The organism is Pseudomonas sp. NPDC087185, from assembly GCF_044744955.1.
Classification (GTDB): Bacteria; Pseudomonadota; Gammaproteobacteria; order Pseudomonadales; family Pseudomonadaceae; genus Aquipseudomonas.
On sequence record NZ_JBIUZK010000011.1, the window covers coordinates 1 to 57,671 of the forward strand.

General features: G+C 65.1%; 34 protein-coding genes (1 of these 34 running past the window's edge). 24 read left to right on the forward strand and 10 right to left on the reverse strand.

The genetic code is table 11. The features are described from left to right. From ACIPIJ_RS27270 to ACIPIJ_RS27280, 3 genes are all read left to right on the forward strand, one after another. Nucleotides 1-828: phosphopantetheine-binding protein (locus ACIPIJ_RS27270; RefSeq protein WP_401082930.1), on the forward strand; the 828-nt coding region annotated here is incomplete at its 5' end. Beyond that, entirely contained in the window at nucleotides 828-18,566 is a 17,739-nt protein-coding gene (locus ACIPIJ_RS27275; RefSeq protein ID WP_401082933.1) for a non-ribosomal peptide synthase/polyketide synthase, read from the forward strand. The genes ACIPIJ_RS27270 and ACIPIJ_RS27275, both read left to right, overlap by 1 nt. A 63-nt stretch (nucleotides 18,567-18,629) precedes the next feature. Beyond that, on the forward strand, nucleotides 18,630-19,592 hold the full coding sequence (locus ACIPIJ_RS27280) for an alpha/beta hydrolase (protein ID WP_401082934.1): 963 nt from the start codon (nucleotides 18,630-18,632) through the stop codon (nucleotides 19,590-19,592). A 71-nt stretch (nucleotides 19,593-19,663) separates the two neighbouring features. Here ACIPIJ_RS27280 and ACIPIJ_RS27285 read toward each other — a convergent pair whose 3' ends face one another. The 5 genes from ACIPIJ_RS27285 to ACIPIJ_RS27305 all read right to left on the reverse strand — a co-directional run bounded on the left by ACIPIJ_RS27285 (nucleotide 19,664) and on the right by ACIPIJ_RS27305 (nucleotide 27,527). Continuing rightward, nucleotides 19,664-22,138, reverse strand: coding sequence for a TonB-dependent siderophore receptor (locus ACIPIJ_RS27285; protein WP_401082937.1), 2,475 nt, complete (start codon nucleotides 22,136-22,138; stop codon nucleotides 19,664-19,666). 112 nt (nucleotides 22,139-22,250) lie between these two features. Continuing rightward, a complete protein-coding gene (locus ACIPIJ_RS27290; RefSeq protein ID WP_401082940.1) occupies nucleotides 22,251-23,900 on the reverse strand; it encodes a cyclic peptide export ABC transporter in 1,650 nt (549 codons plus the stop codon). 32 nt (nucleotides 23,901-23,932) lie between these two features. After that, nucleotides 23,933-24,772, reverse strand: a complete 840-nt coding sequence (locus tag ACIPIJ_RS27295; RefSeq protein WP_401083197.1) for a formylglycine-generating enzyme family protein — start codon at nucleotides 24,770-24,772, stop codon at nucleotides 23,933-23,935. A gap of 105 nt (nucleotides 24,773-24,877) precedes the next feature. Then, entirely contained in the window at nucleotides 24,878-26,164 is a 1,287-nt protein-coding gene (locus ACIPIJ_RS27300) for an aminotransferase class V-fold PLP-dependent enzyme (RefSeq protein WP_401082943.1), read from the reverse strand. A 16-nt stretch (nucleotides 26,165-26,180) separates the two neighbouring features. After that, the gene (locus tag ACIPIJ_RS27305) at nucleotides 26,181-27,527 is read right to left on the reverse strand and encodes a dipeptidase (RefSeq protein ID WP_401082945.1); all 1,347 of its coding nucleotides are present in this window, start codon (nucleotides 27,525-27,527) and stop codon (nucleotides 26,181-26,183) included. 212 nt (nucleotides 27,528-27,739) lie between these two features. On the opposite strand from ACIPIJ_RS27305, the gene ACIPIJ_RS27310 reads away from it, so the two are divergent. After that, entirely contained in the window at nucleotides 27,740-29,365 is a 1,626-nt protein-coding gene (locus ACIPIJ_RS27310) for a PvdJ/PvdD/PvdP-like protein (protein WP_401082948.1), read from the forward strand. A gap of 57 nt (nucleotides 29,366-29,422) precedes the next feature. On the opposite strand, the gene ACIPIJ_RS27315 is transcribed toward ACIPIJ_RS27310, so the two are convergent. The 3 genes from ACIPIJ_RS27315 to ACIPIJ_RS27325 are packed head-to-tail and all read right to left on the reverse strand — an operon-like array spanning nucleotide 29,423 to nucleotide 33,970. Next, on the reverse strand, nucleotides 29,423-30,829 hold the full coding sequence (locus ACIPIJ_RS27315; protein WP_401082950.1) for an efflux transporter outer membrane subunit: 1,407 nt from the start codon (nucleotides 30,827-30,829) through the stop codon (nucleotides 29,423-29,425). A 3-nt stretch (nucleotides 30,830-30,832) separates the two neighbouring features. Further along, entirely contained in the window at nucleotides 30,833-32,797 is a 1,965-nt protein-coding gene (locus ACIPIJ_RS27320) for a MacB family efflux pump subunit (RefSeq protein WP_401082953.1), read from the reverse strand. Beyond that, on the reverse strand, nucleotides 32,798-33,970 hold the full coding sequence (locus ACIPIJ_RS27325; protein ID WP_401082956.1) for an efflux RND transporter periplasmic adaptor subunit: 1,173 nt from the start codon (nucleotides 33,968-33,970) through the stop codon (nucleotides 32,798-32,800). It abuts the gene before it with no gap. 213 nt (nucleotides 33,971-34,183) lie between these two features. Between ACIPIJ_RS27325 and ACIPIJ_RS27330 the strand changes: the two genes are divergently transcribed. From ACIPIJ_RS27330 to ACIPIJ_RS27340, 3 genes are all read left to right on the forward strand, one after another. Then, complete coding sequence (locus ACIPIJ_RS27330; protein WP_401082959.1) at nucleotides 34,184-34,660, forward strand: sigma-70 family RNA polymerase sigma factor; 477 nt, start codon at nucleotides 34,184-34,186, stop codon at nucleotides 34,658-34,660. A gap of 171 nt (nucleotides 34,661-34,831) precedes the next feature. After that, nucleotides 34,832-35,311, forward strand: a complete 480-nt coding sequence (locus ACIPIJ_RS27335; RefSeq protein ID WP_401082962.1) for a histidine kinase — start codon at nucleotides 34,832-34,834, stop codon at nucleotides 35,309-35,311. Between the two features lie 71 nt (nucleotides 35,312-35,382). Further along, nucleotides 35,383-36,708, forward strand: coding sequence for an MFS transporter (locus ACIPIJ_RS27340; RefSeq protein ID WP_401082965.1), 1,326 nt, complete (start codon nucleotides 35,383-35,385; stop codon nucleotides 36,706-36,708). A 72-nt stretch (nucleotides 36,709-36,780) separates the two neighbouring features. Here the strand turns inward: ACIPIJ_RS27340 and ACIPIJ_RS27345 are convergent, their stop codons facing one another. After that, a complete protein-coding gene (locus ACIPIJ_RS27345) occupies nucleotides 36,781-38,463 on the reverse strand; it encodes an electron transfer flavoprotein-ubiquinone oxidoreductase (RefSeq protein WP_401082967.1) in 1,683 nt (560 codons plus the stop codon). A 535-nt stretch (nucleotides 38,464-38,998) separates the two neighbouring features. On the opposite strand from ACIPIJ_RS27345, the gene ACIPIJ_RS27350 reads away from it, so the two are divergent. From ACIPIJ_RS27350 to ACIPIJ_RS27390, 9 genes are all read left to right on the forward strand, one after another. Next, the gene (locus tag ACIPIJ_RS27350; RefSeq protein WP_400794086.1) at nucleotides 38,999-39,748 is read left to right on the forward strand and encodes an electron transfer flavoprotein subunit beta/FixA family protein; all 750 of its coding nucleotides are present in this window, start codon (nucleotides 38,999-39,001) and stop codon (nucleotides 39,746-39,748) included. Next, a complete protein-coding gene (locus ACIPIJ_RS27355; protein WP_401082970.1) occupies nucleotides 39,749-40,678 on the forward strand; it encodes an electron transfer flavoprotein subunit alpha/FixB family protein in 930 nt (309 codons plus the stop codon). 78 nt (nucleotides 40,679-40,756) lie between these two features. Beyond that, a complete protein-coding gene (locus ACIPIJ_RS27360; protein WP_401082973.1) occupies nucleotides 40,757-41,578 on the forward strand; it encodes a substrate-binding periplasmic protein in 822 nt (273 codons plus the stop codon). Between the two features lie 9 nt (nucleotides 41,579-41,587). Further along, nucleotides 41,588-41,941: a DUF4398 domain-containing protein gene (locus ACIPIJ_RS27365; RefSeq protein WP_401082976.1), complete on the forward strand. Its 354-nt coding sequence runs from the start codon at nucleotides 41,588-41,590 to the stop codon at nucleotides 41,939-41,941. Further along, complete coding sequence (locus tag ACIPIJ_RS27370; RefSeq protein WP_401082979.1) at nucleotides 41,938-42,750, forward strand: OmpA family protein; 813 nt, start codon at nucleotides 41,938-41,940, stop codon at nucleotides 42,748-42,750. The genes ACIPIJ_RS27365 and ACIPIJ_RS27370 overlap by 4 nt, the downstream gene beginning before the upstream one ends. A gap of 201 nt (nucleotides 42,751-42,951) precedes the next feature. Then, nucleotides 42,952-44,394, forward strand: coding sequence for a PLP-dependent aminotransferase family protein (locus ACIPIJ_RS27375; RefSeq protein WP_401082982.1), 1,443 nt, complete (start codon nucleotides 42,952-42,954; stop codon nucleotides 44,392-44,394). A gap of 63 nt (nucleotides 44,395-44,457) precedes the next feature. Then, the gene (locus tag ACIPIJ_RS27380; protein WP_401082985.1) at nucleotides 44,458-44,913 is read left to right on the forward strand and encodes a hypothetical protein; all 456 of its coding nucleotides are present in this window, start codon (nucleotides 44,458-44,460) and stop codon (nucleotides 44,911-44,913) included. Nucleotides 44,914-45,034: 121 nt separating this feature from the next. After that, nucleotides 45,035-45,289 (forward strand): YkgJ family cysteine cluster protein, encoded by a 255-nt coding sequence (locus tag ACIPIJ_RS27385; RefSeq protein WP_401082988.1) that lies wholly within the window; start codon nucleotides 45,035-45,037, stop codon nucleotides 45,287-45,289. Between the two features lie 33 nt (nucleotides 45,290-45,322). Then, nucleotides 45,323-45,928 carry an START domain-containing protein gene (locus ACIPIJ_RS27390; protein WP_401082991.1) on the forward strand — a complete coding sequence of 202 codons (606 nt, stop codon included), beginning with the start codon at nucleotides 45,323-45,325 and terminating at the stop codon, nucleotides 45,926-45,928. 70 nt (nucleotides 45,929-45,998) lie between these two features. Here ACIPIJ_RS27390 and gltA read toward each other — a convergent pair whose 3' ends face one another. After that, a complete protein-coding gene (gene gltA / locus ACIPIJ_RS27395; protein ID WP_401082994.1) occupies nucleotides 45,999-47,288 on the reverse strand; it encodes a citrate synthase in 1,290 nt (429 codons plus the stop codon). 351 nt (nucleotides 47,289-47,639) lie between these two features. On the opposite strand from gltA, the gene sdhC reads away from it, so the two are divergent. The 8 genes from sdhC to sucC form a co-directional block, all read left to right on the forward strand. Next, nucleotides 47,640-48,026 carry a succinate dehydrogenase, cytochrome b556 subunit gene (gene sdhC, locus ACIPIJ_RS27400; RefSeq protein ID WP_012315350.1) on the forward strand — a complete coding sequence of 129 codons (387 nt, stop codon included), beginning with the start codon at nucleotides 47,640-47,642 and terminating at the stop codon, nucleotides 48,024-48,026. Next, nucleotides 48,020-48,388: a succinate dehydrogenase, hydrophobic membrane anchor protein gene (gene sdhD, locus ACIPIJ_RS27405; RefSeq protein WP_027921320.1), complete on the forward strand. Its 369-nt coding sequence runs from the start codon at nucleotides 48,020-48,022 to the stop codon at nucleotides 48,386-48,388. The genes sdhC and sdhD overlap by 7 nt, the downstream gene beginning before the upstream one ends. 3 nt (nucleotides 48,389-48,391) lie before the next feature. Further along, nucleotides 48,392-50,164 carry a succinate dehydrogenase flavoprotein subunit gene (gene sdhA, locus ACIPIJ_RS27410; protein ID WP_023533625.1) on the forward strand — a complete coding sequence of 591 codons (1,773 nt, stop codon included), beginning with the start codon at nucleotides 48,392-48,394 and terminating at the stop codon, nucleotides 50,162-50,164. Between the two features lie 11 nt (nucleotides 50,165-50,175). Next, entirely contained in the window at nucleotides 50,176-50,880 is a 705-nt protein-coding gene (locus ACIPIJ_RS27415) for a succinate dehydrogenase iron-sulfur subunit (protein WP_346615142.1), read from the forward strand. Nucleotides 50,881-51,125: 245 nt separating this feature from the next. Next, nucleotides 51,126-53,957 (forward strand): 2-oxoglutarate dehydrogenase E1 component, encoded by a 2,832-nt coding sequence (locus ACIPIJ_RS27420; protein ID WP_401082999.1) that lies wholly within the window; start codon nucleotides 51,126-51,128, stop codon nucleotides 53,955-53,957. Nucleotides 53,958-53,999: 42 nt separating this feature from the next. Beyond that, the gene (odhB, locus tag ACIPIJ_RS27425; protein ID WP_400794106.1) at nucleotides 54,000-55,220 is read left to right on the forward strand and encodes a 2-oxoglutarate dehydrogenase complex dihydrolipoyllysine-residue succinyltransferase; all 1,221 of its coding nucleotides are present in this window, start codon (nucleotides 54,000-54,002) and stop codon (nucleotides 55,218-55,220) included. A gap of 93 nt (nucleotides 55,221-55,313) precedes the next feature. Beyond that, a complete protein-coding gene (gene lpdA, locus ACIPIJ_RS27430) occupies nucleotides 55,314-56,750 on the forward strand; it encodes a dihydrolipoyl dehydrogenase (protein WP_346615139.1) in 1,437 nt (478 codons plus the stop codon). Nucleotides 56,751-56,921: 171 nt separating this feature from the next. Beyond that, nucleotides 56,922-57,671 carry the 5' portion of an ADP-forming succinate--CoA ligase subunit beta gene (gene sucC, locus ACIPIJ_RS27435; RefSeq protein ID WP_008091914.1) on the forward strand. Its footprint extends 417 nt past the window's final position, so 750 of the gene's 1,167 nt are visible here — the first part of the coding sequence; the start codon lies at nucleotides 56,922-56,924; the stop codon falls past the right edge of the window.

The window sequence follows — 57,671 nt, forward strand, 5'->3', positions numbered from 1 at the left end:
CCGGTGGTGCCGGGCGTTGCCGGCGAGCTGTACCTGGGTGGCGTCGGCCTGGCGCGCGGCTACCACCGCCGCCCGGCGCTGACCGCCGAACGCTTCGTCGCCAGCCCGCTGGGTAACGGTGAACGCCTGTATCGCACCGGTGATCGGGTGCGCTACCGCGCTGACGGTGCGATCGAATACCTCGGCCGCCTGGACCACCAGGTGAAGATCCGCGGCCAGCGCATCGAGCTGGGCGAGATCGAAGCGCGCCTGCTGGACCTGGCCGACGTGCGTGAAGCTGTGGTGCTCGCCCAGCCGGGCGCCGCCGGCCCGCAACTGGTGGGCTACGTGCTGGCCGCCGAGGCCGTCCTGGAGGCGCAACGCCAGGTGCAACTGCGCGAGCGTTTCAAGGCCCACCTCAAGGCCAACCTGCCCGAGTACATGGTCCCCAGCCAATGGGTGCTGCTCGCGCAATGGCCGCTCAGCCCCAACGGCAAGCTGGACCGCAAGGCGCTGCCGGCGCCGCAAGTGGCGCAGCAACAACATCTCCATGTGGCGCCGCAGAGCCCGGTCGAATGCCAGCTGGCAGCGATCTGGCAGGACGTGCTCAAGCTCGAGACGGTCGGCCTGAACGACCACTTCTTCGACCTGGGCGGCCACTCTCTTCTCGTCGTGAGCCTGGTTTCACGCATTCAACTCGAGCTTGGTATGAAGGCAACTGCGCAATTGATTTTCCAATACCCGACCCTGGGCGAACTGGCCCGTCAGCTGGAACAAGGGGGTGATGGCATGGACAACGCCACCCTCGACCAGCTGGAAAGCCTGCTCGACGAAATGGAGGAGGTGTAATGGACCGTTCCGCCGCCCTGCGCATCGCCAAACGCTTTATCGCCTTGCCGTTGGACAAGCGTCGCCAGTACCTGGCGAAAATGGCCGAGCAGCAGGTCTCGCCAGCCAACCTGCCGATCCCCGAGACCCGCGAAGAACTCGACCACCTGCCGTTGTCGTTCGCCCAGGAACGCCAGTGGTTCCTCTGGCAGTTGGAGCCTGGCAGCAGCGCCTATCACATCCCCACGGCGCTGCGCCTGCGCGGGCAGCTGAATGGCGAAGCCCTGCAACAGGCGTTCGATGCCCTGGTCGCACGCCACGAAACCCTGCGTACCACCTTCGTGCTCGACGGCGAGCGGCCGCGGCAACAGGTGCTGGCACAGCTGCCGCTGACCATCGAGCAGCTCGAACTGCCGGCGGGCAGCGCGCCGGATGAACGCGAAGCGCACATCCAGGCGTTGATCGAACAGCAGGTGGCCAAGGCCTTCGACCTGGAGCGCGGCCCGCTGGTGCGGGTTGGCCTGCTGGCAGTGGCCGCGGACGAGCACGTGCTGGTGATGGTGCAGCACCATATCGTTTCGGATGGCTGGTCGATGCAGGTGATGGTCGACGAACTGATGCAGCTGTACCTGGGCTTTGTCGAGCAGCGCCCGGTGACCCTGCCGGCCCTGGCCATCCAGTACGCCGACTATGCCGTGTGGCAGCGGCGCTGGATGGAGGCGGGCGGCAGCGAGCAGCAGTTGGCCTACTGGCGCGAGCAACTGGGCGAGCGCCAGCCGGTGCTGGAGTTGCCCACCGACCGCCCGCGCGCGGCACAGCCAAGCCTGCGTGGCGCCCGCTTCGACCTGCCACTGGACCGCGCCCTCAGCGAAGCCCTGAAGGCCCTGGCGCAACAAGAACAGGTGACCCTGTTCATGCTGCTGCTGGCCTCGTTCCAGGTGCTGCTGCACCGCTACAGCGGGCAGGCCGACATCCGCGTCGGCGTGCCCACCGCCAACCGCAACCGGGTCGAGACCGACCGCCTGCTGGGCTTCTTCGTCAACACCCAGGTGCTGCGCGCAGAGGTCGAAGGGCCGCTGGCCTTCCGGGCGCTGCTGCAGCAGGTCAAGCAGGTGGTGCTCGGTGCCCAGGCCCACCAGGACCTGCCGTTCGAGCAACTGGTCGAAGCCTTGCAACCGGACCGCAGCCTCAGCCACAACCCGCTGTTCCAGGTGATGTACAACCACCAGCGCCAAGACCACCAGGCTCGCGACAACCGCGCCCGGCAGCTGCCGGGGCTGAGCATCGAGGGCATGTTCTGGGAAAGCCACAACGCCTCGTTCGACCTGACCCTGGATACCGTCGAGGGTGAGGACGGCCTGTGGGCGTCGCTGACCTATGCTTGCGACCTGTTCGACGCCACGACCATCGAGCGCCTGGGCGGCCACTGGCTGACGCTGCTGCGCGGCATCGTCGCCAACCCGGCGCAGTGCATTGCCGAACTGCCGTTGCTCGCGCCGGCCGAGCGCGACCATCTGCTGGCCGAGCGCAATGCGCCCGACCTGCGCCATGTCGAGGGCCCGTTGGTGCACGTGCGCATCGCCGAGCAGGCGGCGCAGACGCCGGACGCCACCGCGCTGCTGTTTGGCGGGCAGCGCATGAGCTTCGCCGAGCTCGACCAGCAGGCCAACCGCCTGGCCCATGCCCTGATCCGTGCAGGCGTCGGCCCGGAAGTGCTGGTGGGTATTGCCCTGGAGCGCGGCCTGCAGATGGTCGTCAGCCTGCTGGCGGTGCTCAAGACCGGCGGCGCCTACACCCCGCTCGACCCAGAGTACCCGCGCGAGCGCCTGGCCTACCTGATGCAGGACAGCGGCATGGCCCTGTTGCTCAGCGACAGCCCGCTGCTGCAGCGCCTGCCAGTGCCCGAGGGCCTGGCGACGCTGGCGCTGGACCGGCTGGACCTGGCCGCCCAGCCCAGTCATGCGCCTGCGGTGACGGTGGCTGCCGACAACCTCGCCTACGTCATCTACACCTCCGGCTCCACCGGCCTGCCCAAGGGCGTGGCCGTCGCCCACGGGCCGATCGCCATGCATTGCCGGGCGATCGGTGCGCGCTACGAGATGAGTGCGGCCGACTGCGAACTGCACTTCATGTCGTTTGCCTTCGACGGTGCCCATGAGCGCTGGCTGACCGCGTTGACCCACGGTGCTTCGCTGCTGATCCGTGACCCGCAGTTGTGGACCCCGGAGCAGACCTACAACGCCATGCACGCCCATGGCGTGACCGTGGCGGCATTCCCCCCGGTGTACCTGCAGCAGCTGGCCGAGCACGCCGAGCGCGACGGCAACCCGCCGCCGCTGCGGGTGTATTGCTTCGGTGGCGATGCCGTGGCCGAGGCCAGCTACGCCCTTGCCCGCCGCGTGCTGCGCCCGACCTACATCATCAACGGCTATGGCCCGACCGAGACGGTGGTCACCCCGCTGATCTGGAAGGCTGCCGAGCACGACCCTTGCGGCGCGGCTTACGCACCGATCGGTGACCGTGTCGGCGAGCGACGTGCGTATGTCTTCGATGCCGACCTCAACCTGCTGCCACTGGGCATCCCCGGCGAACTGTACCTCGGTGGCCAGGGCCTGGCCCGTGGTTACCTGAAGCGCCCGGCACTCACCGCCGAGCGCTTCGTGCCAGACCCGTTCGGCGAGGGTGCCAGGCTGTACCGCAGCGGTGACCGGGTGAGCCAGCGTGGCAGCGGCATCATCGATTACCTCGGGCGCATCGACCGCCAGGTGAAGGTCCGCGGCTTCCGTATCGAGCTGGGTGAGGTCGAGGCGCGGCTGCTCGAAGGCGAGGGCATTCGCGAAGCTGTGGTGGTGGCCTGCGAAGGCCCGAGTGGCCAGCAACTGGTGGGCTATGTGGTGCCGGAAGCGGCCGAGGCCATCCTGGCCGACAATGCCCGCGAGGGCGAGCTGCGCGAAGCCCTGCGCGCCCGACTCAAGCAGCAGTTGCCCGATTACATGGTGCCGACGCACCTGCAGGTGCTGGCCAGCCTGCCGCTGACACCCAATGGCAAGATCGACCGCAAGCGCCTGCCGCAACCGGACCTGAGCGCGTTGCAGCAGGCCTACCAGGCGCCGCAGACGCCGCTGCAGCAGCAGATCGCCGACATCTGGCAACAGGTGCTGAAACTTGAGCGGGTAGGGCTGGCGGACAACTTCTTCGAACTGGGTGGCGACTCGATCGTGTCCATCCAGGTGGTCAGCCGGGCGCGGGCGCAAGGCATTCACTTCACGCCCAAGGACCTGTTCCAGCACCAGACGGTGCTGGGCCTGGCCCGGGTCGCCCAGGTGGGCGGGCCGGTGCTGTTGATCGACCAGTCGCCGGTGGTCGGCCCGACCCCGCTGCTGCCGGTGCAGCAGTTGTTCTTCGAAGACGCTGTGCCGCAGCGCCAGCACTGGAACCAGTCGCTGTTGCTCAAGGCCACCGAGCCCCTGCATGCCGAGGCCCTGGAACAGGCCCTGCAGGCGATGCTGCGTCACCACGACGCCCTGCGCCTGGTGTTCGAGCAACAGGCCGGGCAATGGCAGGCCAACTACCGCAGCGTCGAGCAGGCCCAGGCGCAACCCCTGCTGTGGCAGGTCGAAGTGGCCGATGCCGACGCCTTGCTGGCAGCCTGCGAACGCGCTCAGCGCAGCCTCGACCTGGCCCACGGCCCGTTGCTGCGGGCCATGCTGGCACAACTGCCAGATGGCCAGCAGCGGCTGCTGCTGGTGATCCACCACCTGGCCGTGGACGGTGTGTCCTGGCGCATCCTGCTGGAGGACCTGGGCACCACCTACGCGCGCAACCTGGCCGGCCAGCCGGCTGCGCTGCCGGCTAAGACCAGCGCCCTGAAAACCTGGGCCGAGCGCCTGCGCGACTGGGCGCAGGCCGATGCGCGCCAGGCCCAGGTGCAGCAGTGGCAGGCCAGCCTGCAACAGGCGCCGCTCGACCTGCCGCGCGATCGCGCCAGCGACGACCTGGCCAGCCGCCGCGCACAGCATGTGCACACCCGCCTCGATGCCGCGGCCACGCGCCAGTTGCTGCAGGCCTGCAACAGCAGCTACCGGACCCAGGTCAACGATCTGTTACTGACCGCGCTTGCACGGGTGATGGTGCGCTGGACCGGTGAGGCTTCGCTGCTGGTGCAGATGGAAGGCCATGGCCGCGAGGCGCTGTTCGAAGACATCGACCTGAGCCGCACCGTCGGCTGGTTCACCAGCGTCTATCCGGTGCTGCTGACCCCCGCCGCAGACATGCCTGGCTCGATCAAGCAGGTCAAGGAACAGCTGCGTGCCGTTCCCGACAAGGGCCTGGGCTTTGGCGTATTGCGCTACCTGGGCGATGCTGCCACGCGTGCGGCGCTGGCGGCACTGCCCGCTGCGCGTCTGACGTTCAACTACCTGGGCCAATTCGACAGCAGTTTCGACGGCAGCGAAGGCCAGCTGTGGGCACCCGCCGCAGAACCGGCAGGTGCCGAACACAGCGAGCAGGCGCCACTGGGCAACTGGCTGACCATCAACGGCCAGGTCTACGACGGGCAACTGCGCCTGGGCTGGCACTTCAGCGAAGCGCAGTACGACAGCGCGACCATCGAGCAACTCGCCGCGCAGTATGCCGACGAACTGCAGGCACTGGTGGCTCACTGCGCCGAGCCGGAGCAGGCTGGCGTCACCCCTTCGGACTTCCCCCTGGCCGGCCTCACGCAAGCCCAGCTCGATGGCTTGCCGGTCGCGGCGGGGCAGATCGAAGACATCTACCCGCTGTCACCGATGCAGCAGGGCATGCTGTTCCACAGCCTCTACGAGCAGCGTGCCAGCGGCTACATCAACCAGATGCGCATGAACGTCAGCGGCCTGGACCCGCAGCGTTTCCAGGGCGCCTGGCAGCAGGTGCTGGCACAGCATGAAATCCTGCGTACCAGCTTCCTCTGGAACCTCGGCGAGCGGCCGTTGCAGCTGGTGCACCGGTCGCTGCCGATGCCGATGCGCATCGAAGACCTGCGTGGCCGTGATGACCGCGACGCGGCCCTGCAAGCCCTGGCCCGGCAAGAGCACGATGCCGGGTTCGACCTCGCCTGCGCGCCGTTGATGCGCCTGCTGCTCGCCCGTACCGAGGATGATCATTACCACCTGATCTACACCAGCCACCACATCCTCATGGACGGCTGGAGCAGCGCGCAGCTGATGGGCGAGGTGCTGCAGCACTACCGTGGCCAGGCCCCCACCGGGGCCCCGGCGCGCTTCCGTGATTACATCGGCTGGCTCGAGCAGCAGGACCCGATGCAGTGCGAGGCGTTCTGGCAGGGCCAGCTTCAGGCCCTGCAAGCCCCCACGCGCCTGGCCGAAGCCGTGGCTGACCAGGTGCAGGCCGGCACCGGCCACGACGATTTCCATGCCCGCCTGAGCGCCGAGCAGACCCAGCGCCTGCAGGCCTGCGCGCGCCGGCACAAGGTCACCGTCAACACGCTGGTGCAGGGTGCCTGGCAGCTGCTGCTGCAACGCTACACCGGCCAGGCCTGCGTGGCCTTCGGCGCTACCGTGGCAGGGCGCCCGGCCGGGCTGGCCGGCGCCGGGCAGATGATTGGCCTGTTCATCAACACCTTGCCGGTGCTTGGCACGCCGCAAGCTGGGCTGGCCCTGGGTGAGTGGCTGCAAAACCTGCAGGCGACCAACCTGGCGGCACGCGAATACGAGCACACCGCACTCAACGCCATCCAGCGCTGGGCCGGGCAGGGGGGCGAGGCGCTGTTCGACAACATCTTGGTGTTCGAGAACTACCCGATTTCCGAAGCCCTGCAGCAGGGCGCGCCGCAAGGCTTGGCATTCAGCGATATCACCAGCGTGGTGCGCACCAACTACCCGCTGACCCTGGCCGTCAACCTGGGCCAGACCCTGTCGTTGCACTACAGCTACGCCTGCGCTCACTACGACGGCGCGATCATCGGCCAGCTCAACCAGCACCTGCTCAACCTGCTGTTGCAGATCGTCGAGCAGCCGGCGCAGGCACGCGTTGCCGAGCTGGAACTGCTGATGCCGGCCGAGCGGCAACTGCAGCTGCAGACCTGGAACGAGGTTCCGACAATCGCCTATGCCGCCGAAGCGCATGTGCATGAACTGTTCGAGCAACAGGCGCAGCGCACGCCAGGGGCCACGGCACTGGTGTTCGCCGACCAGGCACTGAGCTACCAGGCGCTGAACGAACAGGCCAACCGCCTGGCGCAGCGCCTGATCGAACTGGGTGTCGGCCCGGACGTACGCGTGGGCATCGCCCTGCAGCGCAGCGTCGAAATGGTGGTCAGCCTGCTGGCGGTGCTCAAGGCCGGTGGCGCCTACGTGCCGCTGGACCCGGAATACCCGGCCGAACGCCTGGCCTACATGATCGACGACAGCGGCATCGCGCTGCTGCTGAGCAACCGCGCCAGCCGCCCGGGCCTGCCGCTGGCCGGGCGCACGCTGCAGGTGCTGGAGGTGGATGCGCTGGCGCTGGAGGGCTACAGCGTGGCCAACCCGGTGACCGCGGTGGGTGCCGACAACCTGGCCTACATCATCTACACCTCCGGCTCCACTGGCCGCCCGAAAGGGGTGGGCAACCACCACGGCGCCTTGCTCGGCCGCCTGCTGTGGATGCAACAGGCCTATGGCCTGGAAGCCGGCGAGGGCGTGCTGCAGAAGACCTCGTTCAGCTTTGACGTGTCGGTGTGGGAGTTCCTCTGGCCGCTGAGCGCCGGTGGGCGCCTGGTGCTGGCCGAGCCCGGCGACCAGCGTGACCCGGAGCGCCTGGTGGCGCTGATCCAGGCGCAGCAGGTGAGCAGCCTGCACTTCGTGCCATCGATGCTGCAGGCCTTCATCGAAACCCCGGGGTTGGCCGCGTGCAGCAGCCTCAAACGGCTGTTCTCCGGCGGCGAGGCGCTGTCGCGCGAGTTGCTCGAACGTGCCCGGCAACGCCTGCCAGGGGTGGCCCTGTACAACCGCTACGGCCCGGCCGAAGCGGCGATCAACGCCACCCACGGTGAGCGCACCCAGGCCGGTACGGGCAGCGTGCCGATCGGCCGTGCCCTGCCCAACACCCGCTTGTACGTGCTGGGTGACAGCGCCGAACTGCTGCCGCTGGGCGCGGTGGGCGAGCTGTACATCGGCGGCACGTGCCTGGCCCGTGGTTACCACGGCCAGGCGGCACTGACCGCCGAACGCTTCGTGCCCGACCCGTTCGCGGTCGAGCCGGGCGCGCGTGCCTACCGCACCGGTGACCTGGTGCGCTACCTGGCCGACGGCCAGGTGGACTACGTGAGCCGGGTGGACCACCAGGTGAAGGTGCGCGGGTTCCGCATCGAGCTGGGCGAAATCGAAACCTGCCTGCTGGGCGACGCCCAGGTGCGCGAAGCGGTGGTGCTGGCCCAGCCAGGGCCGGCCGGTGCGCAGTTGGTGGCGTACCTGGTGGTGGAGGCAGGCGCCGACGAAGGCGCGCTGCGCGAGCGGCTGAAGGGCCAGCTCAAGGCGCAGCTGCCCGACTACATGGTGCCGGCGCATGTGCTGCTGCTGGAAAAACTGCCGCTCAACCCCAACGGCAAGCTCGACCGCAAGGCCCTGCCGCAGCCGGACGCGCGCCAGGCGCAGGAGGCTTACGTGGCACCGCAAGGGGCCATGGAGCAGGCGCTGGCAGGCATCTGGCAAGACGTGCTGCGTCTGGCGCAGGTGGGTGTCAGCGACAACTTCTTCGAGCTGGGCGGTGACTCGATCATCTCCATCCAAGTGGTCAGCCGGGCCCGCCAGGCGGGTATCCGCTTCAGCCCCAAGGACCTGTTCGAGCAGCAGACCATCCAGGCCCTGGCCCGGGTGGCACGCTTCGAGGAGGTGACGCAGCAGGCCCAAGGGCCGGTGACCGGCGGCATGCCGCTGTTGCCGATCCAGCAAGGGTTCTTTGACAAAGGCCTGAGCCAACCCGACCACTGGAACCAGTCGCTTTCCCTCACGCCTGGCGAGCCGCTGCGAGCGGCGCTCCTCGAGCAGGCGTTGGCGGCGCTGGTCAACCATCACGATGCCCTGCGCCTGTGCTTCGTCGGCCAAGGTGAAGCGCTGCAGGCCAGCCACCTGACGCTGGCCGACGTGGCTGCCCTGCAGCAGCGCGAGCCACTGCTGTGGCAGGCCGAAGCTGCCGATCGCGATACCGTGCAGGCCCTGGCCCAGCGCGCCCAGGCCAGCCTCGACCTGGCGCGCGGGCAACTGCTGCGCGCCGTGCTGGCCCAGTTGCCCGATGGCGAGCAGCGCCTGCTGCTGGTGATCCACCACCTGGTGGTGGACGGCGTGTCGTGGCGCATCCTCTTGGAGGACCTGCAAACCGCCTACCGGCAACTGGCCGCCGGCCAGCCGCTGCAACTGCCGGCCAAGACGGCCAGCTACCAGCAGTGGGGCGAGTGCTTGCTGGGCCATGCCCGCGACGGCGCCCTGGATGCACAGTTCGATTACTGGCTGACCCAGTCGAGTGCTGTGGCCCCCGCGCTGCCGTGCGCCCATCCGCACGCCGCGCAATACAATCGCGACGCCCATACTGTGCAGGTGCGCCTGGACCGCGAGGTGACCCAGCAGTTGCTGCAGCAGGCTCCCGCAGCCTATCGGACCCAGGTCAACGACCTGCTGTTGACTGCTCTGGCGCGCACCCTGGCCGACTGGACCGGCAGCGACGACGCGTTGATCCGCCTGGAAGGCCATGGCCGTGAGGCGCTGTTCGACGACGTCGACCTGACCCGCACGGTGGGCTGGTTCACCACGGTGTTCCCGCTGCGCCTGACCCCGCGGGCCGACCTGGCCGCTTCGATCAAGGCCATCAAGGAGCAACTGCGCGCCATCCCCGACAAGGGCCTGGGCTATGGTGTGCTGCGCCACCTGGGCAGCGATGCCCAGCGCCAGGCGCTGGCAGCGCTGGCGCAACCGAAGGTGACCTTCAACTACTTGGGCCAGTTCGATGGCAGCTTCAGCGGCGACGCTGCCGCACTGTTCGCACCGTCCGGCGAGAGTGCCGGTGCCGACCAGGCCGCGGATGCCCCGCTGGGCAACTGGCTGACCGTCAATGGCCAGGTGTACGAGGGGCGCCTGAGCTTGAACTGGACCTTCAGCCGCGCGGTGTTCGACAGCGCGGCCATCGAAGCATTGGCGCAAGCCTATCAGGCCCAGTTGCAGGCGCTGATCGCCCATTGCATTGCGCCGGGCAACGCCGGCGTGACGCCTTCGGACTTCCCGCTGGCGCAGCTGGACCAGGCGCGCCTGGACCGGTTGGCAGGCGAGCCACGGCAGATCGAGGACCTTTACCCGCTGTCGCCGATGCAGCAGGGCATGCTGTTCCACAGCTTGTACGAGCAGGGCAGCGCCCAGTACCTGGGGCAGATGCGCCTGGATGTACGCGGCCTGGACCTGGCGCGTTTCCGCCAGGCCTGGCAGGCGGTGATGGACAAGCACGATATCCTGCGCACCAGCTTCCTCTGGGAAGGCCTGGAGCAGCCGCTGCAATGCGTGCGACGCCAGGTCGGCATGCCGTTCGAGGTGCTCGCCCGGCCTGCCGCCGACGACCTGGCCGAGGCCCTGGACGGCCTGGCTGCAGCCGAACGCCGCCGTGGTTTCGAGCTGGCCACTGCGCCGCTGTTGCGGCTGCTGGCGGTGAACACCGGCGCTGACCAGCACCACCTGATCTACACCAACCACCACATCCTGATGGATGGCTGGAGCAGCTCGCAGCTGATGGGTGAGGTGATGCAGCACTACACCCATGGCAGCCTGCCCCAGGCCAGCGGCCGCTACCGCGATTACATCGGCTGGCTGCAACGCCAGGATGCCAGCGCTGCCGAGGCGTTCTGGCGGGCGCAACTGGCCGGCCTGGACGCCCCGACCCGCCTGGCGGGCACGGGCGGGCTGGACAGCCTGGGTGCCGCCGGGCAAGGGCATGGCATCCATTCGGTACGCGTGGCGGGTGAGCGGGCCGAGCGCCTGAACACCGCAGCGCGCCAGCACAAGGTCACCCTCAACACCCTGATGCAGGCCGCCTGGCTGCTGCTGTTGCAGCGCTATACCCGCCAGGACACGGTGGTGTTCGGCGCCACCGTGGCAGGCCGGCCAATCGAGCTGGCCGGTATCGAAAAACAGATCGGCCTGTTCATCAACACCTTGCCAGTGGTCGCCCGGCCACGCCCCGAGCACAGTGTGGCTGACTGGCTGCAGACGGTGCAGGCGAAGAACCTGGGCTTGCGTGACTACGAGCACACCCCGCTGTTCGATATCCAGCGTTGGGCCGGGCAGGGTGGCGAGGCGCTGTTCGACAACATCCTCGTGTTCGAGAACTACCCGATCGCCGAGGTGCTGCAGGAAGAAGCGCCTGCCGACCTGGTGTTCGGCAGCGTGGCCAACAACGTGCGCACCAACTACCCGCTGAGCCTGGCGGTTGGCATGGGCAGCAGCCTGGACCTGCACTACAGCCATGACCTGGCGCAGTTCAGCCCGGCGGCCATCGAGCGCCTCAACGAACACCTGCTGCAGTTGCTCGACTGGCTGGCCACGGCGCCACAACAGGCCTGCCTGGGCGCATTCGAATTCGCCGTGGGCGACGCGCGCGAGGCGATGCTGCACCGCTGGCAAGGCGAGCAGCTGCACTACGGCGCCGACGCCGCGGTGCACGCGTTGTTCGAGCAACAGGCACAGCGCACGCCAGGGGCCACGGCACTGGTGTTCGCCGACCAGGCACTGAGCTACCAGGCGCTGAACGAACAGGCCAACCGCCTGGCGCAGCGCCTGATCGAACTGGGTGTCGGCCCGGACGTACGCGTGGGCATCGCCCTGCAGCGCAGCGTCGAAATGGTGGTCAGCCTGCTGGCGGTGCTCAAGGCCGGTGGCGCCTACGTGCCGCTGGACCCGGAATACCCGGCCGAACGCCTGGCCTACATGATCGACGACAGCGGCATCGCGCTGCTGCTGAGCAACCGTGCCAGCCGCCCGGGCCTGCCGCTGGCCGGGCGCACGCTGCAGGTGCTGGAGGTGGATGCGCTGGCGCTGGAGGGCTACAGCGTGGCCAACCCGGTGACCGCGGTGGGTGCCGACAACCTGGCTTACATCATCTACACCTCCGGCTCCACCGGCCGCCCGAAAGGGGTGGGCAACCACCACGGCGCCTTGCTCGGCCGCCTGCTGTGGATGCAACAGGCCTATGGCCTGGAAGCCGGCGAGGGCGTGCTGCAGAAGACCTCGTTCAGCTTTGACGTGTCGGTGTGGGAGTTCCTCTGGCCGCTGAGCGCCGGTGGGCGCCTGGTGCTGGCCGAGCCCGGCGACCAGCGTGACCCGGAGCGCCTGGTGGCGCTGATCCAGGCGCAGCAGGTGAGCAGCCTGCACTTCGTGCCATCGATGCTGCAGGCCTTCATCGAAACCCCGGGGTTGGCCGCGTGCAGCAGCCTCAAACGGCTGTTCTCCGGCGGCGAGGCGCTGTCGCGCGAGTTGCTCGAACGTGCCCGGCAACGCCTGCCAGGGGTGGCCCTGTACAACCGCTACGGCCCGGCCGAAGCGGCGATCAACGCCACCCACGGCGAGCGCACCCAGGCCGGTACGGGCAGCGTGCCGATCGGCCGTGCCCTGCCCAACACCCGCTTGTACGTGCTGGGTGAAAGCGTCGAGCTGTTGCCGCTGGGCGCGGTGGGCGAGCTGTACATCGGCGGCACGTGCCTGGCCCGTGGTTACCACGGCCAGGCGGCACTGACCGCCGAACGCTTCGTGCCCGACCCGTTCGCGGTCGAGCCGGGCGCGCGTGCCTACCGCACCGGTGACCTGGTGCGCTACCTGGCCGACGGCCAGGTGGACTACGTGAGCCGGGTGGACCACCAGGTAAAGGTGCGCGGGTTCCGCATCGAGCTGGGCGAAATCGAAACCTGCCTGCTGGGCGACGCCCAGGTGCGCGAAGCGGTGGTGCTGGCCCAGCCAGGGCCGGCCGGTGTGCAGCTGGTGGCGTACCTGGTGGTGGAGGCAGGCGCCGACGAAGGCGCGCTGCGCGAGCGGCTGAAGGGCCAGCTCAAGGCGCAACTGCCCGACTACATGGTGCCGGCGCATGTGCTGCTGCTGGAAAAACTGCCGCTCAACCCCAACGGCAAGCTCGACCGCAAGGCCCTGCCGCAGCCGGACGCGCGCCAGGCGCAGGAGGCTTACGTGGCACCGCAAGGGGCCATGGAGCAGGCGCTGGCAGGCATCTGGCAAGACGTGCTGCGTCTGGCGCAGGTGGGTGTCAGCGACAACTTCTTCGAGCTGGGCGGTGACTCGATCATCTCCATCCAGGTGGTCAGCCGGGCCCGCCAGGCGGGTATCCGGTTCAGCCCCAAGGACCTGTTCGAGCAGCAGACCATCCAGGCCCTGGCCCGGGTGGCACGCTTCGAGGAGGTGACACAGCAGGCCCAAGGGCCGGTGACCGGCGGCATGCCGCTGTTGCCGATCCAGCAGACGTTCTTCGGCAATGCCATGACCACCCGCCACCACTGGAACCAGTCGGTGGTGTTGCAAATGCGCATGGCGGTAGACGCCGAGTGGCTCGAACAGGCGCTGCACGCGCTGCTGAACCATCACGATGCCCTGCGCCTGCGCTTTACCGAGCAGGCTACTGGCTGGCAGGCCGAGCATGCGGCGCCGCACGTGCAAGCCGCGTTGCTCTGGCACGCCGAGCTGTCTGACGAAAGCGAGTGGCTGCCGCTGGCCGAACAGGCCCAGGCCAGCCTCGAACTGGGCAACGGGCCGCTGCTGCGCGCCGTGCTGGCCCAGTTGCCCGATGGCGAGCAGCGCCTGCTGCTGGTGGTCCACCACCTGGTGGTGGACGGTGTGTCGTGGCGCATCCTTTTCGAGGACCTGCAAACCGCCTACCAGCAACTGGCCGCCGGCCAGCCGCTGCAACTGCCGGCCAAGACCAGCAGCTATCAGCAGTGGGGCCAGCGCCTGCAGGCCCATGCACAATCGCCTGCTTTGGCCGGCCAGTTCGACTACTGGCTGACGCAGCTGCACGGTACACCGATCGCCCTGCCGAGCCACAACCCGCAAGGCTCCCAGCACAGCCAGCACGTGCAGACCGTGCGCACGCGTCTCGACCAAGGCATGACCCAGCGCTTGTTGCAGCAGGCCCCAGCGGCCTACCGCACGCAGGTCAACGACCTGCTGCTGACTGCCCTGGCGCGCACCCTGGCCGACTGGACCGGCAGCGACGACGCGTTGATCCGCCTGGAAGGCCATGGCCGTGAGGCGCTGTTCGACGACGTCGACCTGACCCGCACGGTGGGCTGGTTCACCACGGTGTTCCCGCTGCGCCTGACCCCGCGGGCCGACCTGGCCGCTTCGATCAAGGCCATCAAGGAGCAACTGCGCGCCATCCCCGACAAGGGCCTGGGCTATGGTGTGCTGCGCCACCTGGGCAGCGATGCCCAGCGCCAGGCGCTGGCAGCGCTGGCGCAACCGAAGGTGACCTTCAACTACCTGGGCCAATTCGACGGCAGCTTTGCCGCTGACGACGAGGCCGCGCTGTTCGTGCCTTGCTCCGCCCAGGGCGGCGCCGAACAAGGTGCCGATGCCGAGCTGAACAACGACCTGCTGGTCAATGGCCGGGTGTTCAACGGTGAACTGAGCCTGAACTGGACCTTCAGCCGCGAGCGCTATGCACCCGAGGTGATCCAGCAGCTGGCCGACCGCTACAGCGCTCAACTGGCAGGCTTGATCGAGCACTGCCTGTTGGCAGACAGTGCCGGCGTTACGCCGTCGGACTTCCCGCTGACAGGCCTCGACCAGGCCCAGCTCGATGCCTTGCCGACGGCGCCGAGGGACATCGAGGACATCTACCCGATGTCGCCGATGCAGATGGGCATGTACTTCCATTCGCTGGCCGAGCCCGATGCGCAGTTGTACATCAACCAGACCAGCGTCCCGGTCGAGGGCCTGGACGTACAGCGCATGCAGGCCGCCTGGGACACCGTGATCGCCCGCCACGAGGTGCTGCGCAGCAGCTTCCACGGCAATGCCGGCAGTGCCGAGCCCCTGCAGGTGGTGCACCGCGCCGCGCGCATGCCGCTGACTGTGCTGGACTGGCGCGACCGCGAGGTCGACGCGCAAGCCTTGGCCAGCCTGGCCCAGCAATGCGCAGCCAATTTCGACCTGCAGGCCGCGCCGCTGATGCGCCTGACCCTGGTCAGGCTGGACGCGCAGCGCCATCAGCTGATCTGGACCCGTCATCACCTGCTGATGGATGGCTGGAGCAACTCGCAATTGCTCGCCGAAGTGTTCGTGGCCTATGCCGGGCAGGCGCTGCCGGCCAAGCAAGGGCGCTACCGCGACTACATCGCCTGGCTGCAGGCCCAGCCGCAAGCCGCGCTGGAAGGGTTCTGGAAAGGCAAGCTGGGCGAGTTGGAAGCGCCCACCCTGCTGGCCGACAGCCTGTACCCCAAGGCCGACCCGAGCCTTGCGGGGCACGCGGCGCTTTACCTGGATTGGGACGCTGCGCGCACTGCGCGGCTGCGTGAGCAGGCCCAGCGCCTGCGGGTCACGCCCAATACCCTGGTGCAGGCGGTGTGGCTGATCCTGCTGCAGCGCTACAGCGGCCGTCAGCACGTCTGCTTTGGCGCCACGGTGGCGGGCCGCCCGGCGACCCTGCCGGGTTCGGAGCAGATGCTTGGGCTGTTCATCAACACCTTGCCGATCATCCAGGCACCTGCGCCGGGCCAGCGCTTCGACCAGTGGCTGCTGGAGCTGCAGGCCTACAACCTGGAAGTGCGCGACCATGAGCATGCGGCGCTGGCCGATGTGCAGCGCTGGTCGGGCCAGGGCGGGCAAGCGTTGTTCGACAGCATCATCGTGTTCGAGAACTACCCGGTGGACGAACGCCTGCAGGGCCTGGGCCAGGGCGAGCTGCGCTTCGGCGAGGCCCAGGGCCGCGATGTCACCAACTACGCCATGGACCTGGCGGTAAACCTGGGCGAGCGCCTGAACATCGAGTTCCTGTACTTACGCAACCGCTTCACCGAGAAGGGCACTGCGCAGATCCGCGACAGTTTCGAGCACCTGCTGCAGAGCGTGCTCGATGCACCGGCGCAGAGGATCGGCAACCTGGGCATCCTGGGCCAGGCCGAGTACAGCCTGCTGGCCGAGGCCAACCGCCTGCCGGCACCGCGCACCGAGGCTGCCAACCTGCTTGAGCAGCTGCAGGCCAACGCCGTGCAACGGCCGCAGGCACTGGCGGTGGTGTGCGACGACGTCGCCCTGACCTTTGCCGAACTGGAGCTGCGCGCCAACCGCCTGGCCAACCGCCTGGTGGCCGAGGGCGTGGGCCCGGAAGTGCTGGTCGGTATTGCCCTGGAGCGCTCGGTCGAGGTCATCGTGGCCTTCTACGCCGTGCTCAAGGCCGGTGGCGGCTACGTGCCGCTGGACATCGACTACCCCGCCGAGCGCCTGAAATGGATCGCCGAGAACTCCGGGATGGCCCTGTTGCTGACCCAGGGCGCGGTGGCCGAGCGCCTGCCTGTTGTGGCGCAGGTGCGCCGGCTTGACCTGGAACAACTGGACCTGATCGGCGCCGGCGACCATGCCCCGCAGCCGCAGGTGCATGGCGACAGCCTGGCGTACGTGATCTACACCTCCGGCTCCACCGGCAAGCCCAAGGGCGTGGCGGTGGCGCGCGGGCCGCTGCAGATGCATTGCGAGGCGATCATCGAACGCTACGCGATGAACCCGCAGACCCGCGAGCTGCTGTTCATGTCGTTCGCCTTCGACGGTGCGCAGGAGCGCTGGCTGTCGACGCTGCTGGCCGGTGGTGGCCTGGTACTGCGCGGCAACCGGCTGTGGACGGCGCAGGAAACCTGGGATGCGCTGCACGCCCATGGCATCAGCATCGCCTGCTTCCCGCCGGCGTACCTGCAGCAGCTGGCCGAGTATGGGCAAGGGCGCGACAACCCGCCGCCGGTGCAGGTCTACTGCTTCGGTGGCGATGCGGTGGCCGAGGCCAGCTTCGAGCTGGTGCGGCGCAACCTGCGACCGCGCTGGATCACCAACGGCTACGGCCCGACCGAAACCGTGGTCACGCCACTGCTGTGGAAGGCCGGCGATACCGACGTCTGTGGCGCGGCCGTGGCACCGATCGGCCAGCGGGTCGGCAGCCGTACCTTGTACGTGCTCGACGATCAGCTCAACCCGCTGCCACATGGCGTGGTCGGTGAACTGTACATCGGTGGCATCGGCCTTGCCCGCGGCTACCGTGCCCAGCCTGGCCTGAGTGCCGAACGCTTCGTCGCCGACCCGTTCGGCGGCGAGGGTGGCCGGTTGTACCGCACCGGTGACCTGGTGCGCCTGCGTGAAGACGGCGTGATGGACTACATGGGCCGGGTGGATCATCAGGTCAAGGTACGCGGCTTCCGTATCGAGCTGGGTGAGATCGAGGCCTGCCTGCGCCGCGAGCCCGGCGTGCGCGATGCCCTGGTGGTGGCGCGCGACGTGCAGGGCAGTCGCCAGCTGATTGGCTATGCGGTAGCGGCGAGCGGGGTCGACGGCGACAGCCTGCGCAGCGCCTTGCAAGGGCAGTTGCCGGATTACATGGTGCCTGCGCAGGTCGTGCTGCTAGAGGCGTTCCCGCTCAGCCCCAACGGCAAGGTCGACCGCAAGGCGCTGCCGGATCCACAGCTGCAGCGCTCGGCCTACCTGGCCCCGCGCAATGCCCTGGAGCGGGCACTGGCGCAGATCTGGCAGGACGTGCTGGAACTCGAACAAGTGGGCATGACCGACAACTTCTTCGAGCTGGGCGGCGATTCGCTGCGCACCCTCAAGGTGCTGGGCAAGGTCCGCGCGCAACCGGAGCTGGGGCTGACGTTGAGCCTGCGCGACATGATGAGCAAGCCGACCATCGCCGAGCTGTCGGGCTATCAGCCTGTGGACGAGCGTGCGCTTGACCCGCTGTTGCCGCTCAATGGCAAGGTCGCCGGGCGGGCGCCGCTGTTCTGCCTGCACGCAGGGTTTGGCACGGTGTTCGATTACGAGCCACTGGCCCGCAGCCTGGAGGGCATCCGCAGCGTCTATGGCTTGCAGTGCCGCATGCAGATCGATCGCCAATGGCGCGACGAGTCGCTGGCCGCCATGGCCATCGACTACGCCCAGTACATCCGCCAGAAGCAGGCGCATGGCCCGTATTACCTGCTGGGCTGGTCGCTGGGTGGCCCGCTGGCGGTGCTGGTGGCGCACGAGCTGGAACGCCAGGGGCAGCAGGTGGCCTGGCTGGGCCTGGCGGATAGCTATGTGCCGCGCGCGCAGGGCACGGTGCCGGCGGCGGACTGGGGGCACGAACTGCGCCAGTTCCTCAGCATCGCGCTGAATCGGGCACCTGAGCAATTGCCTGCCTTTGCCTTGCCTGCCGGGGAGGACGCGGCGCGGATCCAGGGGCTGATCGAAGGGCTGCTGCGCGAGCGGGATGACTGGCGCGCACACCTGAACTTCTCGGTCGATGACCTGGCCCACACCTTTGCCGTGGCCATGAGGCTCAAGGCCCTGGGTGAGCAGCTGCAGGCATTGCCTGCGGTGCAGGCGCCGACGCTGTGCTGGTGGAACGCCGAGGCCGAGCGGCCAGGCCGGGCGGCATTCGAGCAGGCGCTGGGCAATGTGCAGGCGAGCTACCCGGTGGCGGCCACGCATTTCCAGATGCTGCAGCAGCAGACGCTGATCGAGCAGGCCTGTGAGTGCCTGGCACAACCCCAGCCGCTGCGCGGCTGAAACACACTGGCCGGCCCGGGGACCCGGGCCGGCTTCTGACGAATCACTGATCAAGGATACGCAATGTCACTCAACCCCGACCTGGCCGCCTTCCTCGAACTTGTCGAGTTCGGCCGCCTGAGCGGCGCCAGCCGCGCCATGCACGAACTGACGGTCGAGCAGGCCCGTAGCGATTTCGAAGCCAGTTCGCAGGTCATCGACCCGAGCCCGCCCAGCGAGTTGTCGGTAACCGAACTGCAGGTGCCGACGCGCGATGGCGCGCTGTTGCCGGCGCGCCTGTACCGGCGCCCGGGCGCGGCGCCTAAGCAACCGGTGATCCTCTACTTGCACGGTGGCGGTTATGTGGTGGGCAGCCTCGACTCCCACGAAGCCGTCTGCCGACGCCTGGCCTGCCTGGGCGAGTTCGCGGTGCTGGCCCCGAGCTACCGGCGCGCGCCGGAACATGCCTTCCCGACGGCGCAGCTCGATTGCGAGGATGCCGTGGCCTGGCTGGCCGATGCCGCCGCGCCGCTGGGGCTGGACCGTGAGCGTGTGGTGTTTGCCGGTGACAGTGTCGGCGCCTCGCTGGCGGCGGGGCTGGCGATCGCTGCGGCGCTGCCGCAGGCCACGCTGGCAGTACAGCCGCTGGCGCAATTGCTGTTCTACCCGGTGGCCGACATCAGCCAGGAGCGCGACTCGCATCAACGCCATGCGGCCGGTTACCTGCTGGAAACCCAGACGTTGCGCTGGTTCTACCAGCACTACGCGCCCAACCGGGCCGACCGCCTGGACTGGCGCGCCTCGCCGTTGCAGGCCAAGGACCTGCCGCCATTGGCTCCGGCCTACATCGGCCTCGCAGGTTTCGACCCGTTGTACGACGAAGGCCTGGCCTACGCGCGCCACCTGCAGGCCAGCGGTACGCAGGTGACGCTGCGCGACGAACAAGGGCTGACCCATGACTACCTGCGCATGGCCGGCATTGTCGGGGCGGTGGAAGGCATCTACCGCGACCTGGGGCAATGGCTGCAGGCGCTGCCAGCGCGTTGAACAGGGCTCAGGCAACATCAGGGCCATAAAAAAGCGGGCATCCAGGGATGCCCGCTGTTTTTATGGCCTGCTCAGAACTGGTATTTGGCCGAGAGCATCACGTTGCGCGGTTCGCCGTAGTAGCCACTGTAGAAGGTGGTGTCCAGCGCGCTGATGTACTTCTTGTCGAACACGTTGTTGACGTTGAGGGTGGTGGAAAGCTGGTCGGTCAGCTGGTAGCGGGCCATCAGGTTGACCACGGTGAATTGCTCCTGCTTGGCCTTGACGGTGCCCAGCGCCGTGCTTGGGGTGACGGTGATGTGGGTGCCGCTCTGCCAGTTGGCGCCGCCGCCGACGGTCAGGCGGTTGAAGTCGCCCGGCAGGCGGTAGGTGGTCCACAGCTTGACCATATTGGCCGGGGCCTCGGTGTTGATGCGCTCGTGGTCGGCGTCTTTGGTGATGCTGTGGTTATAGCTGGCGGCGACGTTCCAGTCGGGCATCAGCTCACCGTTGGCTTCCACTTCGAAACCGCGGGTGGTGGCGCCGCTGATGGCCTTGTAGGCGGCCGTGGTGGTGCCAGGTACCACTTGGCCGGGGTCGACTACGGCCAGGTTGTCCTGCTTGATCTCATAGGCGGCAACGCTGGTGTTCAGGCGGCCACCGAAGAACTCGCTCTTGAGGCCGATTTCGTAGTTGTCGCCTTCGCGTGGGTCGAGGGTGGCACCGGTGGCGTCGCGCACGCTTTGCGGCTTGAAGATGCTGGTGTAGCTGGCATAGACCGAGTGGATGTCGTTGAGGTCGTAGACCACACCGGCGTAGGGCGTGACCACGCCGCTTTCGCGGTATTGGGTGTTGCGGTTGCTGGCCGGGGTCAGTACATATTCCAGGTCGTAGTTGTACTTGTAGTTGCTGGCGCGCGCGCCAAGGATGATCGACAGGTCGTCGGTCGGGCGCAGGCGCGTGGCGATGTAGCTGCCGCTCTGGTAGATGGTGGTGTCGCCGTCATAGAGCTTGCCATTGCCGGTGTTCGGCTCGTTGGTGTAGTTGTCCCAGTCGTAGAAGTTGACGAAGGTGCCCTCGATGGCCGTGCCGCGCAGGGGCGAATGGCGGTTTTCATAGCGCGAGAAGTTGTAGCCGACGATCAGCTCATGCTGGCGGCCGAACAACTGGAACGGGCCCTGGGCCTGGACATCCAGGCCGGTCTGCTTCTGCCAGGTGCTGCCGGCGCCGCCGTACAGGCGCACGCCAGCGCCGGTGTTGACGTCGGGGAAGCCCCAGCTGGCGGTGGCCAGCTTGTAGTCGTCACGCTTGATGTACATCTGGTTGACCGAAACCTTCAGGCTCCAGTCGTAGGCCAGTTTCTGCTCGATGCTGGCAAAGGTGTTCAGCGCGTCCTGCGGGTTGTGGCTCCAGCGTGCGGCGCTGTTGGTCGAGCGCGAGAAGTTGGTTTGCTTGCCGTTGCTGTAGAACAGCGGGAAGGCCACCGAGGAAGAGCCCTGCGGGTCGTTCTTCTGGTAATCGGCACCCACCGTGAGCAGGGTGCTGTCGCTCAGGTCGGCTTCGAGGATCCCGTAGAAGATCTGCTTTTCCTGGGAGTAATGGTCGACGTAGCTGTTGTTCTGCTGGTAGGCCGCCACCATGCGTCCGCGCACGTTGCCGGTGGGGGTCAGCGGGCCGGAGAGGTCGATTTCGGTGCGGTACTTGTCCCACGAGCCGACGCCTGCGCTGACATGCCCCTTGAACTCGGCAGTGGGGCGCTTGCGCACCATGTTGATGGTGGCCGAGGGGTCGCCTGCGCCGGTCATCAGGCCGGTGGCACCGCGCAGCACTTCGACACGGTCGTAGATGGCCATGTCGGCCAGGCTCTGGGCCGACACCTGGCTGGCGATATCCAGCGTGGTGGGGATGCCGTCGAACTGGTAGTTGTCGACGGAGTAGCCGCGCGAGTAGATGTTGAACCGCTCGCTGCCCAGGCTTTGCACCGACAGGCCAGGCGTTTGCTGGAGTACCTCGGTGAGGTTGTTCAGGCCCTGGTCGTCCATGCGCTGGCGTGTGACCACGCTGATCGACTGCGGGGTCTCGCGCAGCGACAGGTTCATGCGCGTGGCGGTGCTGCTCAGGCCTGTGGTGTACGAGCCGGTGCCGTCGGTCTGTGCGCCCAGGCCCTGGCCATTGACGTTGGTGGCGCCCAGTTCCACCGCGTTACCCTTGCTGCGCGCGGTGATGGTCAGGGTGCCATTCTGGAAGCTGTAGTTGACCGCCGCGTTGCCGAGCAACTGGCTGATGCCCGACTGTGCGCTGAAGCGGCCGACAACTGCGTTGCCCTGCATGCCCTCGAGGTCTTCGGGGCTGAACAGCACCTGCAGCCCGGCTTGCTGACCGTACGCCATGACCGCGCGCGACAGTGGCTGGGCCGGGATGTTGAAGTCGATGTCCTGGGCCATCACCTGGGTTGCGAGCGGCAAGGACATGACCATCCCCATGGTCGATCCGAGCAGCTTGGGTTGCAGCAGGCGGCGTAGTTTCAGCGCCGTGGTGAGGGGTGAGAGGTTGTGTGTGGTTGGCATCGTAGGCTCTGGAAAGGCTGGCTATTGATAATGATTTAGATTTCCACTAGTAAGACGCAGAACGCCAGAAAAACCGGAAAGTTTTTTTCATTCCGGTTTTTCTGGCGTTCGATCAGGCGGGTTGCGGCTCGCAGACGACCTGTCCGCGGCTCAGACGGACCAGTTGGTCGGCGACATCGAAGTAACGGTCGTCATGGGATATGACGATGATGGTCTTGCCCAGGCGCTTGAGGTCGGGCAGCAGCTGGGTGTAGAACACCCGGCGGAAGGTGGGGTCCTGGTCGGCCGCCCACTCGTCGAACACCAGCACCGGGCGCTCTTCCAGCCAGGCGCTGACCAGGGCCAGGCGCTTGCGCTGGCCGGTCGACAGGTCGGTGGTGCTGAACTTGCCGTCGCGGATGCTGACCTTGTGGCCGATCTCCAGGCGCTCGAGGTAACGCTCGGCATCCTGCGGCACCGGTTTGTCACCCTGGATCAGCTCGTCGAACAGGTAGTAGTCGGCAAAGATGGTGGTGAACAACTGGCGGTAGTCGTCGCGGCTCTGCGCGGTCACCGGCTTGCCATCGATCAGGATGCTGCCTTCCTGGGGCGCGTACAGGCCCAGCAGCAGTTTGATCAAGGTGGTCTTGCCGCAGCCGTTTTCACCGACGATGAAGACGATCTCGCCCTGGTCGATACGCAGGTTCACCGGGCCGAGCTGGAACGGTTCGCTGCCCTCGACCGGCGGGAAGCGATAGCGCACGTCACGCAGTTCCAGCGTATTCAGGTTCATCGCCGGCTGGCTGCGGTCGTCCAGCAGCAGGTGCGGCTCGGGCGAGGAAAACTGGCTGGACAGTTCGGCGATGCGGCGGAAGGCGATCTGCGCCTTGCTGATGATCGGCAGCGTGCCGATCAAGTGCTCCAGCGGCCCTTTCATGTACAGCAGCACCAGGACGAAACCGCTCATCACCGTGGGGTCGTTGCTGGGCCACATCGACTGCAGCGCCAGCGCCAGGCCGATGACCACGAAGAACAGCATCGAGCCCAGGCTCTTGGCAATCACGAAGGTGTTGATCGAGCGCATCTGGGTGGTGCAGATGCGTTCGGCGGTTTCCTGGATCCCATGGCTGAACATGCGCTGACGGCGCAGGCGGTGGATGCGCAGCTCCTTGGCGCCTGCGGCGATCGCGTTGTAGTGCTTCTGCAGTTCGTCCTCGGCCTCCCGCGCCGCTTCGAAACCGCGCATGCCGCGGGCCCGGGCGATGTACTGCATGACGGTGCCGAGGGCGATGGCCGCGAGCATGATCAGGAACATCGGCCACGACAGCATCGCCAGGTAGCCCATGCAGCCGATGACCACGGTCAGCGAGATGGCCAGCGGTGCGAAGACGAAGGCGAACGCACTGATGGTATCGACATCGCGGGTCAGCACCGGGATCAGGCGGTGGCTGCGGTAGCGTTCGATCTGGTCGATCGGTGCCGCCAGGACTTTTTCGCCCAGTGTTTTGCGCAAGGTGGCGATGATGTGCTGGCCGACATGGTTGGTACCAATGTCCGAGCAGATCGTGCAGCCCAGGGCCAGCACGCAGAGGCCGGCAAAGCCGAGCACCACGCCCTGGGTCAGCCCGGCGTCGCTGTGCAGGGCCTGGTTGATGGTTGCCAGCAGCACGGTCACGCTCAGGCCGCCGATCATGCCCAGCACGATCGAAACAGCTACCAGCGGCCAGAAGGGCCTGAGCAGGGTGAACAGTTCGCGGATGGCGCCGCGGGGTTTAGTGGACATGAGCGTCTCCCGATACGCGCGTCATGAAAGGCTTACAGCTCACGGGCAACCCGGAAGCCAAGGAAATCGCCCCGGACTTCGGGGGCGCGGTAGTTGCGATTGCCGGAACGCGAGAACACCGGCGCCTCGCCCCAGTCGTTGCCACGCATGACCCGTGTCTGGCATTTGCCGGTGGTCCAGGCACTGCCATCGCTGGGGGCGCCGACGTAGTTGGGGTGGCCGCAATCGGCGACCCATTCGTAGACGTTGCCATGCATGTCGTACACGCCGAAGGCGTTGGCCGGGAAGCTGCCCACCGGCGCTGTGTAGGCGTAGCCGTCGGTGGGGCCGTAGGTGTTGGCGTGCTGGGCGATGCTGTATTTCTGCGCGTCGTCGTTATCGAACGGGAACGGGAACGGGCCGCTGGAGCCGGCGCGGGCGGCGTATTCGCGCTCGGCCTCGCTGAGCATGCGGTACACATGCCCGGTCTTGGCCGACAGCCACCTGGCATAGGCCTGCACATCGGGGTGGCTGACGCACACCGCGGGCTGGCGCGGGCCCTGCTTGTAGCTGGGCTTGCTGGCGGTGCAGCGGCGGCCGGGGCGCTCATCGCCATCGGCGATGGTCACGCCGGTTTCCTTGATGTAAGCATCGAGCTCGCCGGCAGTGACGTGGTAGCGGCTGATGGCGAAGGGCTTGGCGAAGGTCACGTTGTGCTGCGGGCCTTCATCGGCTTCGCGGCCGGTTTCGCCTTCCGGGGTGCCCATCACGAAGCTGCCGGCAGGCAGCACGACCATTTCCGGGCAGTGGGGGCAGTCCTTGAACAGGCTGCCCGGTTGCGGCGCGGCGGCTGCCTGGGCCTGCGAACAGGCGGCGAGGGCAAGCACGGCCATGGCGCCAAGCTGGCCCAGCTGATGCAGCGGTGGCCTGGGCAGAGCGGTGAGTAGATGAGGCATGAACAGGATTCCGTCAGCGGGTGGCTAGAAAAAAGGCAATGGTCAACTGGGCAACGTTTGGCGCAACACGTCGATCAAACGGTCGATTTCGGCTTCGGTGTTGAGCAGTCCAGGCGCGGTGCGCACCACCGGGCCGACATCGCGCGCCACGGCATCGACGACGATGCGCTGGCGATTGAGCTGGCTGGCGACCTGGTCGGCGTTCTGATCCTTGACCCGGAAGAAGGTGAAGCCAGCCGAGTGGCTGGCGCTGCGCGGTGTCACCAACTGCACGGCCGGCAGCGTTTCGAGGCGTTGCTTGAGGTAATCGTTGAGGCCGTGGATGCGCGCCTGGATCGCCGCCTTGCCGTATTGCAGGTGCAGTTCGAAGGCTTTGCCCAATGCCCAGCGGTGCTCGAAGGCGTGATAGCCGCCTGGGCTCAGGGTGGTGGCAAAATCCTCGTCCTGGGAGAAGGTGGCGATGGTCGGAGTCAACGGGCCCAGCGCGGTGGAGGCGGCGCAGATGATGCCGGTACCGCGTGGGCCGAACATCCACTTGTGGGTGCCGGCAATGAAGTAGTCGCAGTTCAGGTCAGCGAAGCGCATGTCCTCGACGCCAAACCCGTGCACCCCATCGATCACGTACAGCAGCCGGTCATGCTCGTCGCGGTTACGGTTGACCTCGCGCACCAGGGCGCCGATTTCGCCGACGGGCAGCTTCACACCGCTGCCAGAGTGCACCCAGGTCATGCCCAGGACGCGGGTCTTCGGGCCGATGGCGGCAGCGAGGGTGCCGAGTACCTGGTCGGTGCTGACGTTCCAGGGTTGCTCGAACAGGCGCAGCCGGCGTACCGGCGTGCCATCGCGCGCGGTGCGAAAGTTCAGGGTGTGGCGCGCTGCGGAGTGCTCGTGCACGGTGGTCAGCACTTCCTGGTCAGGGGCTATTTTCAGGCCGCCGTAGATCAGGCCGAGGCCTTCGGTGGTGCTGCCGGTCAGGGCAATCTGGCGCGGCGCCACGTCAAGGTAGCGAGCGGCCGCTTCGCGCACCTGCGCTTCGTGTTTCCATTCGGACTGGCTGTCCCAGTCGACCAGGCGGGCCGGGTGTCGGTCGAACTGCGCGCGCAGGGCTTCGATCGCCTCGCGCACCGGTTTGGGGTGTGAGGTGATCAGGAAATTGGCAAAGTGTGCGTAGTTCGGGTCCAGCTCGAACAGGCTGCGAAAACCGGCCCAGGCGTCGTCGGCCATGGGCCGCGCCGTGGCGGCCTGGGCGCTGGGCAACAGTTGCGCGGCCAGGGGCAGGCTGGCGGCGAGCAGGCCAGCCTGCTTGAGGAAGGTACGGCGATCGTTCATGAATACGCTCGCTGGGTCATCGGGACGAGGTGGCGTTGGGTTTGGCGGCGCGCTGCACCTGCTCCCATACCCGCAGGAAGTTGCCGCCCCAGAGCTTGGTGATGTCCGCTTCGGAATAGCCGCGGGTGATCAGCTCGGCGGTCACGTTGCGCGCCTCGCTGGCGTCGTGCCAACCGTCGATGCCGCCGCCTTCATTGAAGTCCGAGCTCAGGCCGACGTGGTCGATGCCGACCTTGCGCACCGTGTAGTCGATGGCGTCGCCGTAGTCCTTGAGCGTGGCAGGGGGTTCTTCGTCGAGGATTGCGTACAGCGCGTTGGCGTACTGGCCGACCTTCTGCTCGGGCCAGCCGGCAATCACCGGGTCGCCGGGCATCAGCGCGTAGTTGAGGTTGGTCAGCGGCGGCAGGTTGTACTGCGCCCGCAGCCTGTTGAGCTTGTCCTGGGTCTGGCGGCTCAGCGGTTTGAGGTAGGTGGAGAAGGCCACCAGCTGGATGACCCCGCCGCTGTCCTTGATCAGTTGCAGTTCCTTGTCGGACAGGTTGCGGTTGATGTCGACCATGGCGCGCGGGGCCGAATGCGAGGCCACCACTGGCGCCCGGCTGAGCTGCACCGCTTGGGCCAGCGCCTTGCTGGACATCTGCGACACATCGATGATCAGGCCCAGGTCGTTGAGCCGTTGCACCGCGCGCTGGCCAATCGGCGACAGGCCGTCCAGCGCATCGACGGTGTCGTTGAAGAACGGCAGCGGGCGTGAAGAGTCGGCCCAACGGTTGTTGCCGACATAGCTGAAGCCGAACATGCGCACGCCGCGCGCCGCCCAGCGGTCCAGCTGGTCGATGTCATCGCCCAAGGCGTAGGCATTGAGCATGCTGAGGAACACCGCGAAGCGCCCCTCGCCGTGCAGGCGCCGCATGTCTTGTGGGGTGTAGGCGATGCCGGCTTGTTCGGGGAAGTCGCGGACCATGGCGCTGATGGCGTTGTAGCGGACCTCCTGGGTATGCCGTGCGGCCTCGACGAAGCCGTCGGTGGGGCGATGCGGGCCATTGCTGCCGGTCCACGACTCGGGCCAGGCGAAGATGGTCAGGGCGGCGCCGGACAAGCGGCCGCGGGCGGCCTTGGCCAGGTCGAAGCGGCCTCGGCCGTCCTGGTCGGCTTCGCTGCCTCGGCTGCCGAAATTCAGCGGCAGGGTCACATGGCTGTCGAACGAGATGATGCGTTCCTGCAGGTCGTTGGCCTGGCGCACCACCTCGCGCGGGTAGCCGGCCGGCGTCTTCAGGTACTGCCAGGCGGCCAGCCCGGCACCGGCGGCGACGGCCGCGGTCAGGCTGATGTACAGGGCTTTTTTCCAGCGTGGTGTCGTCATCTTGGTCTCAGTAGGTTCACCGTCGAGGGATGGGCACAGAGGCCGCCGCTACCTGGAGGGAACGAGCCCGCGCGGTGGAAATTTAGCCGCAGGCATCGCACCTGACGGCGCCGGGCACGGCCACGCGCTGCGGTAAATTTCGCCGTGCCTGCAACGTTCTAGCGTTGGACGGGCCGTGCTCCATGGCCGCAATGAAAGCGCAGGTAGTTGCAATGACGATTTCTCGACGCTGGTTCATCGCCGGTGTGGCATTGACGGGGGTGGCGGTGCCGGGGGCGCTTTACTTGAAGCGCCAGCGAGCCACCGAGGAATTCCCGGAGACCCCAGGCGAGGCGGTGGTCGAGTTGGCTGACAGCCGCCTGCGGCAGCTGGGCGACACACTGCGCGGCATCTGGCGCTGGACTGCGTTGGGCAGGGACGCCGGCTTGCAGGGCCTGCCCGAGGGCGAGCTGGAATTGTTCCTCGATGTTGCACCGAGCGGGCGCGGCCTGCGCGGCTACCTCGACACCCCCGAGCGCCTGCGGGGCGAGGCGCCGCCGCGCTACCGCGTGGTCGGCGACCTGCTGGCAGACAAGCCGGGCACGCTGCGCTGGCGATTGCTCGGCAACGAGGGGGGCGAGCAGCCAGCGCGCTACGAATGCCATATCGTCCTGGACGAGGTGTGGGGGGCGTTCGGCAATGCCGGGCCGGCCACCCTCAACGGGCGCATCGCGTCACTGGACCGCTCGCTCGCGCTGCCGCTGCAGGACAATCGCTTCGTGGCGCTCAAGCGCACCTTCCCCGAGGCGCGCGAGCGTACGCCGCTGTCACCGCAACTGCTGGCCTGGCTGATCGCCCCGGAGCACCGCCTGTTTCACCAGCTCTGGCACGCTTCACGGGACAAATGGCACAAGCTCGACGACGACAAGCACAACGCCCTGCGTGGCCTCGGCTGGCAGCCCGGGCCGCGCGACCGGGAGCGTGATGCGCGGGGCCGGCACAAGGACCGCAACGGCTCGGGCGAGGATTTTTTCTTCATGCACCGGCATATGCTGCGCAGCGCCCGGGCCATACAGCCATTGCCGTCGTGGCCACGGTTTCCACTGCCGCAGCCGGAACTTGAGCGGGACCGCGGTGGTTTCGCCCGTTATTTCGACAACCATGACGGCAATGCCTTGCCGCCCACCTGGCTGGCGCCGGGGGACGCCGAATACACCCAGTGGGTGCGGGACATCAAGAGCCCGGACACCTTCAATGGCAACTTCCAGGTCTGGGAGTCGCGTTACAGCGACCCGGAATACCTGAGCACCCTGACCCTGGGGCAATTCGGCTCGGAAGTGGAGCTGGGCCTGCACGACTGGCTGCACATGCGTTGGGCGTCGGTGCCGCGCGACCCTGCCAATGGCATGCCGGTGCCGATGGCGCGCACGCCCAACGATTTTGCCCAACGCTGGTATGGCGCCGAGAACGATTTCCTTGGCGACCCGTTTTCATCCCATGTAAACCCGGTGTTCTGGCATTTCCATGGCTGGATCGACGACCGTATCGAGGACTGGTTCCGCGCTCACGAGCGGCTGCATCCGGGTGAAGTGCGGCGCATGGAAATCAACGGTGTGCCGTGGTTCGCTCCGGGGCGCTGGGTGCAGGTGGCAGACCCGTGGCTGGGCCCGGACACCCACGGCTGCTCCACCGTGCCAGGGTTGCGGCCAGGGCGCAGCGTTGAAATGGACCCGGAAACCATGAAGCTGGCCTTGCGCATCATCTACGGCAATGAGGACATCTTTGCCAGGCTGCGGCCCAAGGTGCCGCAACGGCCCTGGTATGCACGCAACCTCAAGGTCGTCGGGCAGCCGCGCTAGCCCTTCACGTGCAGGCTGCCATGGGCGGCGGGCGGTACTTCCCCCATGGCTTCAGCGTCAGCGCGACCCTACCTGCCAGCCGCCTCCCAGTGCCTTGTACAACGCCACGCTGCCCTGCAGGCGAGCCAGGCGCAGCTGCGCCTGCTGATCCTGGGCCAGGTACAGCGTGCGCTGTGTCTCCAGCACCGTCAGCAGCGTTTCAGCGCCGGCGCCATAGCGTTGCTGTGCCAGGTCGAAGGCCTGACGTGCCTGTTGTACTTCCTCCTCCTGCCATTGCCGTTGACGCTCCACGCCCTGGATGGCGTTGAGGGCTTTTTCGACATCGGCAAAGCCGGCCAGGATGCTGCTGCGGTAATTTTCCAGCAGTTCGTCCTGCTCGGCTTCGGCCAGCTCGCGCGAAGCGCGTAGCCGGCCATTGTTGAAAATGGGCGCGACCAGGCCGGCCGTGAGGGTGTAGTAGGAACTGTCGAGCACCTCGGCGAAGGTGCTGGCACCGGTGCCCAGGCTGGCGCCCAGGGTGACGTTGGGCAGCATCGCAGCCCTGGCCACCTGCACGTTGGCGTTGGCGGCGGCCAGGCGTGCCTCGGCGGCCGCGATGTCCGGCCGCCGCGCCAGCAGCTCGCTGGGCACGCCGCTGCCGATGCGCGGCCACTGCAGGGTAGCAATCGCCTGGTGGCTGGCAGGCAAAGCTTGTACCGGGTCACCGAGCAGGGTGGCGAGGGTGATGCGGTTGTCCTGCCATTGCTGCTCGAGCAGCGGCACCTGGCGCTCCTGAGCGGCCACCAGGCTGCGCTGCTGGGCAAGTTCGAGGCGGGTGGCAGAGCCCACGCGCTGGCGGGTCTTGACCAGGTTCAGCACGTCACGGGCGTTGCGCAGGTTCAGGCGCGCGATGCGCAGTTGTTCCTCCAGGGCCAGGCCTTGCAGGTAGCTGTCGGCCACGGCGCTGACCAGTGTGAGCTCCACTGTCTGGCGGTCGAAGCGGCTGGCGTCGAGGCCGTGCAGGGCGCTGGTGCGGGCCGCGCGCAGGCCGCCCCAGAAATCGAGCTCATAGCGGGCGGTGAGTTGCGTGGCGAAGGTGCGGTAGGTGGGTGCGTGCTTGCTGACATCCAGCGCGTTGTTGCCTGGCCCGTGCAGCAGACGCTGGCGGCTGCCGTCCAGACCGAACTGCACGTCGGGCAACAGCGGCGCCCCGGCGACCACCGCGCGGGCCTGGGCCTGGCGCACCCGGGCCGTGGCGGCGGCGAGGTCATGGGCATTGCGCCGGGCGCGCTCGACTAGCTGGTCCAGCTCGCTGCTGGCGAACGTGCGCCACCAGCGTGCCGAGGGTGGGCCAGCCGAGGGTAGGGCGGTTTCGCCTTGCCAAGCTTGCGGTGCAGCAATACCGCTTGTTGGGGCGGGTGAGGTACTGCAGGCGGTGAGGCCCAGGCAGAGGGTCAACAGGCTGATGCGGCTTGGCAAGGTCATGGCTTATTCGCTGGTAAGGGCTTTCACCGGGTCGAGTCGGGCGGCCTTGCGTGCCGGCATGAAGCCGAACACGATGCCGGTGACGACGGCGCAGGCGAACGCACCGAGAATGGCAGGCAGGGCAAAGGCCACGGCGATGTCGGCCAGCATCAGCCCGCCACCGATGGCCAGCGCCAGGACGATGCCGCTCAGGCCGCCGACCATCGACAACATCACCGCCTCACTGAGGAACTGGCGCAGGATGTCGCGCTGGCGAGCGCCGGTGGCCATGCGGATGCCGATCTCGCGGGTGCGCTCGCGCACGGTCATGAGCATGATGTTCATCACCCCGATACCGCCGACCAGCAGGGAAATGGCGGCAATCGCCCCGAGCATCAGCGACAGGCTGTTCTGGGTGCGCGCCTCGGCCTGGATCAGGGCGGCGTCGTTGGTCAGCTCGAAGTCGTGGCGGCCCTGGTGGCGCTGGCGCAACAGCCGGTCGATGGCCGCTTCGGTGTCGTTGACCTGTGCCGAGTCGCGCGCGGCGACGGTGATGTAGTCTGGGTCGCGGTGGCCGAACAGGCGGATCGCCGCCGCGGTGTAAGGCACCACGATGCGCCCGTCGCTGTCCTGGTCACCCGAGCTGGCCCCCTTGCCGGCGAGCACGCCGACCACCTGGAACGGCACGTTGCCGATCAGCAGGTACTGGCCGATCGGGTTGGCGTGATTGCCGAGCATCTTCTCGCGCACCTTCTGGCCGATGACCGCTACGGCCGCGGCGCTGGCCTCGTCGGCCTCGCTGAAGAACGCGCCTTCGACCACCGGCCAGTTGAAGATTTCCTCGAACCAGGTGTTGTTGCCGCCCACGTAGAACACCTGGCTGTTGTTGTTTTGGCGCACCATGAGCTTTTCGCCGATCACCGGCATGATGTGTTTGACCTGCGGCAATTCGCCGATGGCGGCGACGTCGTCGAGGGTGACGGTGCCGGCCGGCTCGCCGAGTGTCGCCGGCTTGCCATTGAGGTAGAGGATGTTCGAACCGAAGGCGGCCATCTGGGCCATGACCTGGCGTTTGCTGCCTTCGCCCACCGCCAGCATGACCACCACCGACGCGACGCCGATGACGATGCCGAGCAGGGTCAGTGCGGTACGGAAACGGTTGACCCACATCACCCGCCAGGCGGCCTGAAGGGCTTCGAGCAGCTCGCCTTTCCATGCGCCGCGCAGGGTGGCGCCGCGGTCCAGGCGCTGGCGCAGGTCGTGAGCCTGAAGCCCCTCGTGGGTGACGATCGCGCCTTGGTCGCTGGCCGAGTCGCTGGTCATGAGGCCATCGCGGATCTCGATGACCCGGTGTGCGCGCGCGGCCACTTCGCGGTCGTGGGTGATCAGGATGATCACATGGCCCTGGCTGGCCAGTTCGTCCAGCAGGGCCATCACTTCCTGGCCGCTGTGGCTGTCGAGGGCGCCGGTGGGCTCGTCGGCGAGGATGATATGGCCGCCGTTCATCAATGCACGGGCGATCGATACCCGTTGCTGCTGGCCGCCGGACAGCTGGTGCGGGCGGTTGCCGGTGCGGCTGGCCAGGCTCAGGCGTGCGAGCAGGGCCGCGGCGCGGGCGTGCCGTTCGTTGGCTGGCGTGCCGGCGTAGATGGCGGGCATTTCGACGTTTTCCTGGGCTGACCCGGAAGGGATCAGGTGGTAACCCTGGAAGACAAAGCCGAACGCCTCGCGGCGCAGCCAGGCCAGCTCGTCGTTGCCCAGTTCGGCCACGTCCTTGCCGGCAAAGCGATAGCGGCCGGAGGTGGGCCGATCGAGGCAACCGAGGATATTCATCAGCGTCGACTTGCCGGAGCCGGAGGCGCCGACGATGGCGACGAACTCGCCGGGGTGGATGCTCAGGCTGATGCCGCGCAGCACGTCCACTTTGGGCGTGTCGTGGCCGCCGTACGACTTGCGGATATCGACCAGTTCGATCAGGGGCGTTGTCATTCAGCCTCCGCTGCTGGCGCTGGCACCGATCACCAGGCGCTCGCCTTCGCTGAGACCGTCGAGCACCTGTACCCGCAGGCGGTCGCTCAGGCCGGTACGCACCTGGCGCTGCTGCACCTTGCCGTCCGCGTCGAGCACCTGGGCCAGGCGCTGGCCTCCACGCTCATCCAGCGCCGCCAGCGGCACGCTGAGCACTTGGCTGGCCTTGCCGGCGACGAAGAACACTTGGGTGGTCATTTCGGCCATCAGCGCGCCATCCGGGTTGTCGACGTCGAGCAGCACGGTGTACTGCACCACCTGGCTGCCCGTGGCGCCGCTGGTGGCGCTGACCGGGCTGCCGCCGCCGCGGCTGGTTTGCTCCAGCGGCTTGGGCGGGATGGGCAGGATCTGCCGTACGGTACTGGCCCAGCGGCGTTTGCCACCGGCCAGGGTGGTGAAGTACGCGGTCATGCCGGGCTTGACCTTGCCGATATCGGCTTCGGACACCTGTGCCCAGACCGTCATCGGCGACAGCTTGGCGATGCGCAGGATCAAGGGCGTCTGTTGCTGGGCATTGAGGGTCTGGCCTTCGCGAGCATCCACCGCCACCACCGTGCCATCCATCGGCGCGTAGATGCGCGTGTAGCCCAGTTCGGCCTCGTCGCTGCGCAGGCTGGCCTGCGCCTGGCGGATCTGCGCCTGGAACATCGCGATGCGGGCCTGGGTGACTTTCAGCTGGGCATCGGCCGCCTGCACGTCTTCGGCGCGGGTGGCTCCGGCGGCGGCCAGGGCACGCTGGCGTTTGAGCTGCTGTCGGGCAAGCTGGAACTGGGCATGCTGTTCGGCCAGCTGGGCCTTGAGGTTGTCGATCGAGAAGCGCCCGGCGTCGAGGCGGGCCTGTTGGGTGGAAGGGTCGATTTCCACCAGCAACTGGCCCTTGCGCACAGGGTCGCCGGCTTCCACGTGCAGCGTGCGGATCTGCCCCGAGGCCTGGGCGCCGACGTCGACGTAGCGCCGGGGTTGCAGCGTGCCCAGGGCGGTGACACTGCTTTCGATGTCGGCGCGGGTGACCGTGACGGTATTGACCGGCAGTGTGCCGAAAGGCAGGGCCTTCCAGGCGAGCAGGCTGCCCAGGCTGAGTAGGCCGAGGCCTGCGAGGGCAAGGCGACGGCGCAGAGGAAATACACGTCTCATGAGGGCTTCCAGCCAGAGTAATGGCCGCGCGCGGGCAATCGTGGCGCGCAGGGAGGTCCCCGATAGACGAAGGCAATCACGTGGGATTTAGCCGGGCCAGGACGATCCAGCCTTGTTGCTGAGAATAATTATACTTTGTAAGATCGCACCCTGATATCACTCAGCCCTGTGCCCTGGCCGTGCCCAGGCTGGCAGGACGATTCAGGTGCCGCCGTGGAACACTACTATCGCGAATTGGTGAACTTCCTGTGCGCGCGGCTTGGCAGCCGTCAGGCGGCTGAGGATATAGCCCACGATGCCTACTTGCGGGTGCTGGAGCGTACTGACCCGCAGGCGATCGAGCATCCACGTGCATTTCTCTATCGCACCGCGCTCAACCTGGTGGTCGACCGGCACCGCCGCCACCTCATCCGCCAGACCGAACCGCTGGAAGTACTCGACCAGGATGAGCGCTGGCATAGTTCGGCGTTCCCTCAGGACATGCAGCTTGATCAGCGCCTGGCGTTGATGCAGCGCGCGCTGGCCGAACTGAGCAAGCCCTGCCGCGACAGCTTTCTGCTGCGCAAGCTCGAGGGCCTGTCGCATCAGCAGATTGCCGCCCGCCTGGGCATCTCCCGCAGCCTGGTGGAAAAGCACATCGTCAACGCCATGAAGCATTGCCGCGTGCGCATGCGCCAGTGGGAATCCTGAAAAACCCGTGAGGGGCCGGTGAAAATTCTGTGTGCTGGCAACTTGATTTCTATCGTTTTCCCGACAACTATCTAACTTGACCCCTCCAAGTGTGCTGTCTTGGTGGTTGCCTGTTGCTGGCGCTGTTTGGTCAGGGAGCGTGCCTATCTACCTGACGGCCCAGGTCCGACAATGACCAACAAGACTCTGCGCATCCTGATTGCCGACGAGCACCCGTCCCAGCGCTTGCAGCTGGAAAGACTGCTCAATGGCCTGGGCTACTACCGGATTGCCCCGGTAGAGAGTTTTGATGAGCTGCAGCGCTTGGTGCATTGCGCCCTGCAGCCGTTCAACCTGCTAGTGGGCAATATCGAGCTGGCCAGCCATGCCGGTGTCGACCTTGCTCGATTTTGCCGGGTCAGCGCGCAGATCCAGCATGCGCTGCTGTACCACTCCCGCCAGTTGAAGGTGCCTGTCGTGCCGCAGACCGAGCGCCAGGCGGTGAACGTGAGCTTGCCGCAGGTGCCGGACAACGAGGCGCTTGAGACCTTCATGGCGATCATCGATGCACCGATACTGATCGGCAAGCTGCCGATGCCGCCGGGGCTTGCCAGTGCCGCATCGCCGCTCCGCCCGCGCAGGAACTTCGCCCACACGGTGTTCAGCCGTTAGTGGGGATGAGCAGGGCAAGGTTGTGAGTATTTGCTATCCTCTTGCCCTTTGCCGATTTGCGGACCCCTGCCATGACTGCCATCGATACCGCTCGCCCGCCCCGGTTCAGCCGCGGCGATCACCGGACCCTGGGCCTGGCGGCGTTGGGCGGCGCGCTGGAAATCTACGATTTCATCATCTTCGTGTTCTTTGCCCTGACCCTCAGCCAGCTGTTCTTCCCGCCGGAAATGCCCGAGTGGTTGCGGCTGCTGCAAAGCTTCGGCATCTTCGTCACGGGCTACCTGGCGCGCCCGCTGGGCGGCATCCTGATGGCGCATTTCGCCGACCACCTCGGGCGCAAGCGGGTGTTCAGCCTGAGCATCCTGATGATGGCGCTGCCTTGCCTGCTGATCGGGGTGATGCCGACGTATGCCGAAATCGGCTACGCGGCGCCGCTGATCCTGCTGGCGTTGCGCATCCTGCAAGGCGCTGCGGTCGGTGGTGAGGTGCCGAGTGCCTGGACATTCGTTGCCGAGCACGCACCGGATGGGCGGCGCGGCTATGCCTTGGGTTTCCTGCAGGCCGGGTTGACCTTCGGCTATTTGCTGGGTGCGCTGACCGCGACGCTGTTGGCACAGGCTTTTACCGCGCAGGAGATCCTCGATTACGCCTGGCGTTACCCGTTCCTGCTGGGTGGGGTGTTTGGGGTGATTGGTGTATGGCTGCGCCGTTGGCTGAGTGAAACCCCAGTGTTCCTGGCCCTGCGCGAGCGCCAGGAACAGCCGGTGAAGTTCCCGCTGCGGCGGGTGCTGGGCGAGCATCGTCAGGCGTTGATCCCGGCCGCACTGCTGACCTGCGTGCTGACGTCAGCGGTGGTCGTGCTGGTGGTGATCACCCCGACCGTGATGCAGCAACGCTTCGGCATGACGGCGGGGCATACCTTTGCCTTGAGCAGTGTGGGTATCGTCTTTCTCAATATCGGCTGCGTGCTGGCCGGCTTGCTCGTCGATCGGCTGGGCGCCTGGCGCGCGTTGATGATCTACAGCCTGCTGCTGCCGCTGGGCATTGGTGCGCTGTATGCGAGCCTGGTGGGGCAGTGGGGCATGACCTGGCTGGCCTATGCGCTGGCGGGGCTTTCGTGTGGGGTGGTGGGGGTGGTGCCGTCGGTGATGGTGGGGTTGTTCCCGGCCGAGATCCGTGTTTCGGGCATCTCCTTTACCTACAACGTCGCTTATGCGCTGTGGGCCAGTACCACACCGCTGGCGTTGATCGCGCTGATGCCGTGGAGCCCGTGGGTGTGTGTCGGCTTTTGTCTGATCATGGGCACGGTCGGGCTGCTGACTGCGCTGTATTTCGGGCGCCGCGAGCCGCTTCAGTTTTCGGCTGAGCCGATGGCGGCCATGTGCTGCGAAAAATAACGGTGGCAGGCCATTGAAAAAGCCCCCGGGTCGCGAGATCCGGGGGCTTTTTATTGCCGCAAGGGCAGGGGCTTACATGTTCGGGTAATTCGGCCCGCCTGCGCCTTCAGGGGTGACCCAGGTGATGTTCTGGGCCGGGTCCTTGATGTCGCAGGTCTTGCAGTGCACGCAGTTCTGCGCGTTGATCTGGAAGCGCTTGTTGCCGTCTTCCTGGGTGACCACTTCGTAGACGCCTGCCGGGCAGTAACGCTGGGCGGGTTCGTCATACAGCGGCAGGTTACTGGCGATCGGGATGTTCGGGTCCGTCAGCTTCAAGTGGCAGGGCTGTTCCTCTTCGTGGTTGGTGCTGGAGAGGAATACCGAGCTGAGTTTGTCGAAGCTGAGCTTGCCATCCGGTTTCGGGTAATCGATTTTTTTCGAGTCGGCCGCAAGCTTCAGGCAGGCGTAGTCCGGCTTGGTGTCGTGCAGGGTGAATGGCAGCTTGCCGCCGAACCAGTTCTGGTCGACGTAGTTGAACGCGCCGCCGAGCAGCGGGCCGAACTTGTGCAGCGCCGGGCCGAAGTTGCGGCTGGCGAACAGCTCTTCGTGCAGCCAGCTGGCCTTGAAGGCCTCGACATAGGTGTTGAGGGCGTCGCCGCCCTCGCTGCCGGCGATCAGTGCGTCGGCCACGGCCTCGGCCGCCAGCATGCCGGACTTCATCGCGGTGTGGCTGCCCTTGATCTTGGAGAAGTTCAGGGTGCCCAGGTCGCAGCCGATCAACGCGCCGCCGTTGAAGACCATCTTCGGCAGCGAATTCAGGCCACCTTTGCAGATGGCGCGGGCGCCGTAGCTGATACGCTTGCCGCCTTCGAGGTATTGCTTCATCACCGGGTGGTGCTTGAGGCGCTGGAACTCGTCGAACGGCGACAGGTAAGGGTTGGCGTAGGACAGGTCGACGATCAGGCCGACCACCACCTGGTTGTTTTCCAGGTGATAAAGGAACGAACCACCGGTGTTGTCGGCGCTGACCACGTCCAGCGGCCAGCCGGCGGTGTGTACCACCAGGCCCTGCTCGTGCTTGGCCGGGTCGATTTCCCAGATTTCCTTGAGGCCGATGCCGTAGTGCTGCACGTCGGACTCGCTGTCGAGGTTGAAGCGCTTGATCAGCTGCTTGCCGATATGGCCGCGGCAACCTTCGGCGAACAGGGTGTATTTGGCACGCAGTTCCATGCCAGGGGTGTACAGGCCGTCTTTGGGGTTGCCTTCACGGTCGACACCCAGGTCACCGGTGACGATGCCGCGGACTACGCCGTTGTCGTCGAACAGCGCTTCCTGGGCGGCGAAGCCTGGATAGATTTCCACGCCCAGGTTCTCGGCCTGCTGGGCCAGCCAGCGGCACAGGTTGCCCAGCGAGATGATGTAGTTACCCTGGTTGTGCATGGTCTTGGGCACGAACAGGTCAGGGACCTTGGTCGAGCTGCCGGCATCCTTCAGGACGTAGATGTCGTCGCGCTTGACCTCGGTGTTGAGCGGCGCGCCGAGTGCTTTCCAGTCGGGGAACAGTTCGTTCAGGGCGCGCGGTTCGAATACCGCGCCGGAGAGGATGTGGGCACCGACTTCGGAGCCTTTTTCGACCACGCAGACGCTGATCTCGCTACCGGCTTCGGCGGCCTTCTGCTTCAGGCGGCAGGCGGCTGACAGGCCCGCCGGGCCAGCGCCGACGATGACCACGTCGAATTCCATGTATTCGCGTTCCACTGGTTCTCTCCTACTCATCAAGGCTCGTGCTGTTGCTTGGTCTTATGGGTGTGGGGTGATCATGCGCACCGCGCTTCACGGGAGCGGCTGTAGCAGCGCAGAGGATGGACTACACCGTTTTGTCTTGGCCGCGCATTATATCTACACCACTTGGCGGGTCCAATACAAACGTTTGTTTGAATTTGCCGCAGGCCAGTAAAATCACAGGAACGCGGCTGGAGGGTGACCGATTTGCCGTATTGACCGGATTGGGTGTTGCGGTCAAGATACGAGCGGTTTTACGTTCGCCGTAGGCTTGCAGCCGGGCGCAGGTACACCTCTAAAAACCAGGTGTGGAGCAGGGCTTTCGGGCCAGATCACGGTTTGTAGTGGAGTTTACACGCCGCCACAGAAAATGACCCGCAGCTATTTGCCGCAACAGTCTGAAGAAGACTGTTCGGTCACCGTGAAGTTTGCCCCTCCCGGTACGTTTTTAGAGGTGCCCTTGTACCCACGCGCATCGCAGGGCTCAGCCCAGGCGACTATCTATTCACCGGAGAGTAACGAGGAATCCATGAAGGTTCTTGTAGCTGTCAAACGAGTGGTCGACTACAACGTCAAGGTTCGCGTCAAAGCGGACAACTCCGGCGTCGACCTTGCAAACGTCAAGATGTCCATGAACCCCTTCTGCGAAATCGCCGTCGAAGAAGCCGTACGCCTGAAAGAGAAAGGCGTGGCGAGCGAGATCGTGGTTGTCTCCGTCGGCCCGACCACTGCCCAGGAGCAGCTGCGTACCGCGCTGGCGCTGGGTGCCGATCGTGCCATCCTGGTCGAAGCCGCCGATGAGCTGAATTCGCTGGCCGTGGCCAAGGCGCTGAAAGCCGTTGTCGATAAAGAGCAGCCGCAGCTGGTCATCCTTGGCAAGCAGGCCATCGACAGTGATAACAACCAGACCGGCCAGATGCTGGCCGCGCTGACCGGCTACGCCCAAGGCACCTTCGCCTCCAAGGTTGAAGTCGCTGGCGACAAGCTGAACGTCACCCGTGAAATCGATGGCGGCCTGCAGACCGTTGCCCTGAACCTGCCGGCGATCGTCACCACTGACCTGCGCCTGAACGAGCCGCGCTACGCGTCGCTGCCGAACATCATGAAGGCCAAGAAGAAGCCGCTGGAGACTGTGACGCCAGATGCGCTGGGCGTATCGCTCGCCTCCACCAACAAGACCCTGAAAGTCGAAGCGCCTGCTGCCCGCAGCGCGGGTATCAAGGTCAAGTCGGTGGCCGAACTGGTCGAGAAGCTGAAGAACGAAGCGAAGGTAATCTAAATGACTATCCTGGTTGTCGCTGAATACGAGAACGGTGCCGTAGCCCCGTCCACCCTGAACACTGTCGCCGCAGCCGCCAAGATCGGTGGTGATGTGCACGTGCTGGTCGCAGGCCAGAACGTCGGCGGCGTTGCCGAATCCGCTGCCAAGATCGCGGGCGTTGCCAAGGTGCTGGTTGCCGATAACGCAGCCTATGCGCACGTTCTGCCTGAAAACGTCGCGCCGCTGATCGTCGAGCTGGCCACGGGTTACAGCCACGTGCTGGCCCCGGCCACCACCAATGGCAAGAACATCCTGCCGCGCGTTGCCGCACTGCTGGACGTCGACCAGATCTCCGAGATCATTTCGGTCGAATCCGCCGACACCTTCAAGCGCCCGATCTACGCCGGTAACGCAATTGCCACCGTGCAATCGAGCGCTGCGGTCAAGGTCATCACCGTGCGTACCACCGGCTTTGACGCCGTGGCTGCCGAAGGTGGCTCCGCTGCTGTTGAAGCTGTTGGCGCTGCGCACAACGCCGGTATCTCCGCCTTCGTTGGCGAAGAGCTGGCCAAGTCCGACCGTCCAGAGCTGACCGCCGCCAAGATCGTGGTTTCCGGCGGCCGCGGCATGGGCAACGGTGACAACTTCAAGCACCTGTACAGCCTGGCCGACAAGCTCGGCGCTGCGGTTGGCGCCTCGCGCGCTGCGGTCGACGCAGGCTTCGTGCCCAACGACATGCAGGTCGGCCAGACCGGCAAGATCGTTGCGCCGCAGCTGTACATCGCCGTCGGTATCTCCGGCGCGATCCAGCACCTGGCCGGCATGAAAGACTCCAAAGTGATCGTTGCGATCAACAAGGACGAAGAAGCGCCGATCTTCCAGGTAGCCGACTACGGCCTGGTCGCTGACCTGTTCGAAGCGGTTCCAGAGCTGGAAAAGCTGGTCTGATAAGCCTGCTTCACTTATAAAGAAGCCCGGCCCTTGTAACGAGGGCCGGGCTTTTTTTATGCGGGCAAGGAGTGAAGGATGGCGTTTCGCAAAGCAGGCAAGGTGCTGGCATGCACGGTGGCGATGCTGTCGCCGTTGGCAATGGCGGCAGGCAAGTGTGAGCGCCTGGTGGCAACCGGCAGCCCGGATGCGCCGCCATACTCCTGGCAGGACCCGAAAGACCCGAAACACCTGGTCGGCGCCAACGTCGACCTGTTGCGCCAGGTGGCTGCCGAACTCGGCGTCAAAGTCGACGTGCTGAATGCCGGCAGGCGTGACCAGGCCCTGGAAGAGGTGCGCAGCGGGCGCATGGACCTGCTGCTCGACACCCCCATGCAGGTCGAGCAATTGACCGCGCTGGACTACATTCACCCGCCCCTGCAGCTCAACGAGTACCTGGTCTGGACCCGCCATGACGCCGAGGTCGATTTCGATGGCCCGGCGGACCTTGCCAAATACCAGGGCAGCCTGTCGGAGCGCGCCCGCCTGACCCCCGCCTTCAGCGCCTTCGCCAAGGCCCAGCTGAAGCTGGTGCCGGCGCAGAACCTCACCCAGGCATTCCAGAAGCTGGTGCTGGGCCAGGTCGATTATGTGCTGGCCGGGCGCTACTCGGGCATGGCCATGACCCAGAGCCTGGGCATGAGCAACGACCTGATCGCCCGCGGCCTGCCAGTGGATCGGCCGGGCTTGTACCTGGCTGTTTCGCACAACTCGGCGTGCAATGACACCTGGTTGCGTGGGCAACTGGCAAAAAAACTGACAGAATTGCCGATCTCCGGTGCGTCTGAAGCCGTGCTGCAGCGTAATGTCGAGCGCTGGAAAGCGCAGATGCAAGTACAGGCGGACGCCCCCAAACAGTAGGAAGAGTGCGTGAGAACCCAATCCCTGATCCTTGCCGTGGCCCTGCTCGGCCTGGCTGGCTGCGCCAATGACCCGGCGCCCAATGAGCAGATGCGTATTTCCGAGCAGGCGCTGGAACAGGCCAAGGCGGTCGGTGCCACCGACCAGGTCGAAGCGCTGAAGCTGGCCGAAGACAAGCTGGCCCGGGCCAAGACCAACATGCTCACCGAAGACTTCCGCGACGCCCGTATGCGGGCCGAGCAGGCCGAGCTGGATGCGCGCCTGGCCGAAGCGCGTGTGCTGAACCAGAAGAGCGACGAGCAGCTGGATGCATTGCAATCGCGGGTCAAGCGCTTGCGCAAGCAACTGGAGGTGCAGCCATGATGCGCTTCAAGCCAATGGCCGCGCTGGCACTGCTGGCGCTGGCCGCCGGGCTGCAGGGTTGCGCCAGCCAGCGCAGCGAGGCGGCGCTCGATGACGCCACCACGGCCTTCCAAAAGGTCAAGGATGATTCCGATGTGCTGCGCAGTGCGCCGCGCGACGTGATCCGTGCCGGTGAATCGCTGGCCCGGGCCGAGCGCCTGTCCAGCTATATCGGCACAGGCGCCGACGTGCGCCACTATGCCTACCTGAGCCAGCGCTACAGCGAGATCGCCAGCGAGCACGCCAAGCTGGCGCTGAACCAGGAGCGCCTGGCCAAGCTCGACCTCGAGCGCCAGCGTCTGCAGCTGGCCCTGCGCGAGGCCAAGCTGGCCAGTGTGCAGCAGCAGGGCAAGTGGGTCGAAACGCAGATCGCCGCGCTGGCCTCGGAGCAGGCTGACCGCGGCTTGGTCATGACCCTGGGTGATGTGCTGTTCGATACTGGCCGTGCCGACCTGAAAAACTCGGCCAGCCGCACCGTGCTCAAGCTGGTGCAGTTCCTTCAGCTCAACCCGCGCCGGGTGGTACGGATCGAAGGCTACGCCGACAACACCGGCGCGCCGGAGGATAACCTCAAGCTGTCGCGTGATCGGGCGCAGGCCGTGGCTGACATGCTGGTCGATCTGGGGGTCAATGAGAAGCGCCTGCAGGTTGAAGGGTATGGCGACCAGTACCCGATCGAGGCCAATGCCTCGGAGCGGGGCAGGGCGCAGAACCGTCGGGTGGAGATCGTCTTTTCCGACGACAAGGGCAAGCTTGCGCCAGCGCGCTGACCGTCGATGAAATCAAGGACCGCACTGCGGTCCTTTTTTTGGCCTGTCCGTGACGGGTTAATCGTTTGGACAGGTGCCACGCAACTGTATTGTCGACTATTCTGCAATCTGTCCCAGTACACTTCGCAACTGTTACGGTATTCTCTGCCGTCAGTGAGTCGCACAAGAATAACGAGCCCGTTCGCGCGTCGAGATATCGCCATGACCAACCTGCTGCTGTACCAGCGCATCGCCCAGCAACTGGCCGATGACATCCGTCGTGGTGTCTACCAGCCAGGCGAGCGCGTACCGTCCGTGCGCAAGATGAGCGCCCAGCTCAACGTCAGCCATGCCACGGTGCTGCAGGCTTATGCCAACCTCGAAGATCAGGGGCTGATCCGCGCCCGGCCGCAGTCGGGCTACTACGTGCACCAGACCCCTGCACTGACCGCGCAGACCCCGGACATTGCCCGTGTCGAGCGTCCGGGCCTGGTCACCCGGGCGAGCATCATCCAGCAGGTGCTGACCGAGGCGCGTCGCGACGGCGTGTTTCCGTTCGGCGCGGCCGTGCCGCATGTCGATTACCTGCCCGTGCGCGCGCTGCATCAGCAGATCGCCAAGGTGACCCGCTTCCACAGCCCGCGTGCGTTCAGCTATATGTTCAGCCCTGGTTTCGAGCCGTTGCGCCGGCAGATTGCGATCCGCATGCGCGATGCCGGCGTGCTGGTCGACCCGCGTGAGGTGATCGTGACCCATGGTTGCGTCGATGCCCTGCAGATGTCGCTGCGTGTGCTGACCCGCCCCGGGGACTTGATCGCCGCCGAGTCACCGACTTATTACGGCCTGCTGCAGTTGGCCGACTTGCTGGGGTTGAAGGTCATCGAGATTCCCAGTGACCCGTCCACCGGCATCAGCCTGGAGGCGCTGCAACTGGCGGCCAACCAGTGGTCGATCAAGGCCCTGGTGCTGACCTCGCGCCTGAGTAATCCACTGGGCGGCACGATTCCCGAAGAGCGGCAGAAGCAGTTGCTGCGCCTGGCTTCGGACTTCGACATCCAGATCGTCGAGGACGACATCTATGGCGAGCTGATGTTCGAGCAGGGCAAGACCAAGGCGCTCAAGGCGTTCGACCGGCTGGACCGGGTGATCTACTGTTCGAGCTTCTCCAAGACCTTGTCGCCCGGTGTGCGGGTTGGTTGGATGGTCGCGGGGCGTTACCAGGACGAGATCCAGCGGCTGCAGACTTTCACCACGCATTCGGCCTGCAGCGTGACGCAGATGGGCGTGGCGGCGTATCTGGAAAACGGCGGTTACGACCGCCACCTGCGCTACATCCGCCAGGAGTACCGCAAAAACCTCAGTGCCTACCAGCTGGCGGTGCAGCAGCATTTCCCGGAGGGCACGCAGATGACCCGGCCCACGGGCGGTTTCATTCTCTGGGTCAGCCTGCCGGGGCGCATCAATACCCAGGAGCTGCATGTGCGCGCGCTGGAGCAGGGCATCAGCATCGCACCTGGGCTGATCTTCAGTAATACCGAGCAATTCAACCACTGCATCCGCCTCAACTGTGGCATCCCGTGGAACAAGGAGGCCGAGCGGGCAGTCATGACCCTGGGCCTGTTGGCTCAACAGTTGTGCAGAGATTCTGTAACCACACTTTTGTAAGGCTTGCCAGGCGAGGGCGGAACAGAGAGCATACGCACATTTCCAGCCTGCCTGCCGGTGTCCATGAAACTGTTGCGTTGTATTGCCCTGCTTTTTTGCCTTGCGCCGCTCATTACGCTGCCTGGCGTAGCCCAGGCTGCGCAACCTGCGGCTCAGGCGCAACAAGGCAAGGCCGTGCAAAAGGCGCCGGCCAAGCCTGCGAAAAAGCAGCCTGCCAAAGCCCGGCCCAAGGCAGCCCGCAAGCCGGTCAGCAAGGCGGTGGCCAAACCGCTGCCCAAGGCCAGGCTCGACCTGAGCTTGCCTGCGGAAATGGTCAATGACCTTGAGCCCAATGTCGGCAGTTCTGCCACGCGCCGCAAACCTTTGCTGCCTGCCATGTTCACGGAAAAGCCACAGAGCGACGACAGCCCGTTCCAGCTCAACGGCCGATTGATCAGCAATGAAATGCAGTTGCAGATGCGCAACGATAGCCGCCGCGATGTGGAAGGTGCAGCCATCGACTTCGAGTTTCGCCAGTAGCTCAAGGCAACTGACTGCCGGGTCACGGCCGATTTCATCCGGCCAGCAATTTCAAACGTATGTTTGAGCGGTTACTATCCAGGGACGTTCGTCCCGTTTTGTTTCAGGGAGTCCTGTTGTCATGAATTGCCGTGAAGGCTGCGGTGCCTGCTGCATCGCCCCGTCCATCAGCTCTGCGATGCCGCGCATGCCCCATGGCAAGCCGGCCGGTGAGCGCTGCCTGCACCTGACCGCTGCCAACCTCTGCGACCTGTTCGGCAAGCCCGAGCGGCCAGCGGTGTGTGGCGGGTTCAAGGCGGACATCGAGGTGTGCGGCAATGATCGCGACGAGGCAATCAGGATTCTCGGCTGGTGGGAGCAGATGACGGCGGCGTGACAGGCTGGATCTTCGACAACAAGGATAAAGATGATGAGATCGTTCAAGCGTATTGCACTGCTGTGTGGCATGGGTGTCCTGCTGGCGCCCGCCGCCTGGGCCGAGAACTGGCAGGTGGCCAAGGACGAGGCGGGTATCAAGGTCTCCCTCAGCGAAGTGCCGGGCTCCAAGTACAAGGCCTACCGTGGTGTGACCGTGATCAAGGCGCCGTTGGCCAAGGTGCAGGCGCTGCAGGAAGATGTGGCCGGGGCATGCAGCTGGATCCATGAGTGCGAATCGCAGAAGCTGCTCAAGCACGAGGGTGACCAGAGCTGGACCTACACCCGGTTCAATACGCCATGGCCGGTGACACCGCGCGATTCGGTGCTGCACATCAGCACGGTCAAGGGCGCTGACGGTAGCCTGACCCGTAACTTGGAGGAAGAGCCGACCTACATCCCGGAAGAAAAGGGGTTTGTACGGGTGGCGAAAGTCGAGGGCTTCTGGAAATTGGTACCCAAGGGCGACAGTACGGAAGTGACCTATCAGGTGCACACCGAGCCGGGCGGCAGTGTGCCGGCGATGGTTGCCAACAAGTTCGTGGTGGATGCGCCGTTCAATACCCTCAAAGCGCTGCGCGAGCGCGCAGAAAAACCCTGAACTCAATGTAGGGTTTCACGTATGAAAAAGGCTGCCCGAGGGCAGCCTTTTTGCGTTCGGCTCGGGGAGCTTACTTGCGGTCGCTCAGCGCAACGATGTCACGCTTCTGCTCGCCGGTGTACAGCTGGCGCGGGCGGCCAATCTTGTACGGGCTGGAAAGCATTTCTTTCCAGTGCGAGATCCAGCCCACGGTACGTGCCAGGGCGAAGATCACGGTGAACATGCTGGTCGGAATGCCGATGGCCTTCAGGATGATGCCCGAATAGAAGTCGACGTTCGGGTACAGCGAGCGCTCGATGAAGTAAGGGTCGGTGAGGGCGATCTCTTCCAGGCGCATGGCCAGCTGCAACTGCGGGTCGTCTTTGATGCCCAGCTCGCGCAGGACTTCGTCGCAGGTCTGCTTCATCACGGTGGCGCGCGGGTCGCGGTTCTTGTACACGCGGTGACCGAAGCCCATCAGTTTGAACGGGTCGTTCTTGTCCTTGGCCTTGGCGATGAAGGTGTCGATGTTCGAGACATCGCCGATTTCATCGAGCATGGTCAGCACGGCTTCGTTCGCACCGCCGTGGGCAGGGCCCCACAGTGCGGCGATGCCGGCGGCGATGCAGGCGAACGGGTTGGCACCCGAAGAGCCGGCCAGGCGCACGGTGGAGGTGGAGGCGTTCTGCTCATGGTCGGCATGGAGGATGAAGATCCGGTCCATTGCCTTGGCCAGTACCGGGCTGATCGGTTTGATCTCGCACGGGGTGTTGAACATCATGTGCAGGAAGTTTTCCGCGTACGACAGGTCGTTGCGCGGGTACATCATCGGCTGGCCCATGGAGTATTTGTAAACCATCGCGGCCAGGGTCGGCATCTTGGCGACCAGGCGCACCGCGGAAATTTCGCGGTGTTGCGGGTTATTGATGTCCAGGGAGTCGTGGTAGAACGCCGACAGGGCGCCAACCACACCGCACATCACCGCCATCGGGTGAGCATCGCGGCGGAAACCGTTGAAGAAGGACTTCAGCTGCTCGTGAACCATGGTGTGGTTCTTTACGGTGCTGACGAACTGGGCCTTCTGCTCGGCATTCGGCAGTTCGCCGTTGAGCAGCAAGTAGCAGGTTTCCAGGTAGTCCGATTGTTCGGCGAGTTGTTCGATCGGGTAGCCGCGGTGCAGCAGCACGCCCTTGTCGCCATCGATGTAGGTGATCTTCGACTCGCACGAGGCGGTCGCCATGAAACCTGGGTCGAAGGTGAAGTGACCAGTGGCCCCCAACCCGCGGACGTCGATTACATCAGGACCAACGGTGCCGGTTAAAATGGGCAGCTCGACGGGGGCATTGCCCTCGATGACCAACTGCGCTTTTTTGTCAGCCATGTGGCCTCCTATTAATGCTAGAAATCATCAGACAGACCCCCCACGCAGGGCCCGCACCACTATAGAGAAGTAAATTCGAATGTCAATTTGCCTAAAGGCTGGTTGAAAGGGGGCATGAAGCCTGATTTTTCTAGAAATTCTCGCCCATTTACGCCTTTTGCTCGCTAAAGGCAATGCGCTATTTGGGCTACCCCGTCACGTTGTCATAAGCAGCCTAACTGTCTATACTCGGCACCCGACCGCCAGGGGCTTGCAAGCCCGAACTGCTGGGGGTCGCCGTTCCCTGGGTGGTGGGTACCTGACCAGTACACTTACCAACAACTTTGCCCTGTTAGCTAGGGGCTCTTCAGTGTGAAAAAAGCCGTGAAAAGCCAACGACCTGTAAACCTAGACCTAAGGACCATCAAGCTTCCTGTCACTGCGTACACGTCCATTCTTCACCGTATCTCCGGCGTCATCCTGTTCCTCGGCCTTGCCATCATGCTTTATGCACTGGGCAAGTCGCTGGGTTCCGAGGAAGGCTTCGGTGAGGTGAAGGCGTGTCTGACCAGCCCGCTGGCCAAGTTCGTGACCTGGGGCCTGTTGTCCGCCCTGCTTTATCACCTCGTGGCAGGTGTACGCCACCTGATCATGGACATGGGCATCGGTGAGACGCTGGAAGGCGGCAAGCTGGGCTCGAAAATCGTGATCGTCATCTCCGTGGTGCTGATCGTTCTGGTGGGAGTTTGGGTATGGTAACCAATGTCACGAACCTGTCGCGTTCGGGCCTCTATGACTGGATGGCGCAGCGCGTATCGGCGGTCGTTCTCGCGGCTTACTTCATTTTCCTGATCGGCTACGTGGTCTGCCACCCAGGCATCGACTACACCCAGTGGCATGGTCTGTTCTCCAATAACGCGATGCGGATCTTCAGTCTGCTGGCCCTCGTTGCCCTGGGCGCTCACGCCTGGGTCGGCATGTGGACCATTGCCACCGACTACCTGACGCCTATGTCGTTCGGCAAGTCGGCAACTGCGATTCGTTTCCTGTTCCAGGCGGTATGCGGCGTTGCGATGTTCGCTTACTTCGTCTGGGGTGTGCAGATTCTCTGGGGTATCTGATCCATGGCTAGCATTCCAACTATTTCCTTCGACGCCATCATCATTGGTGGCGGCGGTGCCGGCATGCGCGCAGCGCTGCAGCTGGCTCAAGGTGGTCACAAGACTGCCGTGGTCACCAAGGTCTTCCCGACCCGTTCGCACACTGTATCCGCCCAGGGCGGCATCACCTGCGCCATCGCTTCGGCCGACCCGAACGATGACTGGCGCTGGCACATGTACGATACCGTTAAAGGTTCCGACTACATCGGTGACCAGGACGCTATCGAATACATGTGTCAGGAAGGCCCGGCTGCGGTCTTCGAGCTGGACCACATGGGCCTGCCGTTCTCGCGTACCGAAACCGGCCGTATCTACCAGCGTCCGTTCGGTGGCCAGTCGAAGGACTTCGGCAAGGGCGGCCAGGCTGCTCGTACTTGCGCAGCATCCGACCGTACCGGTCACGCACTGCTGCACACCCTGTACCAGGGCAACCTGAAAGCCGGTACCACCTTCCTCAACGAGTACTACGCCGTTGACCTGGTGAAGAACCAGGAAGGCGCCTTCGTCGGTGTGATCGCGATCTGCATCGAAACCGGCGAAACCATGTACATCAAGTCCAAGGCCACCGTTCTGGCCACTGGCGGTGCGGGCCGTATCTACGCCTCCACCACCAACGCCCTGATCAATACCGGTGACGGTATCGGCATGGCCCTGCGTGCCGGCGTACCGGTGCAGGACATCGAGATGTGGCAGTTCCACCCGACCGGCATCGCCGGCGCCGGTGTACTGGTTACCGAGGGTTGCCGCGGTGAAGGTGGCTACCTGATCAACGCCCACGGCGAGCGCTTCATGGAGCGTTACGCGCCGAACGCGAAAGACCTGGCTGGCCGCGACGTGGTTGCCCGTTCCATGGTCAAAGAGATCATCGCCGGCAACGGCGTGGGCCCGAACAAGGACCACGTACTGCTGAAGCTGGACCACCTGGGCGAGGAAGTGCTGCACAGCCGCCTGCCAGGCATCTGCGAACTGTCCAAGACCTTCGCCCACGTCGACCCTGTCGTCGCGCCGGTCCCGGTCGTTCCAACCTGCCACTACATGATGGGTGGCGTTGCCACCAACATCCATGGCCAGGCCATCACCATGGACGAAGAAGGCAAGGATCACATCATCCCTGGCCTGTTCGCCGTAGGTGAAGTGGCGTGCGTATCGGTTCATGGTGCCAACCGCCTGGGCGGCAACTCGCTGCTCGACCTGGTGGTGTTCGGCCGTGCTGCCGGCCTGCACCTGGAGAAGGCGCTGAGCGACGGCATCGAGCATCTCGACGCCAGCGACACCGACATCGACGTTGCCCTGAACCGCCTGAACAAGCTCAACGAGCGTTCCACTGGCGAAGACGTTGCCAGCCTCAAGCGCGAACTGCAGAGCTGCATGCAGAACTACTTCGGTGTATTCCGTACCGGCGAATACATGCTGAAGGGTATCGAGCAGCTGGCCGGCCTGCGCGAGCGTATCGCCAACGTCAAGATCAACGACAAGTCCCAGGCCTTCAACACCGCGCGTATCGAAGCGTTGGAACTGCAGAACCTGCTGGAAGTTGCCGAAGCTACCGCCATTGCGGCCGAGGCCCGTAAAGAGTCCCGCGGCGCTCACGCTCGTGAAGACTTCGAAGACCGTGACGACGAAAACTGGCTGTGCCACACCCTGTACTACCCGGGTGTCAAGCGCGTTGCCAAGCGCGGCGTCAACTTTGCGCCGAAGACTGTTCCAGCCTTCGAACCAAAAATCCGGACTTACTAAGGGTGGCTGCTATGTTGAAAGTCGAAGTTTATCGCTACAACCCCGACACCGACGCGGCACCCAAGATGGAGTCGTTCGACGTCGACACCGGCGGCAAGGACCTGATGGTTCTGGATGTGCTGGCACTGATCAAGGAAAAGGACGAGGGTTTCTCGTACCGTCGCTCGTGCCGTGAAGGCGTGTGCGGTTCCGATGGCATGAACATGAACGGCAAGAACGGCCTGGCCTGCATCACCCCGCTGTCCGGCGTGGTCAAGGGCAACAAGCTCGTGCTGCGCCCGCTGCCGGGCCTGCCGGTCATTCGTGACCTGGTCGTCGACATGAGCATCTTCTACAAGCAGTACGAGAAGGTGAAGCCATTCCTGCAGAACGATACGCCGGCTCCGGCCATCGAGCGTCTGCAGTCGCCAGAAGAGCGCGACAAGCTGGACGGCCTGTACGAGTGCATCCTGTGCGCGTGCTGCTCCACTTCGTGCCCGTCGTTCTGGTGGAACCCGGACAAGTTCCTGGGCCCCGCGGCCCTGCTGCAGGCCTACCGCTTCCTGGCTGACAGCCGTGACACCAAGACCCAGGAGCGCCTGGCGTCCCTGGATGACCCGTTCAGCGTGTTCCGCTGCCGCGGGATCATGAACTGCGTCAACGTTTGCCCGAAGGGTCTGAACCCGACCAAGGCAATCGGCCACGTACGTAACATGCTGCTGCAAAGCGGCACCTGATTCAAAGCGTTGTAACTGCAGTAAGCCGAGGTGCGGGTGGTGAGCCCGCACTGAGGTAAACCTGAGCAAGGGCCCACAAAGCCCGCGCTCGATACCTATGAAGATATGAGACCAGCAGGGGCTTTCCGGGCTGGTACCCGGAAAATCAGCAAGATCCAAGTGGCGTGGTTCAGTCGCTGTGTTCGGACTTTTCCATGTTTTCTGAGGCTCTCGCCGATCAGTCCCCTAACCGAGGGTGACCAAGCATGCAAGAAAGCGTGATGCAGCGCATGTGGGAAAGCGCCCACCTTTCAGGTGGTAACGCTGCATATGTGGAAGAGCTCTACGAGCTCTACCTGCACGACCCTAACGCTGTGCCAGAAGAGTGGCGCACTTACTTCCAGAAGTTGCCTGCTGATGGCAGCACCGCTACTGATGTATCGCACTCGACAATCCGCGACCATTTCGTACTGCTGGCAAAGAACCAGCGCCGCGCCCAACCGGTATCTGCCGGGAGCGTGAGCAGTGAACACGAGAAGAAGCAGGTTGAAGTTCTGCGACTGATCCAGGCCTATCGTATGCGCGGCCATCAGGCTGCCAAGCTCGACCCGTTGGGGTTGTGGCAGCGCCCTGCGCCCGTAGACCTGTCGATCAATCACTACGGCTTGACCAATGCCGATCTTGATACGACCTTCCGTGCCGGCGACCTGTACATCGGCAAAGAGGAAGCGAGCCTACGCGAGATCTCCGAGGCGCTCCAGAAGACATATTGTCGCACCATTGGCGCCGAGTTCACCCACATCGTCGATTCCGAGCAGCGCAGCTGGTTCCAGCAGCGCCTGGAAAGCGTGCGCGGCCGTCCGGAATTCTCCGCTGACGTGCAGGCTCACCTGCTCGAGCGCGTGACCGCCGGTGAAGGCCTTGAGAAGTACCTGGGCACCAAGTACCCGGGCACCAAGCGCTTCGGCCTGGAGGGTGGCGAAAGCCTGATCCCGATGCTGGATGAAATGATCCAGCGCTCCGGCTCGTACGGCACTAAAGAAGTCGTGATCGGCATGGCCCACCGTGGCCGTCTGAACGTGCTGGTCAACACCTTCGGCAAGAACCCGCGCGAGCTGTTCGACGAGTTCGAAGGCAAGAAGATGAACGAGCTGGGCTCCGGTGACGTGAAGTATCACCAGGGCTTCTCCTCGAACGTGATGACCACTGGTGGCGAAGTCCACCTGGCCATGGCGTTCAACCCGTCCCACCTGGAAATCGTCTCGCCAGTGGTTGAAGGTTCGGTGCGCGCCCGTCAGGACCGTCGCAACGACACCGTCGGCGACAAGGTGCTGCCGATCTCGATCCACGGCGATGCGGCATTTGCCGGCCAAGGCGTGGTGCTGGAAACCTTCCAGATGTCGCAGACCCGCGGTTTCAAGACCGGCGGTACCGTGCACATCGTCATCAACAACCAGGTCGGTTTCACCATCAGCAACCCACTGGATGCGCGCTCCACCGAGTACGCCACCGACGTTGCCAAGATGATTCAGGCGCCAATCCTGCACGTCAACGGTGATGATCCGGAAGCCGTGCTGTTCGTGACCCAGCTGGCCATCGATTACCGCATGCAGTTCAAGCGTGACGTGGTGGTCGACCTGGTCTGCTACCGTCGTCGCGGCCACAACGAGGCCGACGAGCCAAACGGTACCCAGCCGCTGATGTATCAGCAGATCAGCAAGCAGCGCACCACCCGTGAGCTGTATGCCGAAGCACTGATCCAGGCCGGTCGCATCGACGCCGAGCGCGCTCAGGCCAAGGTCGACGAGTACCGCAATGCCCTGGACAACGGCCTGCACGTGGTAAAAAGCCTGGTCAAGGAGCCGAACCGCGAGCTGTTCGTCGACTGGCGTCCGTACCTGGGCCACGCCTGGACCGCGCGTCACGACACCCGCTTCGACCTCAAGACCCTGCAGGACCTGTCGGCCAAGCTGCTCGAGCTGCCGGAAGGCTTCGTGGTTCAGCGTCAGGTCTCGAAGATCTACGAAGATCGCCAGAAGATGCAGGCCGGTGGCTTGCCGATCAACTGGGGTTACGCAGAGACCATGGCCTACGCCACCCTGCAGTTCGAAGGTCACCCGATCCGCATGACCGGCCAGGACATCGGCCGTGGCACCTTCTCGCACCGTCACGCGGTGTTGCACAACCAGAAGGACGCCAGCACTTACGTGCCGCTGCAGAACCTGTTCCCGGGCCAGCCGCGCTTCGACCTGTACGACTCCTTCCTCTCGGAAGAAGCGGTACTGGCCTTCGAATACGGCTACTCCACCACCACGCCAAACGCGCTGGTGATCTGGGAAGCCCAGTTCGGCGACTTCGCCAACGGTGCGCAAGTGGTGATCGACCAGTTCATCACCAGCGGTGAGCACAAGTGGGGCCGCCTGTGCGGTCTGACCATGCTGCTGCCACACGGCTATGAAGGGCAGGGCCCGGAGCACTCCTCCGCGCGTCTGGAGCGCTACCTGCAGCTGTGCGCCGAGCACAACATCCAGGTGTGCGTCCCGACCACGCCGGCACAGATCTATCACCTGCTGCGTCGTCAGGTCATCCGTCCGCTGCGCAAGCCGCTGGTGGTACTGACGCCCAAGTCGCTGCTGCGCCACAAGCTGGCCATCTCGACTCTGGAAGACCTGGCAGAAGGCTCGTTCCAGACCGTGATCCCGGAAATCGACACCCTGGATCCGGCCAAGGTCGATCGCCTGGTACTGTGCAGCGGCAAGGTCTACTACGACCTGCTGGAAAAACGCCGTGCCGAAGGCCGCGAAGACATCGCGATCGTGCGTATCGAGCAGCTGTACCCGTTCCCGGAAGACGACCTAGTCGAAATCCTGGCGCCGTACACCAACCTCAAGCATGCCGTCTGGTGTCAAGAAGAGCCGATGAACCAGGGCGCCTGGTACAGCAGTCAGCACCACATGCGCCGTATCCTGGGCCGCCACAACAAGGCGCTGGTCCTGGAATACGCCGGCCGCGACGCTTCTGCCGCGCCAGCGTGTGGATACGCTTCGAAGCACGCCGAACAGCAGGAAAAACTGCTGCAAGACGCCTTCACTGTCTAACGCCTTCGCGCACCTGAAACCGAATTTAAGGAAACACAGATAATGGCTATCGAGATCAAAGCCCCAACCTTCCCGGAATCGGTTGCCGACGGCACCGTTGCCACCTGGCACAAGAAGCCGGGCGAAGCCGTCAAGCGTGACGAGCTGATCGTCGACATCGAGACCGACAAGGTCGTCCTGGAAGTATTGGCCACCGCCGATGGCGTGATGGGCGACATCGTCAAGGGCGAGGGCGACACCGTCCTGTCCGACGAAGTGCTGGGTTCGATCGTTGAAGGTGGCGCCGCCGCCGCTCCAGCTGCCGCTCCAGCCGCTGCTGCCCCGGCTGCTGCCGCTGCCGACGCTGGCGAAGACGACCCGGTTGCCGCGCCAGCCGCGCGCAAGCTGGCTGAAGAGAACGGCATCGACCTGGCTACCGTTGCCGGCACCGGCAAAGGCGGTCGCGTCACCAAGGAAGACGTGGTGGCTGCAGTCGCCAACAAGAAGTCGGCACCTGCCGCTGCGCCGGCTGCCAAGCCTGCCGCTGCCGCTGCTGCCCCGGTTGTGACCGCCGCTGGCGACCGCACCGAGAAGCGCGTGCCGATGACCCGCCTGCGTGCCAAGATCGCCGAGCGTCTGGTCGAAGCCCAGTCCAACATGGCGATGCTGACCACCTTCAACGAAGTCGACATGACCGAAGTCATGGCCCTGCGTTCGAAGTACAAGGACCTGTTCGAGAAGACCCATAACGGCGTGCGCCTGGGCTTCATGTCGTTCTTCGTCAAGGCCGCCACCGAAGCGCTGAAGCGTTTCCCGGCTGTCAACGCCTCGATCGACGGCAACGACATCGTCTACCACGGCTTCGCCGACGTCGGCGTAGCCGTCTCCAGCGACCGTGGCCTGGTGGTGCCGGTACTGCGTAACGCCGAGTCGATGAGCCTGGCTGAAATCGAGAACGGCATCGCCACCTTCGGCAAGAAAGCCCGTGACGGCAAACTGTCGATCGAAGAAATGACCGGCGGTACCTTCACCATCACCAACGGCGGTACGTTCGGTTCGATGATGTCGACCCCGATCGTCAACCCGCCGCAGGCCGCCATTCTCGGCATGCACAACATCATCCAGCGTCCGATGGCCATCAACGGCCAAGTGGTCATTCGCCCGATGATGTACCTGGCGCTGTCGTACGATCACCGCCTGATCGACGGCAAGGAAGCGGTAACCTTCCTGGTCACCATCAAGAACCTGCTGGAAGATCCGTCTCGCCTGCTGCTGGACATCTAACCCTCTGGCTGCGTACCGTTCGGCCCCTGGCTTCGAAAGAAGCGGGGCCGCGCGGTTCGCGGCTTGTAGCTTGTAGCTGATAAGGAATCTTTTATGACCCAGAAATTCGACGTAGTGGTGATTGGTGCAGGTCCTGGCGGCTATGTGGCTGCCATCAAGGCTGCCCAACTTGGTCTGAAGACTGCCTGTATCGAGAAATACACCGACGCCGAGGGCAAACTGGCCCTGGGCGGCACCTGCCTGAACGTAGGTTGCATTCCGTCCAAGGCGCTGCTGGACAGCTCCTGGAAGTACAAGGAAGCCAAAGAGAGCTTCAACGTCCACGGTATCTCCACGGGCGAAGTGAAGATGGACGTCGCCGCGATGGTTGGCCGCAAGGCTGGCATCGTCAAGAACCTGACCGGTGGCGTTGCCACCCTGTTCAAGGCCAACGGTGTTACCTCGATCCAGGGCCACGGCAAACTGCTGGCTGGCAAGAAAGTCGAAGTCACCAAGGCTGACGGCACCACTGAAATCATCGAAGCCGAAAACGTGATCCTGGCGTCCGGTTCGCGTCCGATCGACATTCCGCCGGCTCCGGTCGACCAGAACGTCATCGTCGACTCCACCGGCGCCCTGGAATTCCAAACCGTACCTAAGCGCCTGGGCGTGATCGGTGCTGGCGTGATCGGCCTGGAGCTGGGCTCGGTATGGGCTCGCCTGGGTGCTGAAGTCACCGTTCTGGAAGCCCTGGACACCTTCCTGATGGCTGCCGACACCGCCGTGTCGAAAGAAGCCCAGAAGACCCTGACCAAGCAAGGCCTGGACATCAAGCTGGGCGCTCGCGTCACCGGCTCGAAAGTCAACGGCAACGAAGTCGAAGTGACCTACACCAACGCCGAAGGCGAGCAGAAGATCACCTTCGACAAGCTGATCGTCGCGGTCGGCCGTCGCCCGGTGACCACCGACCTGCTGGCCTCCGACAGCGGCGTGACCATCGATGAGCGTGGCTATATCTTCGTCGACGATCACTGCGCTACCAGCGTGCCGGGCGTGTTCGCCATCGGCGACGTGGTACGCGGCATGATGCTGGCGCACAAGGCCTCGGAAGAGGGCATCATGGTCGTCGAGCGCATCAAGGGCCACAAAGCCCAGATGAACTACGACCTGATCCCATCGGTTATCTACACCCACCCGGAAATCGCATGGGTCGGCAAGACCGAACAAGCCTTGAAGGCCGAGGGTGTTGAGGTTAACGTAGGCACCTTCCCGTTCGCGGCCAGCGGCCGTGCGATGGCGGCCAACGACACCGGTGGTTTCGTCAAGGTCATCGCCGATGCCAAGACCGACCGCGTACTGGGTGTGCACGTGATTGGCCCATCGGCTGCCGAGCTGGTTCAGCAGGGCGCAATCGCAATGGAATTCGGCACCAGTGCCGAGGATCTGGGCATGATGGTCTTCAGCCATCCAACCCTGTCCGAAGCGTTGCATGAAGCAGCGCTGGCAGTGAATGGCGGCGCCATTCACGTAGCCAACCGTAAGAAGCGTTAATTATAAGAAACCACGGCGGGCTGCCCGTCGTGAGTCTTGCGTGCATGACTCACCGCGGAACGTCCGCCGGACCGGATCACACGGGAAAACCGGGGTCAACGGTCACAGGTGGTGCGGCGCCAGCAATGGCGCAGCGCCGAAGCGCAGTACCTAACGAAGACGGTAAAAAGCATGAATCTTCACGAGTATCAGGGTAAGCAGCTGTTCGCTGAATACGGCCTGCCAGTTTCCAAGGGTTTCGCAGTCGACACCCCTGAAGCTGCAGCAGAAGCCTGCGACAAGATCGGCGGTTCCGAGTGGGTTGTAAAAGCCCAGGTTCACGCAGGTGGTCGCGGTAAAGCGGGCGGCGTCAAGCTGGTTCGCAGCAAGGAAGACGCCAAGGCGTTCGCTGCGCAATGGTTGGGCAAGCGTCTGGTTACCTACCAGACCGACGCCAACGGTCAGCCAGTGACCAAGATCCTGGTCGAATCCTGCACTGACATCGCCAAAGAGCTGTACCTGGGCGCTGTAGTCGATCGCTCGAGCCGCCGCATCGTGTTCATGGCCTCCACCGAAGGTGGCGTGGACATCGAGAAAGTTGCTCACGAAACTCCTGAGAAGATCATCAAGGCAACTATCGATCCGCTGGTCGGCGCTCAGCCGTTCCAGGGTCGTGAACTGGCATTCCAGCTGGGTCTGGAAGGCAAGCAAGTTGCTCAGTTCGCCAAGATTTTCGTCGGCCTGGCCAAGCTCTTCAAAGAGCACGACCTAGCCCTGCTGGAAGTCAACCCGCTGGTCATCAAGGCCGACGGCGACCTGCACTGCCTGGACGCGAAGATCAACATCGACGCAAACGCCATGTACCGTCAGCCTAAGCTGAAAACCTTCCACGACCCGTCGCAGGACGATCCTCGTGAGGCCCACGCTGCCAGCTTCGAGCTG

Excerpts from the sequence above, each read along its gene's own strand:
- ACIPIJ_RS27275 (WP_401082933.1), top strand. The coding sequence starts at position 828 with ATGGACCGTTCCGCCGCCCTGCGCATCGCCAAACGCTTTATCGCCTTG.
- ACIPIJ_RS27290 (WP_401082940.1), bottom strand. The coding sequence starts at position 23,900 with ATGTCCACTAAACCCCGCGGCGCCATCCGCGAACTGTTCACCCTGCTC.
- ACIPIJ_RS27310 (WP_401082948.1), top strand. The coding sequence starts at position 27,740 with ATGACGATTTCTCGACGCTGGTTCATCGCCGGTGTGGCATTGACGGGG.
- ACIPIJ_RS27305 (WP_401082945.1), bottom strand. The coding sequence starts at position 27,527 with ATGACGACACCACGCTGGAAAAAAGCCCTGTACATCAGCCTGACCGCG.
- ACIPIJ_RS27375 (WP_401082982.1), top strand. The coding sequence starts at position 42,952 with ATGACCAACCTGCTGCTGTACCAGCGCATCGCCCAGCAACTGGCCGAT.
- sdhA (WP_023533625.1), top strand. The coding sequence starts at position 48,392 with ATGGCTAGCATTCCAACTATTTCCTTCGACGCCATCATCATTGGTGGC.
- ACIPIJ_RS27315 (WP_401082950.1), bottom strand. The coding sequence starts at position 30,829 with ATGACCTTGCCAAGCCGCATCAGCCTGTTGACCCTCTGCCTGGGCCTC.
- ACIPIJ_RS27355 (WP_401082970.1), top strand. The coding sequence starts at position 39,749 with ATGACTATCCTGGTTGTCGCTGAATACGAGAACGGTGCCGTAGCCCCG.
- ACIPIJ_RS27390 (WP_401082991.1), top strand. The coding sequence starts at position 45,323 with ATGAGATCGTTCAAGCGTATTGCACTGCTGTGTGGCATGGGTGTCCTG.
- ACIPIJ_RS27335 (WP_401082962.1), top strand. The coding sequence starts at position 34,832 with ATGACCAACAAGACTCTGCGCATCCTGATTGCCGACGAGCACCCGTCC.
- lpdA (WP_346615139.1), top strand. The coding sequence starts at position 55,314 with ATGACCCAGAAATTCGACGTAGTGGTGATTGGTGCAGGTCCTGGCGGC.
- ACIPIJ_RS27295 (WP_401083197.1), bottom strand. The coding sequence starts at position 24,772 with ATGGCCGTGCTTGCCCTCGCCGCCTGTTCGCAGGCCCAGGCAGCCGCC.
- ACIPIJ_RS27325 (WP_401082956.1), bottom strand. The coding sequence starts at position 33,970 with ATGAGACGTGTATTTCCTCTGCGCCGTCGCCTTGCCCTCGCAGGCCTC.
- ACIPIJ_RS27300 (WP_401082943.1), bottom strand. The coding sequence starts at position 26,164 with ATGAACGATCGCCGTACCTTCCTCAAGCAGGCTGGCCTGCTCGCCGCC.
- sdhD (WP_027921320.1), top strand. The coding sequence starts at position 48,020 with ATGGTAACCAATGTCACGAACCTGTCGCGTTCGGGCCTCTATGACTGG.
- ACIPIJ_RS27360 (WP_401082973.1), top strand. The coding sequence starts at position 40,757 with ATGGCGTTTCGCAAAGCAGGCAAGGTGCTGGCATGCACGGTGGCGATG.
- gltA (WP_401082994.1), bottom strand. The coding sequence starts at position 47,288 with ATGGCTGACAAAAAAGCGCAGTTGGTCATCGAGGGCAATGCCCCCGTC.
- ACIPIJ_RS27420 (WP_401082999.1), top strand. The coding sequence starts at position 51,126 with ATGCAAGAAAGCGTGATGCAGCGCATGTGGGAAAGCGCCCACCTTTCA.
- ACIPIJ_RS27345 (WP_401082967.1), bottom strand. The coding sequence starts at position 38,463 with ATGAGTAGGAGAGAACCAGTGGAACGCGAATACATGGAATTCGACGTG.
- ACIPIJ_RS27320 (WP_401082953.1), bottom strand. The coding sequence starts at position 32,797 with ATGACAACGCCCCTGATCGAACTGGTCGATATCCGCAAGTCGTACGGC.
- ACIPIJ_RS27370 (WP_401082979.1), top strand. The coding sequence starts at position 41,938 with ATGATGCGCTTCAAGCCAATGGCCGCGCTGGCACTGCTGGCGCTGGCC.
- ACIPIJ_RS27385 (WP_401082988.1), top strand. The coding sequence starts at position 45,035 with ATGAATTGCCGTGAAGGCTGCGGTGCCTGCTGCATCGCCCCGTCCATC.
- ACIPIJ_RS27415 (WP_346615142.1), top strand. The coding sequence starts at position 50,176 with ATGTTGAAAGTCGAAGTTTATCGCTACAACCCCGACACCGACGCGGCA.
- ACIPIJ_RS27280 (WP_401082934.1), top strand. The coding sequence starts at position 18,630 with ATGTCACTCAACCCCGACCTGGCCGCCTTCCTCGAACTTGTCGAGTTC.
- ACIPIJ_RS27285 (WP_401082937.1), bottom strand. The coding sequence starts at position 22,138 with ATGCCAACCACACACAACCTCTCACCCCTCACCACGGCGCTGAAACTA.
- odhB (WP_400794106.1), top strand. The coding sequence starts at position 54,000 with ATGGCTATCGAGATCAAAGCCCCAACCTTCCCGGAATCGGTTGCCGAC.
- ACIPIJ_RS27340 (WP_401082965.1), top strand. The coding sequence starts at position 35,383 with ATGACTGCCATCGATACCGCTCGCCCGCCCCGGTTCAGCCGCGGCGAT.
- ACIPIJ_RS27380 (WP_401082985.1), top strand. The coding sequence starts at position 44,458 with ATGAAACTGTTGCGTTGTATTGCCCTGCTTTTTTGCCTTGCGCCGCTC.
- ACIPIJ_RS27350 (WP_400794086.1), top strand. The coding sequence starts at position 38,999 with ATGAAGGTTCTTGTAGCTGTCAAACGAGTGGTCGACTACAACGTCAAG.